A 55,924-nucleotide genomic window follows, 5' to 3' on the forward strand; every position below is an offset into this window, starting at 1 on the left:
CGCCATGGACGCCGTGCAAAAGGCCAACTCCGGCCACCCCGGCACGCCCATGGGCCTGGCGCCCGTCGGCTACACCCTGTGGAGCCGCTTCCTGCGGTATCACCCCGAGCACCCCGACTGGCCCAACCGCGACCGTTTCGTGTTGTCGGTGGGCCATGCCTCGATGCTGCTGTATTCGCTGTTGCACCTGGCGGGCGTGGTGGAGATTGACGCCCACGGCAAGCGCTCCGGCGAGCCGGCGATCAGCCTGGATGACATCAAGCAGTTCCGGCAGATGAGTTCGAAAACCCCGGGCCACCCCGAGTACCGCATGACCACCGGCGTGGAGACCACCACCGGGCCACTCGGCCAGGGCTGCGCCAACAGCGTCGGCATGGCCATGGCCGAGCGTTGGCTGGCCAAGCGTTTCAACCGTGACGACCAGGTGCTGTTCGACTACAACGTGTACACCCTGTGCGGTGACGGTGACATGATGGAAGGCATCAGCAGCGAGGCCGCGTCCATGGCCGGGCACTTGAAGCTGGATAACCTGTGCTGGATCTACGACAACAACACCATCAGCATCGAAGGCCACACCGAACTGGCCTTCAGCGAGGACGTGATCAAGCGCTTCCAGGCCTATGGCTGGCACACGTTGCACGTTACCGACGCCAATGACCTGACGGCCCTGAGCGAGGCCCTGAGCACCTTCCAGAAAAACACCGGCGCTCCGACCCTGATCGTGGTCGACAGCGTGATCGGCTACGGCTCGCCCCACAAACACAACACCGCTTCGGCCCACGGCGAACCCTTGGGCGAAGAAGAAATCCGCCTGACCAAAGCCGCCTACGGCTGGCCCGAAGACTCAAGCTTCCTGGTGCCGGACGAAGCGCGCACGGTCCTGCGGGATGCGCTGCTTGCGCGCAGCAAGCCGCTGTATGAGCAATGGACACACACCCTGTCCCACCTGGAACAGTACGAGCCGGAACTGGCTGATGAGCTGCGGCGCATGCGCGCCGGCGAAATGCCCGAGCATTGGCAGGACCAACTGCCGAGCTTTGCCGCAGATGCCAAGGGCGTTGCCAGCCGCGCCGCCGGTGGTGAGGTGTTGAATGCGTTTGCCCAGCAGATCCCGTGGCTGCTGGGGGGCTCGGCAGACCTGTCGCCCTCCACCAAGACCAACCTGACCTTCGATAGCGCCGGGCGTTTCAGCGCCGAGAACTACGGCGGGCGCAACCTGCACTTCGGAATTCGCGAGCATGCCATGGGCGCGATTGCCAACGGCATGGCGCTGTCGTACCTGCGGCCCTACACCTCGACCTTCCTGGTGTTCAGCGACTACATGAAACCGCCGATTCGCCTCGCAGCGATCATGGAACTGCCCGTGGTATTCGTGTTTACCCATGACTCGATTGGCGTCGGCGAAGACGGCCCTACGCACCAGCCCATCGAACATCTGACCCAGCTGCGCGCCACACCGGGCTTGCTGACCCTGCGCCCGGGGGACGCGAATGAAACCCTGGAAGCCTGGAAGATCGCCCTGGCCCAGACCCATCGGCCGACGTGCGTGGTGCTGTCACGGCAAAACCTGCCGACCCTGGACCGCACGCAATACGCCGCCGCCTCGGGCACGTCCCGTGGTGCCTATGTGCTGGCCGGCGCCGAGAAGCCCCAGGTGATCCTGATCGCCACCGGCAGTGAGGTCAGCCTGGCCGTAGACGCCTATGAGCAGCTGAAATCCGAGGGCGTGGCGGCGCAGGTGGTGTCGATGCCGAGCTGGGAGTTGTTCGAAGAACAGGACCAGGCCTACCGCGACAGCGTACTGCCGCCCACGGTGAAAGCCCGGTTGGTGGTGGAACAGGCAGGCCCACTGGGCTGGGATCGCTACGTGGGGCAGACCGGGGCGAAAGTGGTGATGAACAGCTTTGGCGCCTCGGCTCCGCTGTCCAAGTTGCAGGCCAAGTTCGGCTTTACCCTGGAGAACGTGGTGAAACTGGCGAAAGAGCAAGTCAAGCTCAACGCCACTGGCTAGGCACAGGCACGAGGCGATGAAGGATAAGTAGAGGGAAGCGTGCAAGTTCTGGATAATGGCCCCCGCGTGATCACACGCCCAGCCAACGATACGGAAATCTTGCTCGATGAAATTGCTGCCCCTTCTCGCCTCAGCCTTGCTGCTTCCGTCCATTGCCCATGCAGGCGATGCCGCACTGGACGACACCCTCAAGGCCTTCAGCCGGTGTGACGCCAGCTTCTTTTCCAGCCTCAAGGCCCACAGCGATGCCTGGAAAGCCTACGCACCGCTGAAGCAAGATAAGGATGCCGCGTGGATTCCGGTGGCCAACCGCAGCAGCCGTTCCGGCAACACGGTGGCCCTGCGCGACCTGCCCCCCGTCGCCGGAATGAAGTTGCTGTCCTATTTCGACGAGAGCACCAACCTGGGCAACGCCGGCTACTACTTCTACTGGGGCTTCATGGTGGATGGCAGCCCGGATGACGTTGCCAAACGCCTCAGCCCGCTGCTGGAAAAACCCGCCCTCCTGAAGAAAATCGACACCGCTTACGTGCGCAGCGAACTGCGGTTTCGCGACAACTGGCTGAGCATCGAGCCGATGCCCGGCGTCGCTCCCGGCAAGTCGCGTGTGGAGCGCGTACTGCTGCTGGAACCGGAAGGCGCACAAACCCGCCTGAGCTGCTCGGTGCAAGGTGCCGTCGACGCCGCGCTGCTGGTGCAATTGCGCCCGGACATACCGCCGGCCGAGTACCCGCAAACGCGCCTGGAGACAGCCATTGGCGATGTCCCCGTGCCCCAGGAACTGGTGAAGAAACTCGACTCGCCCCTGCTTGCGCCGAAGTTCAAATCGTTGACCTACACCTACACGACCCAACCGGTCGGAGCCCGCAAGCGCAACCCGGTCACCGTTACGTACAAGGCCGAGGGTGGCCTTCTGAACAAAACCGAAAAATACGGCAGCTTCGAGGTGGAACGGTTGACCAAGGCCGACCTTATCCAGCTGAAAGCAAAAATGGTCGGTCTCGGCGATGACAGCGTGTTGCAAACCAGCGAACTTGAATTCAAGGCGCCACAAAGCTGGAACCCGGGCCAGACGCTCAGTGCACGCCTGCTCATGAAACACGTGCCGGCCAAGGCCGACGACGAGCCCTCCCGGACCCAACTGGAATGCACAGTGGGCGAGCGCATACCCGCACGCAACGTATTCGCCTCGCTGCCGGGTGACGCCATCAAGCTTGCGTGTGTGCAGGGCGAAAACCGCACATCCCAGGCCTTTATCGAAGACCTGGGCCTCGCCGTCACGCTGGAGTCGGGGTCCGGCGCCGATCATGACGTGTACGAAATCACCGCCCTGGAGGTGGTGCGCTGATCACTTGCCGCCGGTGACATCCAGGAACGTTCCCGTGATGAAGGACGCCTCGGCGCCGGCCAGCCACAGGATCGCCCGCGCCACTTCTTCGGGCTGACCGCCCCGGCCCATGGGGATCGAATCCTTCACGCGGTCAACCCGCCCCGGCTCCCCGCCGCTGGCGTGAATATCGGTGTAGATATGCCCGGGACGAATACAGTTGACGCGTATTCCCTCCCGGGCGACTTCCTTGGCAAACCCGATGGTAAAGGTCTCAAGCGCACCCTTCGACGCCGCGTAGTCGACGTATTCATTGGGGCTGCCGAGCCTGGCCGAGGCCGACGAGAGATTGATCACCGACCCGCCCCGGCCGTTGTGACGAAACGACATGCGCTTCACCGCTTGCTGGGCACACAGCATCGGACCGATCGCGTTGACCGCAAAAATCCGCTGCATCCGTTCGAACGCCAGGTCCTCTACCCGGGACTGCAAGGCGTTGATCCCGGCGTTGTTGACCAGCACATCGATGCGGCCAAATTCCCGGTCGATCGCGGCAAACAGTTGAATGACCTGCTCCGGGTCAGCGCTGTCGGCGCGCACCGCCAACCCACGGCGCCCGACCGCTTCGACATCCGCCACCACCGCGAGGGCGGCGGGCTCATCGGAAACGAAGCTGATCGCCACGTCATAACCTTGTGCGGCAGCCAGCCGCGCGGTGGCGGCGCCAACGCCACGACTTCCACCCGTGATCAGAATCAGCGGTGCCTGCGGGACGGTATCCATTGAGCGAACCTCATGTGGTGGTGGGAAATGCTTTACCGGGTGTCAGCCGATCAGGAGGGTGCCGGTGGCGATCACCACGCACGCCAGCACCTTTCGAACCGTCAATGTCTCGCCCAGGAAGAAATAGCCAATCAGCGCCGCGAACAACACGCTGGTCTCGCGCAGTGCCGACACTGCGCCCATGGGTGCACCGGCCATGGCGTAGATGATGATCCCGTAGGCCAGGAGCGACACCAGCCCGCCGGCAAACGCGGTGAAGAAGCCAGGCCGCAGGCTGAACAGACTCTTCGGCCCGCGCAGGCCGATATACACCGCCGGCATCAGCACGCCCCACAAGGCGCACATCCACACCGTATAGGCCATCGGGGCGCCGGACAGGCGCGCACCGATGCCGTCGGTCACGCTGTAGGCGGCAATGAAACAGCCGGTGCCCAAGGCGTATGGCAGGCTTGGGACAGCCAGCCGGCGCCCCCTGAACGCCAGGGAAATGATCCCGCCCGACACCAGGGCAATGCCCAGCAGCGCACCGGCCGACACGCTCTCCCCGGCAAACACCGCCGCGCCAAGGGTGATCAGCACCGGCGAGGAGCCGCGGGAAATCGGGTAGGTCTGCCCCAGGTCGCCCACCTTGTAGCTGCGCACCAGGAACAGGTTGTAGCCAACGTGCAGCACCGCTGACAGCACCACATAAAACCAGCTGGCGGGTGCCGGTGGCTGCAGGAACACCGCGACGGCGACACTGGCGATGGCCACCGCCAGGCACATGACCGTCATCGACCAGAGCCGGTCGGCGCCGCCACGCAGCAACGCGTTCCAACTGGCATGCAGTAAGGCGGCGAAGAGAACCAGGAGAATGATGTGATAAGGCATGCACCCATCCTAAGCAACCGGGCGCGTTAACTGAAACGAAGTCTCCTCATTGAAGAATGAGTAAATCCTCATGCTTCATTCGTAAGCCAGCCCGGCGCTCGTGGCCTCCTGCATCAGCCATTCACGGAAACTGACGATATGCGGCCGGGATTCAAGGCCTTTGGGGCACACAAAATAATAGGCAACCGGGGACGGGAACGGCACATCGAACAGCTTGACCAAGCGCCCATCGCTCAGCTCGGATTCCACATGCCCGCTGCGCGCCAACGCAATGCCCTGGCCGAGCAAGGCGGCCTCGATCGTCATGTTGGTATCAGCAAACCGGACGCTCTCCTTGAGCGGCGAAATGCCCAGCCCGACGTGCTGGAACCAGACTTCCCATTTGGGCACCAGGTCGGCGCCGTCTCGCGTCAGCAAGGGATAGCGCAGCAATTCGGCAGGCGTGCGCGGCCTGCCAAAACGGCTCAACAGGTCAGGGCTCGCCACCGGAAAAATCTGCTCCCGGAACAGGAACTCCGAGTACAGGGCCGGGTAGTTGCCGTTGCCGAAGCGGATCGCAACGTCTGCCTCTGTACTTGAGAAGTTGATGGCTTTGTCACTGGAGTCCAGCGTGACCAGGATTTCCGGATGCCGCTGGGCCAGGCTCGGCAACCGTGGCAGCAGCCATTTCAGCGCGAAGGAATAAGTGGTGCTGACCTTGAGCCGCACCCGGCCCTTTTGCTCGCGCAGGTCCGCCAGTGTGGCCTCGAGGTTCATGAAGAACTCACGAACGATCGGCGCAAGGGCCGCCCCGGCAGGTGTCAGGCTGAGTGACTTGCCCCGCTGGAACAGCTGCAACCCCCAGAGTTCTTCGAGGTGCTTGAGTTGATGGCTGACGGCACTTTGGGTGACATGCAGCTCTTCCGAGGCCGAGGTGAAGGTGGCGTGCCGTGTCGCAACCTCAAAGGCGCGCAATGTCGAGGTGGGTGGCAGGTCTCTCATGGCAGCGCTTCTCGGGGGCAGTCACCCGCCCTTTATGAATGGAAACTCATGATAAGGCATTCCGGCCGCGCCTCGAAAGCGGCCCGCTTATTCACACGCCACGCACACCTGCTGAAACCACGCCGAAAAGTTCGGCCAGCGCTCATTCGTCGGGCCATTGTGCGACCAGTACCGAACCTGCCCCAGGTGTGACACGCAGAAGTAGTCGCCATTGTCTTCAATGAACGGCAGCCAGTCCTTTGGAACGCCCATTTGGTTCCAGGCGGTCTGGGCGATTTCGAACAAGTCGAGATGGCTCGTGCCCGGCAGGATCACCGCCGGTTCAAACGTCGCATTGGCAACATTGCTGCCACCCTTGAGAAACTCGATGTAGGCGGCCGGAAACGGGAAGTTCAGGTTGCTGGCGGCCTTCTCGATTTCGGCATCGGTTGGAATACGGAACGGGTCGGAAATCATCGATAAAGTCCCTGGCTCGACGAATGGGAGCGTGCTGAATACCACAGTTGCCCTGGCAACACACCCTCAACGCAGCTGGAACCGCGCCGTGTTGTCGCTCAATGCCCGGCTGCCCTTGCTCAACATGTCCGCCGCCTGATTCACCGCTCGCGCGCCGTCGAGCAAGCGCCCGGCGGCCTGGTCAACCTGCTGGATATTGCCGCTGACTTCGTCCGCCGTCGCTGCCTGCTCCTCCACCGCCGTGGCGATCTGCGCCAGGGTGTCGGTGACGCTCTGCACGGCGCTGGCAATCTCGCCCAGCCGATGGCCAAGGCCGGTGACCGACTCGGCATCGGTCACCGCTTGTTCACAGGCCGCGCCCATCAGCGTGACCGCCTGGCTCACCGTCGAGCGCAAGCTGTCTACCGTCCCGGCGATCTGCGCCGTGGACGCCTGGGTGCGCTGTGACAGGCTGCGCACTTCATCCGCCACCACTGCAAAACCCCGACCCTGTTCGCCGGCCCGCGCCGCTTCAATGGCAGCGTTCAGCGCCAGCAGGTTGGTCTGCTCGGCGATGCCGCGAATGGTGTCGACCACCGACTGAATCTGCTGCCCCTGCTGGCTGACGCGCTCCAGTGCGTCGGAGGTGTCGGTCAACCGCTGGTTGAGCTGTTGAATGCTGGCGGTGGTGCGCTGGCTGTCGCGGCTGCTGTCCTCGGCGATCTGTCGGGTTTTCTGCGCGCTGCCGGACGCCTGCTCGCAGCTTTTGGCGACGCCCATGGAGGTGGCCGCCAACTGCGTGGCGGCCGCCGCGATCTGGCTGATTTGCTGTTGCTGGTCTTCCACTTCGGTCAGTGTGCTGCCCGATTGCGAGTTGAGGGTCAGCACCGCCGAGCCGAGCTGCTGCGTCTCGTGGTTCACCCCCAGCAAGCTGGTGCGCAACTGCACCACCGCCACGTTGAGCGCGGTACTGATCGCGGCCAGTTCGTCGCGGCCTTCCACCGCTACCTCGACGCACAGATTGCCGTCGCGCAGGGACTCGGCCAGGGTGGTGATGCCACTGGCGCTGCGGCGGATCGAGGCCTGCAAGCACACGAACAGGTACAACGCCGCCAACGCCAGCACGCTGAACGTCACCGCCACCGGGATGAACTGTTTGAGGGAGCGGTCGCGGTAGTAACCCAGGCGCGCATCCAGCGAGGTCAACGACTGCTTGCGCAGCGCGCCCAGGGTGCCGAGCATGCCATCCACACTGCGTTCGAAGGCGGTGGTGTCGAGCTTGATGGTGCCGCCAAACACGCCTTCATCCAGGGCTTTGAGCTCGTTGTCCAGCTGTTGCAAGCTGTCGTCGTATTGCGCGATCCAGGGTTGCAGCCCCGGGTATTGCTTGGCCTTGAGGGAGGCGGCGGCCTTGACCAACTGGTCCCGGGCATCACCGATGCGCCCGCGCAGGTCGCGCATCTGCAAACGGCTTTGCAGGGTGAACTGCCCCGAGGCGATGGACGACTGGCCGACGCTGGCCATCCGCCCGATGCGCTCGATCAGGTCGGGCGTCTGCTGGGTGGAGATCTGCATCAGCAAGTAGGTTTCAAGCCACGGATCGAGGATCAGGCCCGCGTCCATGGTGATCTGCTCGCGCAAGGCTTGCATGGCGCTCAGCGCCGACGTGAAGCGGTCGTAGCCATCCGGCCACCAGCCGACGGTACGCAGGGCCTGGGAGTCCATGCCCGTGACCGAGGCCTGCAACGCGTCGAAGCGCGCGAGGGTGTCGGCGCTGGCGCTCTGGGCTTTCAGGGCCTCGCCCAGGGCCTGCACGCTCTGCTGGATCAGCGGGAAGTTGGTGTCGACCGCGGTCATTGCGGCTTTGGCGGCGGGTGTCTGGTCGTGGAGGATGTCGGCGGCTTTCCAGCGCGCCGCCAGGTTGCGCTGGGCGGTCAGCTGGGCGTCCAGGGTATCCAGGGCCAGCAGTTCGCGCACGCCCGATTGCTCATTGGAAATCACCGTCAGTTGGGTGCGGTACTCCTGGGCGATCATCCACAAGCTGCCGGCCAGGGGCAGCATGAACAGGAAAAACAGGATCTGGAACTTGCGCGCGAATCCGAAACGTCCGAGCAGGCGGATACCTGGCGACAAAACACTTTGCATGTCCGACTACTCCTAGAACCACTCGCCTCAGCAGCGAATCAAGCTTTGAAATGACTGACGGCAAAATGCCATGTCATTGATTAAGCTGGCTCAAGCAAGAAACGGACCGCCGCAGGAAGGCCGCAGATTAGGCGGGGCGTCGTTGAACAATCTGCGGGGCGTGCGCGAAAATGGGGCAAAAGCACTCAGCGCCGGTGGCAGAACGGTAACCCTCTGTGGCGAGGGAGCAAGCTCCCTCGCCACAGGGTTAGTGTTGCTGAATAGGTGGGGGAGTCAGATTACTGGCTGACAAACGCCAACACCCGCTCCAGCATCCGGTCACAGGCCTCAAGTTGCGCGACGCTGATGAATTCATCGGGCTTGTGCCCCTGGTCCATGCTGCCAGGCCCGCACACCACGGTGGGAATGCCCGCCTGGTCAAACAGCCCGCCTTCGCTGCCGAACGCCACGGTGCCGAACGCCTTCGAGCCGCAGAAGTCGGCAACCCATTCAGCCGCCTGGCTCTCCACCGACGTCGACAACCCCGGGTAGCTCGACAGCTCGCTGAAGTGGATCGCGCACTGCTCACTGACTGCCTGCATCGCCGGTAATAACCTGTGCTCGGCGTAGCCGCGCAATTGGTCCGCGACGTGCCAGGGATCCTGCGCCGGCAGCGAGCGCACTTCAAAGTCGAAGCTGCAGTTTTGCGGGACAATATTGAGTGCCTTGCCGCCGGCGATCATGCCGGTTTGCACGGTGGAGAAAGGTGGATCAAAACTCACATTATGGTGATGCGGCGCCTTGAGTTCTTCACCCAGCCGGCCCAGCTCGACGATCAACCGCGCGGCGTATTCGATGGCGTTCACCCCCGACGGTGCATACGCCGAATGGCACGCCGCGCCATGCACTTCGCAACGCATCGCCAGCTTGCCCTTGTGGCCCAGCACCGGCTTGAGTTCGGTGGGTTCGCCGATCACGCACAGCAACGGCTTGACCGGTTTGGCGTGGAACGCTTCGATCAGCGAGCGCACACCCAGGCAGCCCACCTCTTCATCGTAAGACAGCGCGATATGCACCGGCATGCGCAGCGGTGCCTGCACCAACGCCGGGACGCTGGCCAGCACACAGGCGATATAGCCTTTCATGTCGGCAGTGCCACGACCGTACAACTTGCCGTCCTTTTCGGTCAGCTCGAACGGTGCAACGCCCCAGCGCTGACCATCCACGGGCACCACGTCGGTGTGGCCGGACAGCACGATGCCCGGCACCTCCGCCGGGCCGATGGTCGCCAGCAGGTTGGCTTTGCTTTTTTGCTCGTTGAACAACAGCTCGCAGTTCACACCATGGTGCTGCAAGTAATTGCGTACGAAGTCGATCAGCGCCAGGTTCGATTCACGGCTGGTGGTGTCGAAGCTGACCAGTTGCGCCAGCAGGTCGCGGCTCTGGTTCATCGGTCATCTCCCGGCACCGCGTAACCCGGGGCAAACTGGGGGTTGATGGCGCGGTCGATGTAGTCCTGCATTTGCCCGCGATAGGCCTGCCAGAGTTGCTCGAGTTCGCCGATCGGGTCTGCGTCGGCCCAATCCACCCGCAGGTTGACGATGGGCCACAGGTGATCACCGACCACCACCAGCGCGGCAGAGTGCACCGGCCCCGCCTCCCCTCCTCCCGTCACACCCGCCTGCATCGCAGCGAGCAGTCGGTCGGCGAGGTGCCCTGGAGTGTCTTCGAAGGCGCGCACCATGGCTTCGATCACCCCGGTATTGGCCAGCATGTTCCCGGCCGCCACGCATTGTTCACCGCTGACCGCGTGGTGAATGCCCAGGGTCTGCGCGCCGCTGAAGTGCGCGGTTCTGCCCGTGCTATCAATGGCCGTCACCTGGCGATATTCGCTGTGGCTTTGCGGGGTGAGCACGGCCGCCAGCGCGTCATTCGGTGCCATGCCCTCGGCCAACAGGTCCAGGGTGTGCGGGCCGAGTGCCGGCAACGTGATGTTCTGCGACGCCACCGCGCCCACACCCGGGCGTAGCCACGGGCAACGGGCACCCACGGCAATACTCGACGAGCTGATAGCGATACCCAGCTGCCCGGTTTCGGCACAGCGGGCGACAACCGAAAAGGTCATGGGAATTCCTGTCTCTAAAGGATCAAATCAGTCGAGCAGCGACGGGTCGGCGTCGATCATCAGCTGCTTCATTTCTTCAAAATGCCGTTGCGAGAAATCCGTGATGCCTTCCCAGCCGCGCGCCGTTTTTTCGGCCACTTCGTCAGACAGTACCCGCAGTGGTTGGCCAGTGGACCATGCCGTGACGAGGATCTGGCAAGCGCGCTCCAGAGTCCAGATATCGTCGAAGGCCTCACCGATGGACGTGGCCGTGACCATTACCCCATGGTTGCCCATCAACAAGCGACTCTTGCCGCCCAGCAACCCGGCGAGGCGCTCGCCTTCGGCCTCGGTGTCGGCCATGCCGCCGTACAGCTCGTCCACCGCCACGCGATTGAAATAGCGAGCGGTGTTCTGGTCAATCGCAGGGATATGCGGCTCGGCCAGGCAGGCAACCGCCGTGGTGTACACCGGGTGCAAGTGAAGCACGGCGCGGGTGTGTGGCAACAACCGGTGAATCTGCCCGTGGATCGACCAGGCGGTGGCGTCCACGTCGGGATGGTCGGCGCCCGAGGCGTCGTCGGCGTTCAGCAGCAACAAGTCACTGGCGCGGATACGCGAGAAATGCTTCCACTTCGGGTTGAGCAAAAACTGCTTGCCGTCGGCGGATACCGCCGCGCTGAAATGGTTGGCTACCGCTTCATGCATGCCCAGGTGCGCAACGATGCGAAAGGTTGCCGCCAGGTCGATGCGGGTTTGCTCTTCGTGTGATAACGCCATGTAGCTTTCTCCGCAGGGCAATTGGATGGCGAGGGGTTTATTGTGGCGAGCTCCCTCGCCACAACAAGCTCGGTCGCCACAGGTTCCGTGCGTACCGTTAAGTGAGCACGCTTGTGATCAGGACTTCGGCATCAGCTCGGCGATGTCGGCCTCGGTAGGTGCCTGGAAGTTGTATTTCTTGAGCAAGGCAGCGTATTCAGGGGTGGCACTGAACTTCTTGATGCCTTCGATCAACGCGTTCTTGACCTCGTCATTGCCCTTCTTCACGCCGAAGCCGTTCAGCACCGGGTAGATCAAGGTGTCGGAAGAAATCACCACGCGGCCACCGAGTTTTTCCACCGCGCCACGGGCCACGGCGGCGTCGGTGATCTGTGCTTCAACCGCATGGGCCAGCAAGGCCTGGGTGGTTTGCGGGTCGGTGCTGTACTCACTGATCGCGATCGGCTTCAGGCCTTTCTTCACACAGTACTCATCCGACAGTTTGTGCATCTGCGCCAGCCAGGACGTGGCGCCCATGGAGCCGATCTTGTGGCCGCAGAATTCTTCCGGGGTCTTGGGCTGGAAGTCGCTGCCCTTGAGGGTCAGGATCGATTCACCGCTCTTGAGGTAGGGAATCATGTCGATGACTTTCACCCGCTCGGCGGTGATGTACATGGACGAGTTGGTCACGTCGAACCGCCCTGCCTGCAAGCCCGTAATCAGGTTGGGGAAGCGCGTGTCGAGGGTCTCGACGGTGCGGCCCATGGTCTTGGCCAGGCCGTCCATGAACTCAATGTCAAAGCCTGCGGGCTTGTTGTTGTCCATGTATTCATAGGGAAAGAAGGTCACGTCGGAACCGGCGACAATTTTCCCGTCTTTCTGGAAAGCCGACGCCGCCAACGACGTCATTGCAACCGCAGCGCCCAGCAGGCACACGGCAATTGGGCGAGCAATCATCTGAAACGCTGTCATGGTAATACCCTGCAAGGTGAGAAGGAGGTTAGGCAGTGACTGAATCCTGGCCAGCCTGTTGCACAAAGAAAGAGGCGCCACGGGGCTTCTGCGGCAAGCGCAGGTGGTTTTCCGTGGAACGCACCAGGCCACTTTCTGCACCGGCCACCATCAGGCCGGCGTGCGCGCTGGGCAGCGGGTTTTCGCCGAATGGCAGCGCGTCCTCAGCGGCGTAGACGCTGATGAACAGGGTGCGCGGCAGTTCGGTCTCGTTAGGGCTTGAAGCATGCAAAAGACGGGTGTGCATGAAGCACACGGAACCGGCCGGTCCGTAACAGGCCACCGGGCTCTGGCACAGGTCGTCGACTACGGTGTCGTCCACCGAACCGGTGAAACGCTGGTTGTGCCAGTGGGACCACAGCGGGCCTTTGTGGCTGCCGGGGATCACATTCAACGGGCCATTTTGTGGCGTGACTTCGCTGACCATCAGCAAGGCCGTGACGATGTCGTCGTTGCTGTGAGGCGTGAACAGGAAGTCCTGGTGCCACTTCACCTGGGTGGCGGTGTGGGGCAGTTTCGAGTTGATCTTGCTGTGATGAAAACGCGTGCCGCCGCCCCCGATCAATTGCGCGGAAATCGCTGCCATCCGCGATTGCAATGCCACGCGCTGGTACGCCGGCGAAATCTCGGTGGGCGAGCTCACCCGCCGCAGCGAGGGATGGTCCGGGCGATGGTCGCCTTCCAGGTCGAACCGCGCACGGCCATCCACCGTTTCCCCCCAGCCTTGGTCGTGGCTGCGGCTGTCTTCTACCCACTGGTCGAAGTCGTGTTGCAATGCAGCGACTTCTTCAGCCGACAACACGTCTTGCACCACCAGAAAGCCGTCCCGGTGGAACTGTTCAATTTGCGCTTGCTCGATCATGGTGCTGCTCTCTTGTCGCTCGAACGTTAAGGGGGGTCACGCCAGCGAGACGTCCTTGAGGAACGCCTCCACACGTGGGTTCTCGCCGCTGCGCAACGCGTGCGGCGTGTCATCGCAGACCACCCGGCCCTTCTCCATGAACACGATCCGGTCGGAGACCTTGAACGCGAAATTCATCTCATGGGTGACGATCACCATGGTGATGCCCTCCTGGGCCAGGGCTTCGATGACTTGCAGGACTTCGTTGACTTTTTCCGGGTCGAGGGCCGAGGTGGGCTCGTCAAACAGCATGATTTGCGGGCGCATCATCAGGGCGCGGGCAATGGCCACGCGCTGCTGTTGGCCACCGGACAACTGGTGCGGATATTTCCAGGCGTGGTCGAGCATGCCGACCTTGTGCAGCAGCGCGTAGGCCTGTTGCTTCAGCTCTTCGACGCGCCCTAGGCGGTGGTACTTCGGCGCCATCAGCAGGTTGTCGAGCACGCTCAAATGCGGGAACAGGTTGAAGCTCTGGAACACCATGCCGATGTTCAGGCGATGCTCGGCGTGCTCCACGTACTGCGGCTTTTGCGCGCCGACCTTGTCCAGGTGAATGAACGGCTGGCCGTTGATTCTGATCTCGCCGTTATCCAGTTGCTCAAGGCCATTGAGCAGGCGAATCAGGGTGGTTTTGCCGGAGCCCGAAGGCCCGATCACCGACACCACTTCACCGGGCTGAATCTGCAGGTTGACCGAGCCCAACACCTCCACATCGTTGTAGGCCTTGTGCAGCCGGAAAGCCTGGAGTGCCGGGCCTTCGGTGCTGACCGGGCGCTGCAGGGCGACACGCTGTTGGGTCGCCAGTGCCAGCACTTCTGCATCGGGCACCCGGGAAACGTTGCGCTGGTTGACGTCGAGAAAACGCTCCAGGCGCTTGAGCAGGAAGTCGAACACCGTGACGATGAATACGTAGAAAAACGCCACCGCCGCCATCGTCTCGATCACCAGGAAGTTCTGCGAATACAGGCGCTGGCCGACCATCAGAATCTCGGTCAGCGAGATCACCGACACCAATGACGTGAGCTTGACGATGGAGATGTATTCGTTGGCCAGCGACGGCAGCGCCACCCGCAATGCCTGCGGAATCACCACCCGCCACTGGATCCCGAAAAACTTCAGCCCCAGTGCCCGCGCAGCCTCGCCCTGCCCTTTGGGAATCGACAGCAGGCCGCCCCGGTGAATCTCCGCCACATAGGCGGTTTCGCAGATCACCAGGGCCAGCAGGCCGGCCCAGAACGGGTCCGCCAGGATCACCGAAGTGGCGGGAATCGCTTGCGGCAGGTTGTAGATGAAGATCAGCAGCACCAGCAGCGGCAGGCTGCGGAACAACCAGATGTAGCCCCGCGCCGGCAGGCTGATCAGCGCATGTCTGGATTGCTTGGCCAGGGCCAGCAGGAAGCCCAGCGCGATGCTCAACACCCAGGTCAACGAACTGAGTTGGATGACCGTCCATGTCGCCCGCCAGAACTCGGCATCGGCCAGCAAACCAAACATGTAATTCCAGTTGAAAGTCATCGTCACTGCGCTCGACAAAAAATGAAAATGCCCACCGAATGCTCAACGTGAAGGTCGAACCCTGATCTGCACCGATGGATTGAGAGTCGTGGGAGGAGGCACTTTGGGTCAATTCGTAAAAGCCGGCCTATTGGGTAGGGAGAACCTACGCAGCGTCACCGTTCCCTGGGTGACGACGGGGCTGCTGAAACAGCCTGTCTCGTATTGGTGCGGGACCGCGCCTGCGCTGCATGCCGGCGCCACCTTTTGGTGCGCTGCAAACACAATTCCTTGTGGGAGCTGGCTTGCCTGCGATGGCATCGCCGCGGTGTACCTGCAAGACCGAGGTGCCCGCATCGCAGGCAAGCCAGCTCCCACAGAAAAGCAAGAAAGCAGGCCGTTCAGCTCACCGTGTTAAGGCTGCGCACCGCATGGGCATCGAAAAAGCTGGGGGCTGCCATGCCCGGGATGTACTGGTCTGAAACGAACATGCGGCAACGCTCGGCAAACGCCGACACCACCCGGGACAGTTGGGTATTGCTCGCCGTGGCGTACCCCAGCTGCATCGGCCGGTGCGGGCCGGACAACCGCAGGCGGATCAAGCGCTTGCCGTCCTGGGAAAGGTTGGCTTTGGGCCGGGCGTTCGCGAAGGAATAGCCGATGCCATTGGCGACCATGGAACGCACGGTTTCAAGGTTGCTGGAGCGCATGATGATGTTCGGGGTGGTGCCCGCCTGCATAAAGAAGCTGAGGAAATATTCCCGGCTCCAGGGCGTGTCCAGCAGCACCACGGGGTAATCCTCAAGGTCGAGCATGCTCACCGCCGACAGGCTGGCCAGCGGATGGTACTCACCCACCATCACATACGGCGGCAGTTGCGCCAGCGGCTGGAAGTCGATGTCCTCACTGGTCACCAGGTCGTAGGTCAGGGCGATATCGATCTCGGCGCTGCGCAGTTTTTCCAGCATTTCCTCGTGGTTGCCCTCGACCTGTGTGAGGCGCACGCCCGGAAACGCCCGGCCAAAACCGAACACCAGCTCGGGGGTGATCATCGGCGCCAGCCATTCCAGGCACCCCACCCGCAGTGGGCCGCGCACCGTGTTCAGCGACTCGGAGGCGATGGTGTAGAGGTTGGTCATCTGCTCCAGGATCAGCTTGGCCTCTTGCATCACCTGGCGCCCCACAGCCGTGAGGGAAATGCCCTGGGCGTGGTGCCGAACAAACAGCTGGATGCCCAGCTCGGCCTCCATATGAGTGATCGCCGCCGAGATCGACGGCGACGACACATGAATGCGTTCAGACGCGGCACTGATGCTGCCTGCCTCACCGGAAGCCACGAAATATTCCAGTTGGCGCTGGGTAATACGACTGAGCATCACGCCTCCACTCCATCAACAGGCCGACACCCGGCTGGCGCCGACGGCTTGAACCACAGCTGTGCACGGTTCATGCCGGGTGCGGTTTTCGCCCTACGCCGAAGCTCAGGCACAGCGCTTCGGTTTTGCCTAAGCACTACCTCGCGCAAATGCTGGTTTCGCGCGAGCGGGGCCAATGTGAAGCTGGATTTATTCCGTACCCAACGAGTTGCCAGCAATGCCCACCCATACCCGTATTCGCATGTTCAACACCCAGCAGACCTACCCCAACCAGGCGCTGGACAACGACCTGTGCCAGGCCGTGCGCGCCGGCAACACCATTTATGTGCGTGGCCAGATAGGCACCGATTTCGAGGGCAACCTGGTCGGCCTCGGCGACCCACGGGCGCAAGCCGAACAGGCGATGAAAAACGTCAAGCAACTGCTGGAAGAAGCCGGTTCCGACCTGTCGCACATCGTGAAGACCACCACCTACCTGATCGACCCGCGCTACCGCGAGCCGGTGTACCGGGAGGTCGGCAAATGGCTCAAGGGCGTGTTCCCGATCTCCACCGGCCTGGTGATTTCAGGGTTGGGCCAGCCGGAATGGTTGATGGAAATCGACGTGATCGCCGTGGTGCCGGATGACTGGAACCCGGGCCAGCCAACCTGACGACCTGGAGTGTCCCATGCCCCGCACTGTGTATTTCCTCAACGGCCCCAACGCTAACCTGTACGGGCTGGACAAAAACGGCACCTACGGCAGCGAAAGCTTCGCCAGCATCGAAGCACGCTGCCAGCGCCACGCCACGGAGCTGGGCCTGACCCTGGCGTTTCGCCAGAGCAACCATGAGGGCGTGCTGGTGGACTGGATTCAGGAGGCTCGCCTCAACGCCCGCGCGATCATCATCAACGCCGCCGGCCTGACCTACAGCTCGGTGCCGATCCTGGATGCGCTGCTGGCGTTTGACGGCCCGATCATCGAAGCCCACATGAGCAACATCTGGAAGCGCGAGGCTTTCCGTCATCACTCTTACGTGTCCAAAGCCGCCACCGGCGTGATCGCAGGCCTCGGCGCGCTCGGCTATCGCCTGGCCCTGACAGCGGTGGCCGAGCTTCTGGAGACCGATTGAAGCGCTTTGGTTTTGCCTAACCTCTACGTTCGAAAAGCATCATTTGCGGCTGGCTGGCGCTTGATCACACTGGCACCCGTCGATGGTTGCTCACTTTAGGAAGCTCACATGTCAGTTGAAACAATCAACACCCTGGTGGTGGGCGCGGGCCAGGCGGGGGTCGCCATGAGTGAGCACCTCTCACTGATGGGCGTGCCGCACATCGTGCTGGAGCGCAACCGCATCGCCGAGCGCTGGCGGTCCGAGCGCTGGGACTCGCTGGTCGCCAACGGCCCGGCCTGGCACGACCGGTTCCCCGGCCTGAAATTCGAGGGTATTTCCCCGGAGAGCTTCCCGCCGAAAGAGCGCATGGCGGCGTACTTTGAAGAGTACGTGCAGATGCTGAAGGCGCCGGTGCGCACCGGGGTTGAAGTGCAGCAAGTGGAACGGCATGTGGGGCGGCCCGGGTTCAAGGTGACCACCTCGGCCGGTGTGATCGAGGCCACCAACGTGGTTGCCGCAACGGGCCCCTTCCAACGGCCGTCCATCCCGAAACTGGTGCCGGAACACGCCAGGGTGCAGCAGCTTCATTCCTCTGCCTACAAGAATCCCGGCCAACTGGCTGAAGGTGCCGTGTTGGTGGTGGGCGCTGGAGCATCCGGCTCGCAGATTGCCGAAGAACTGCAAAAGGCCGGCAAGACGGTGTACCTCTCGGTGGGCGAACACTACCGCCCTCCCCGCGCTTACCGTGGCCGGGATTACTGCTGGTGGCTGGGCGCGCTGGGCTTGTGGGACGAGGTCAAAATCCAGCCGAAGAAAAAACATGTGGCCTTTGCCGTCAGTGGCTACGAAGGCGGCAAGACGGTCGACTTCCGCCGCCTGGCGCACATGGGCATTACGCTGGTGGGCGTAACCCGGGCGTGGAATGAAGGCGTGATGGAGTTTGAGCCGGGCCTGGCGGCCAACGTGGCGGAAGGTGATCGTGCCTACTTTGATGTGCTGCGCGATGCCGACGCCTATATCGAGCAGAACGGCCTGGAGTTTGCGCCGGAGCCTGAAGCGTGGGAACTGCTGGCTGACCCCCAATGCCTGGTGAACCCGATCCTTAGCCTGGACCTGGCAGAGGCTGGCGTGACCACGATCCTGTGGGCCACCGGTTTCAGTTTCGACTTCAGCTGGCTGAAGGTGAATGCGTTTGACGAGAAAGGCGAGCCTTTCCATAAGCGCGGGATCTCGGCGGAGAGCGGGATTTACTTCCTGGGTTTGCCCAACCTGGTGAACCGTGCGTCTTCGTTCATCTATGGTGTTTGGCACGATGCGAAGTACGTGGCCGACCATATCGTCTTGCAGAACGACTACAAGGCCTATCGCAAGCCGTGAGGCACTGGCGCGGCCCAGGCAATCCCGTCAGACTGCCCGCAACGAAGCATGGCGGGGAACAACAGGATGGATCGGCTGGCGGCGATGGAAACCTATGTCTACGTGGTAGAGACCGGTTCGTTTTCTGCGGCGGCCAGGCGCCTGGACGTCGGGCAACCCGCCATTTCAAAAACCATCGCACAGCTTGAAGACCACCTGGGCGTGCGCCTGCTGATCCGGTCGACGCGCGGGTTGACGCCGACCGAGGCCGGCACGCTGTTTTTCGAGCACGCCAAAAAGGTCATCGAAGGCGCAGATGAAGCCGAACTCGCCGCACGCGGGTCAGCGGCCGGGTTGACCGGCACCTTGCGGATTTCAGCGGCGACCACCTTCGCCCGGTTGCACATTCTTCCCCACCTTGGCGCGTTCCTGGAGCAGCACCCGCAGCTGGATGTCGACGTGCGCCTGGACGACCGCTCGATGAACCTGATTGAAGAAGGGATCGACGTGGCGTTGCGCATGGGCAACCTCAGCGATTCGAATCTGACCGCAAGAAAAATCGCCCAGTGCCGGCGGTTGGTGATGGCGACGCCGGCGTATTTCCAACGCTGCGGCGTGCCCGAATCCCCCGCCGACCTGGCCGATCACGAGGCCGTGATCTATACGCTGGGCGGCGGTGGCACCTCATGGGTCTTCAAGAAAGACGGCACCGAGCAACCCGCCACCCTCGCCGGCCGTATACGGGTGAGCGCGGCCGAGGGTGTGCGCACGGCGGTGTTGTCGGGCTACAGCCTCACCATCTCGTCAGAATGGATGTTCACCCCTGAGCTGGCGAGTGGCGAGGTGGTGGCGGTGCTTGGAGACTGGACGCTGCCGGAGCTGGACCTGTGGGCGATCTTCCCCACCGGGCGCATGGCAAGCGCCAAGGCCCGCGCGTTTGTCGACTTTGTCGAACACTTGATGGAAAACCGTTAACCCTGCAACGCGGGCAGCAACTCGGAAGGGTCCGGGCGACGGGTGTAGTCCGGGTTGACTTCAGCGTAAGTGATCACGCCGTCCTGGCCGATCACGAAGCGCGCCGGCATGGGCAACACCCAATCCGGGTTGTTGTTGAAGGCCGGCAGGTCATTGCCGAACGACTTGTACAAGTCCACCAGATAGTCGGGCAACTTGAAGCGCAGGCCAAAGGCATCGGCCACGTCGCTCAGGGTGTCGGACAGAATCGGGAAGCTCAGCTTGTTCTCGCGCACCGACTTGCGGCTGTTTACGTTGTTCTGCGGGGAAATCGCCACCAGGCTTGCACCCAGCTCACGGAACACCGGCAAGGCCTCCTCCAGCGCTTGCAGCTCCATGTTGCAGTACGGGCACCACACACCACGGTAGAAGGTAATCACCAGCGGGCCCTTGGCCAACAACTCCACCGAGGAAACAGGATTGCCGTCGGGGTCGTTGAGCTTGAAGGCTGGGGCCTTGTCGCCGACCTTCAGCGCGCGTTCGGCCTGGCCGGTGGCGATCAGTTCGTCGGTGGCGCGCTTCATCACCACGTGCACCTGGGGCGGCGCATTGTAGGGTGGTTTGCCGGCGACGAAGTCCGCGTTGAAGGCATCGAGTTTTGCTTGAAGAGTCATGTTCGGTTCCTGGCATTGGGGCGGTTGACCGCCCGGATTTGATCGCCAGACCAGCATTGCTGTTTGCAGGGTGCGGTAGTAGAGAGGCTGAAAGCATAGGAGCTATTCTTCGGCGGAATGCGATCCCTGTGGGTAGCGCGCTTATTGTGGTGAGCGAGCTTGCTCGCGCTGGACTGCGCAGCAGTCCCATTTTCCGGGGTCGCCTCGCGACCCAATTTTACGAATCTACTGGGGCAGTCGGTTTGAACACCCCTGACTCATGTCTTCACCTCCCTTGCCGACACACTGGCGATGACGGGAACTCTCAACGGCCGATGCCTGCAATTGCTGGCCGTTTAACAGAGAACAAACACTCCCGCCATCCTCGGCTACACGCAGTCCCACCCACTCACCAGGACTCGCGTGTTCCTGAGGTGTCGCATAGAAAGTCTTCATTTCTACCCCAGGAGTCACTCAATGAAATGGCATCAACTGCTCTTCCCTTTCGCCGCGCTGGTGACTTGTGCCAGCAGCTTCGCCGCCACGCCCCCACTGCAAACGTTTCTCGCCTGTGACGAAAACTCTCTGGCCGTGGTCAATCAGCCGGGTCTCAAGGAACGCATTCCCAGTGCGCTGGCCAACGGCAAGATGACGTTCAGTGGCGGAACCAAAACAGACATGGGGCAGCGGTGGGTATTCGACACGCCGGTCACCCTGAGTGGTGTCGCGCTGACCGGCTTTTTTGTGGAAGACCAGGACCTGATGGGCTCTCGCATCATTGGCTGGGGCTTCTACACCCAGCAGGCACCCGATGAGCTTTACGCCCAGTTGAATAAAGTACCCGGCAACAACCTGGAGAGCGCCAACGGGATTTACGCCCGCGCGCAAATCTGGTCGCACAAGCAGTCAGCCTGGGTACCGGAAAACGGCGATGACAATGCAGGCAAGCTGGTCACCGATACGGCAGAACGGATATTGATGGTAGAACCTGCGCCGCAAGACGTGACCAAGACCAGCAAAGGTATGGTCACCTGCTCGGTTCAAGGCACGGTCAGCGCAGCGATGCTCAAGTCCACTCGGCCTGACCTCATCAAGTGAGAATGGGGGGCAGACCACCATCACCTGAAGGTGGTCTGCACCCCTATTTTCTCCCCGCGATGAATGCGCATGAGTCTGGCGCGAAATGAATGCCGGCAAAACCTGATGACTCCAGCCATCAGATGTATGGCTCCCCTCCCCACATACGCCAAAAAAAACCGCCAATCCCAACAATCCGCAGGGTGCCGCCCGGCATTTCGCCAACCCATAATGGACCGACAACAATAAAGGGGCTCACCCCGGGGCGCGTAAGCCATGTACAAAGACCATATCGTCAAGACCCGCATGACGGACAGCGCCGTATTCATGGGCGCAGTCGCCGTGGTGATTTTCATCATCACGCTGGCGTGCGGCGTGGGCGAAGGCCGCCTTGCCCACTTGATGGGGCCCATCGTTCTCGACCTCAAGGCACCGCTGGCGCGTGACATTGCGGTGGGCGGCACGTTCACCCTGACGGTGGTGCTGAACCTGTTCATCCTCGGCCGCTTTCCCTTGCGCGCGCAGATCATCACGGTGTGGTGCGAGTTGTTGGTACTGTTCCTGTTGTTCTTCGACACCTTCAACCTTTCCTATAGTTTTATCGCAACCAAAATCGGTTTCATGATCACCCAAGGGGTGTTCACCACCGTCTATGTGTCGGCGATTTCGATTGCGATTGCGTTCGTCCTGGCCTTGTTGGGCGCCACCGCACGCTTGTCTTCCAACGGCTTCGCAATTGCGATTGCCAGCTTCTACACCTCGTTTTTCCGCGGCGTTCCGCTGCTCATCCAGATCTATCTGATTTACCTGGGCATTCCTCAGCTCGGTTATGTCGTCGGGGCGGTGCCGGCAGGCATCCTGGCGCTCTCGCTGTGTTATGGCGCCTACATGACGGAGATCTTCCGTGCCGGTATCAGCAGTATCTCGCGGGGCCAGTGGGAAGCCTCGCGGGCGATTGGCCTGAATCCTTTCCAGACCATGACCCGGGTGATTCTTCCGCAGTCCATGCGGCTGATCATTCCGCCAACAGGCAACCAGTTCATCTCGATGCTCAAGGACAGTTCGCTGGTGTCGGTGATCGGGGTCTGGGAGCTGATGTTCCTCGCGCGAACCCAGGGACGCGCCGAGTTCCGCCACCTGGAGATGCTCATCACTGCCGCCGTGCTGTATTGGCTGCTGTCGATCGTGCTGGAAACCGTTCAGGCCCGCCTGGAAAAACACTTCAACCGCGCCCATCGCTGAACCAGGAGCATGACGATGAATCAGCCTTCAGTAGCCCCTGCTCCGTATCCCGCCATCTCGATTCAAGACATGCACAAATGGTATGGCGATTTTTATGTGCTCAAGGGCATCGACCTGCACATTGCCAGCGGTGAAATCGTGGTGGTGTGCGGGCCGTCGGGTTCCGGCAAGTCCACCTTGATTCGCTGCCTGAACCTGCTGGAAGACTTCCAGAAAGGCCACGTATTTATCGAAGGCACCGAGTTGACCCGTGATGCCGCCTGCGTGGCGGGCATACGGCGCCAGGTGGGCATGGTGTTCCAGCAATTCAACCTGTTCCCGCACATGACGGTGCTGGAAAACCTCATGGTAGGGCCGCGCCTGGTGAGCAAACTCAGCGAGCAGCAGGCGCGGGAACTGGCCTATGAATACCTTGACCGGGTGCGCATCGGGAACCAGGCCGACAAATACCCCGGCCAGCTCTCGGGCGGCCAGCAGCAGCGCGTGGCCATTGCCCGCGCCCTGTGCATGCGCCCGCGCATCATGCTGTTCGATGAACCCACTTCCGCCCTTGACCCGGAGATGGTCAAGGAAGTGCTGGACGTGATGGGCGAACTGGCCCAGGACGGCATCACCATGGTCTGCGTCACCCACGAGATGGGGTTCGCGCGACGGGTTGCCGACCGAATCATCTTCATGGACCAGGGCTGCATCATCGAGCAAGCCAAGCCCACCGAGTTTTTTGACAACCCGCAGCACGAGCGTGCCCGGGAATTCCTGTCGCAGATTCTCAGCCACTGAGAAGCATCGTCGGACATCGACCAAAACAACAAAAATCCGTACTCACGATATCTGGAGGCTTACCCATGATCTCGCTCACCCGCTTCGTCGCCGCAGCCACTGTCGCCACCGCCCTCGCCGGCCTCACAGGCACCGCCTGGGCGGGCTCGACCCTTGACCGTATCCATGAAACCAAGGTGATCAAAGTGGCCACCTCCGCCAACTGGCCACCGCAATCGTTCCTGGGGCCGGACAATAAACTGCAAGGGTTTGATATCGACGTCGCCAGCGAAATCGGCAAACGCCTGGGCAGTAAAGTCGACTTCGTGACGCCCGAGTACGGGATCATCACCGCTGGCCGCTGGTCGAACCGCTGGGACTTGTCGGTGGGCTCCATGACCCCCACCACCGAGCGCACCCGGGTGCTCGACTTTCCCGCGATCTACTACTACACGCCGTATGTATTTGCGGTGCACAAGGACGCTGCCGCAGCCAAATTGGCGGACCTGAACGGCAAGATTATCGGCGTCGAGGCCGGTACGACTTCGGAGGACTACATCAATCGTCGCCTCAAGATCGACGCCGCCGATGTGCCGCCGTTTACCTATGACGTCACACCCGGCGAGGTTCGCACGTACGGCGACAGCATGGGCCCGCTGGATGACCTGCGCATGGGTAACGGGGTCCGCTTGGACGCTACCCTGTCCGCGCTTCCAACCATCGTCGCGGCCATCAAGAATGGCTATCCAATCGTCAGGGTCGAAGGCAAGCCGGCCTACTACGAGCCCCTGGCCATCGCCGTGGACAAGGGTGACGAAGCCTTCAACAGCGCGCTGACCAAGATCGTCGCCGACATGAAAGCCGACGGCACGCTCAAGCAGCTGTCTGAAAAATGGTACGGCGCCGACCTCACCCAAGTGCAATAAAAATCCCACAGGCCATACAGGCGCCCGTCCTCGACGCGGCGCGCTGTACGCCTGCGCCGCGAAAAAAGGACGACGGACTTCATGTACACCTACAACAACAATTACTACACCGCCACGATGCACGAGACGACTGAGCGTGCGGCGCTGTCAGGCAATGTCCAGGCCGATGTGTGCGTCATCGGCGCCGGGCTGGCGGGGTTGAGTACCGCGTGGGAGCTGGTTTCGCGCGGGCAGTCCGTGGTGCTGCTCGACGCGGGCCGTGTGGCCTGGGGAGCGTCGGGGCGCAATGGCGGTTTTGTGCTTCAAGGCTGGTCTGAAGGGTTGTCGTCCATCGAACGGCGCTGCGGCAAACCGACAGCCGCCGCGCTGTTCAAACTGTCGCTTGAAGGGGTCGATATTGTTCGGGGCATGCTCGCCGCTCATCAATTCCCGGGCTGTACACCCACGCCCGGAAAACTGAGCGTGGTTCGCTACGAGGATGGCGAGAATCTGCAGCGCATGCGCGACAAAATGGCCGTCGATTTCGACTTTCACCTCGACTATCTGGACCGCCAGGCGGTGCGCGAAAAGCTCAAGACCGAGCGGTATTTCCAGGCACTGCGAGACAACCATGGCTTTCACTTCCACCCTTTGAATTACTGCCTCGGCCTGGCCCGGCTTATCGAAGCCAGCGGCGGAAAAATCCATGAACGCTCGCCCATGACCCGCGTCGAAAGCCGCAACGGACGACACCGGGTCGTCACCGATCAGGGCAGCGTCGATTGTGCCCAAGTGGTGTACTGCTGCGGCGGCTACGGCGGGCCGGAGTTCGGCAAACTGCGCCGCGCCTTCCTGCCCATCGCTACCTACGCGGTGCTGACCGAGCATCTGGGCGATCGCCTGGCGGAGGCCGTCTGTACCAGCGATGCAGTGGGCGATAACCGTCGGGCCTCGGACTATTACCGAATCGTCGAGGGTGACCGCCTGCTGTGGGGCGGTCGCATCACCACCCGCAACCTGCAAGATGAAAAACGCCTGGGGCAGTTGCTGACGCAAGACATCCTCGACGTTTACCCCCAGTTGCGCGGCCTCCAGATCGAAAAAGCCTGGTCCGGGCTGATGGGCTATGCGCGGCATAAAATGCCGCACATTGGCCCGCTCGGGAAAGGCTTGTGGACATGTACATCATTTGGTGGCCATGGTATGAACACCGCGCCGATCGGCGCACGCGTCATCGCCGAGGCGATTTGCGGCGAAACCGATCGCTACCGTCTGTTTGATGCCTACGGCCTGGAATGGAACGGCGGCCCCCTCGGTCCGGCGGCCGCACAAACGGTGTACGCGGGCCTGAAGATGATGGACATGTTTCAGGAAAGGCGTTCGCGACACAGGGCAACTCACAAGAACTGAACCCGAGCGAGGTCAAGGACGTGTCCATGGAAACGCAGAATCCCGGTCCACTGTTTAACCTCACCGACAAGGACCGGCAGTTGCTTGGCCTGCTGCAGGCCAACGCACGCGAACCTACCGCGTCATTGGCCCGCAAGCTTGGGGTGTCGCGCTCTTCAGTGCAGGAGCGGATCACCCGCCTGGAAAAGGCCGGGGTGATCACCGGCTACAGCGTGCGCATCGACCAGGACCGGCTTCAGCAGACGATCAATTGCTTCACCATGACCTCCTGCACCAACAAGAGCTACACCGATGTCATGACCTCGCTGCGCAAGATGGAAGCGGTGCAGGCCGTGTATGCGGTCTCGGGTGAGTCCGACTTCATCATTCACCTGGCCACTACGACCTTGAGTGAACTCAACGCCGAGCTCACCCGCATCAACATGATCAAGGGGGTCGCGCACACGGCCTCCCACATCGTGATGGAGACCAAGTTCAGTCGAAAACTGACGGTGTGAAGTGCCCGGTCACGCCTGATGATGCGCCACCAAAAAATCGACAAACGCCCGCACCCGCGCCGGCATCGCCGCGCCGCCGACGAACACCGCGTGAATCGGCTCGCGGTCTCCCGGGTTATAGGCTTCAAGCAGCGGCACCAGATGGCCGCTTTTCACATCGTCGGCCACGCTGAACGCGCCAATGCGCGCGATGCCTGCGCCCAGCCTCGCCAACTGGGACAACGCTTCCCCACTGTTGCCCTCGATCGTGCCGGCGACTTTCAGCGAAAAATCGCGCCCGTCCTGGCGAAACGGCCAATCAGGCGCTGCCCGGCGAAAGTTGAAACGCAGGCAGTTGTGGTCGAGTAAGTCTTGGGGCACCAGCGGTGTGCCGTTGCGCAGCAGATAGTCCGGCGAGGCCACGATGAGCTGCCCGGTGGACCCGATCAGGCGCGCGGTCAACGGGCTGTCGGCCAACAGGCCAAAGCGAATCGCCACGTCCGCTTGCCCACCCAGGATGTCCACGACTTCATCCCCCAGCAGCAGATCCACCACAATGGCCGGGTAGCGCGCGCTGAATGCAGCAATCAGCGGCACGATCGACAGCCGCCCGTGGGCCAGCGCCGCGCTGACTCTCAAGCGCCCCCGGGGCACGCCCTGGTCGGTGATTGCGTCTTCGATTTCCGCCATGTCTGCCAGGATGCGCCGAGCACCGCGCAGGTAGGCCTCGCCCTCGGCGGTGAGCGTGATCGCCCGGGTGGTGCGCAGCAGCAGCCGGGTACCGATTCGCCGCTCGATGCGCGCGATGATCCGGCTGACCGACGACGGCGTGAGGCTCAAGGCACGCGCCGCGCCCGACAGGCTGCCCTGCTCCGCCACCATGGCAAATACCGCCATCTCCCCTGACCGCCCGCCTATGTCCATTTGTGCGCTCCACGCAAAGCTGTCGTGGCCCACCTGGGGCTACTGCTGGAAAAGGCAGGATTGTAGCATTTGGCACACAGATGAGGAGTCACCCATGCGTATCAACCCACCGCTTTTAGCACTGTCCATCGGCGCCTTCGGCATCGGTGTCACGGAGTTTGCCCCCATGGGCATGTTGCCCGGGATCGCCAGCGATCTTGATGTGTCCATTCCCGCCGCCGGGTTGCTGGTGAGCGCCTACGCCATGGGCGTGCTGATCGGCGCGCCGATCATGACCCTCGCGACCGCCAGGGTTCCACGCCGTTATCTGTTGATCGGCCTGATGGCGATCTTCACCCTGGGTAACCTGCTGTCGGCGTTGGCGCCCGACTATCAGACCCTGATGATGGCGCGGCTGGTGACCTCGTTGAACCACGGTGCATTCTTCGGCATCGGTTCCATCGTGGCCGCGAGCGTGGTGGCGCCAGACAAACGCGCGGGGGCCGTCGCGGCGATGTTCCTGGGGCTGACCCTGGCAACCATTGGCGGCGTGCCCCTGGCCACCTGGTTCGGTGAGAACTTCGGCTGGCGTACCGCGTTCTGGGGCATCAGCGGGCTCGGCGCGATGGTCATGGCCGCCCTGTGGTGGGCGCTGCCGAATGCGCCGGCTCCCAAAGGCGGCAGCCTGATGGCCGAGATCCGCGTGCTGGGCCGTGGGCCGGTGCTTGCCGCGCTGGCACTGACCGTTGTGGGCTCCAGTGCGATGTTCACGGTGTTCACCTACATCGCGCCGATTCTGCGGGATGTCACCCATGCCTCGACCAACTTCGTCACCGGGATGCTCGTGCTGTTCGGCATCGGCCTGACCCTTGGCAACGTCTGGGGCGGCAAATCGGCGGACCGTTCGGTGGACCGCACCTTGATCACATCCCTCGTGGTGCTGATTGCCGTGCTGCTGGCGTTCTCGGTACTCATGCAATGGCCGCTGCCTGCCGCCTTGTCGATCCTGTTGTGGGGCGCAGCCAGCTTTGCGCTGGTGCCACCGTTGCAGATGCGCGTGATGGAAGCGGCCAAGGATGCACCGAACCTGGCATCCGCGATGAACATCGGCGCGTTCAACTTCGGCAATGCCATCGGCGCGGCGCTGGGTGGGGCGGTGCTCAACGCGGGATTGGGCTACCCGGCGATTTCCCTGGCTGGCGCAATCATGGCGGGCCTGGGTTTGCTGATGGTGCTGGTTCTCGGCTGGCGCTCGCGGCGTGCGGGTTCACGTACGGGTCGTGAGGTGGCGCAGGCATGAAGGATGGGGTTCCACGAAACGCCAAGTCATCGCTTGCAAAATAATCAGCCTCGCTTCAATATTCCAAGCACAAACTTGGTTAATTAAACCAAGCCCGATGCTTATGCCCTTCGCCGGCTTGCGCCGCGAATGCATTACAAGGAATCGTTGATGCACACCCAAGACAGCAGTTGGGGCGAGTTGCTCCGCGGCAAGAACGCCACCCGTTCCATCGCCCTCTCAGGTGGCATAGCGCTCTATGCCACCAACACCTACATCGCCACCACCATCCTGCCGTCAGTGGTCGCCGAAATCGGCGGCCTGGAGCTGTACGCCTGGAGTACCACGCTGTACGTGGTGGCCTCGATCCTCGGTTCCGCACTCACCTCCAAATTGCTGCAACGCACCGGCCCAAGGCTGGCGTATGCCGTGGCGACGCTGGTGTTCATGGTGGGCGTGTTGATCTGCGCGCTGGCGCCGAGCATGCCGGTGATGCTCGCGGGGCGTTTCATCCAGGGCTTGGGCGGCGGGGTCTTGTTGGCCTTGTGTTATTCGATGATCCAGTTGGTATTCGAAGAGCGTTTGTGGCCGCGGGCAATGGCGCTAGTGTCGGGCATGTGGGGCGTGGCGACGCTGGTCGGGCCGGCGGTGGGTGGCGTGTTTGCCGAGATGGACGCCTGGCGCCTGGCCTTCGGCGCGATGGTGCCGGTGAGCCTGGCGTACATGGTGCTCACCAGTCGCGCCCTGCCCCCACGCGATACTGCAGCGACGGCTACCGCCCGTTTGCCGGTACCGCAACTGGTGCTGTTGGCCGGCGCGGTGTTGGCGGTGTGTGCGGGCAGCGTCTCGTCGCTGCCGAGCTGGAACCTGCTGGGCATCGCGATCTGTGCCGTGCTGGTGTGGCTGCTGATCCGCAAGGAGTCCAACGCCACGGTCCGCCTGTTGCCCAGGGATGCATTGAAGTTCAGCACCCCGCTCTGCGCGCTGTATGCGACCACCTGCTTGCTGGTGATCGGCATGAGCAGCGAGATTTTCATGCCGTACTTTCTGCAGCACCTGCATGGCCAGTCACCGTTGATTGCCGGCTACATGGCGGCGCTGATGGCGGCCGGCTGGACTGTCGCGGAAATCCTCAGCTCCGGCTGGACCGGCCGTGGTCCACACCGCGCCATCCTCGCCGGGCCGCTGTTTATCGTGGCGGGCCTGGTGATTCTGGCGATCACCACACCCATCGCCGGTCACGGGGACTGGATGCTGCTGGCACCTATTTGCCTGGGGCTGTTCCTGGTGGGTTTCGGCATCGGCCTGGGCTGGCCGCACCTGCTGACGCGCATTCTGCAAGTGGCGTCGGAGCAGGATAAGGACACGGCGGCGTCGTCGATCACCACCCTGCAACTGTTCGCCATGGCCATGGGCGCGGCCTTGGCGGGAGTGATCTCGAACATGGCGGGCATCAATGACGTGGCAAGCACTGCCGGCGTCGCCAATGCGGCGCGTTGGCTGTTCGCCCTGTTTACCCTGGCACCGGTGTTGGCCCTGGTGATGGCGCTGCGCGCAACGCGGACCAAGGCCAGCGCCGGGGAAGCATTAACGGTGTCTTGAACCTGAAAATCCGCTGGCATCTTCTTTGAAAAGCCCTGCCCGTCAGGGCTTTTTTGTGCGTGCAATAATTTTTCTCCTAGTGACTTTCATTATGAAATCCACTGTGCAATATTACTCTCGTAATATTTAGCAACAGATCCCGGAGATCATCGTGAAAAAAGCCAGTTTCCAACCCATGCCCTGCCCGGTCGCACGTGCCCTGGAGCACATTGGTGATGGCTGGAGCCTGTTGATCCTGCGGGATGCGTTCTACGGGCTGCGCCGTTTCGATGAGTTCCTCCAGAGCCTCGGGATCGCCTCGAACACCCTGACCCGCCGCCTGAACGCCCTGGTGACCCACGGTTTGCTGGAGCGGCGCCCGTACCAGGACAACCCGCCGCGCCACGAGTACCACCTCACCGAAGCCGGTCGGGAGCTGCGCCAGGTCATTCTCACGCTGATGGCCTGGGGCGCGCGGCATGCCGAGGGCTCGCCCAAGGTGTTTCTCGCCGATGAAGCCACCGGGCGCCCCGTGAAACTCGCGTTGATGGACGCCAACACCGGCAAGCCCATCACCCGCGAGGGCCACCGGGTGCATGTTGCCGCCGACGCCGAACCCCTGACCCTGTGGCGCGCGCGAACCGGCCGGGCCTACGCCGAAAAAGACCAACTGGTCAGCCCCTTCCCCCACTAATACTCAATGAGGTCATTTCGCCATGGACGCTCAAGTCAGCGCTGTGCCCGAACCCACCAAAACATCCCGGCGCAAACAGGTGCTGCGCCTGGGGCTGCTGACCCTGGCCGTGGCGGGCGGCGTCTGGTACGCCAGCCACTGGTGGCTGGTCAGCCGGTTTGTTGAAGACACCGACGACGCCTACGTGGGGGCCGATGTGACCGTCATCAGCGCCAAAGTGCCCGGCTATATCAGCGAAGTGGCCGTGCAGGACAACCAGTTCGTGCACGCCGGCGACGTGCTGGCGCGCATCGATGTGCGCGACTACCGCACCGCCCTGGCCAAAGCCGACGGCGCCGTGGCCGCGCAACAGGCCGCGCTCGCCAACCTGGACGCCACCGAACAGCTGCAACTGGCGGTGATCAACCAGGCCAGGGCGCAGATCGACGCCACCGACGCCGAGGCGCAACGGGCCGGCGACGATCAGGCGCGTTACCAGAACCTGGTGCGCAGCCAGGCCGTGTCGGTCGAAAGCGCGCAACGGGTCAACGCCGTGTGGAAGACCGCCCGCGCCGATCACTCCCGGGCGCAAGCCGGGCTGATGGCGGCACGCCGGCAAATCGACGTGATTGAAACCCAGCGCGGCCAGGCACGCGCCGCACTGCAACAGGCGCAGGCCGAACGCGACCAGGCGCAGTTGAACCTCAGCTACACCGACCTGCGGGCCCCGGTGGACGGCTATGTGGGCAACCGCCGCGCCAGGGTCGGTGCCTACGCAGCGGCCGGCAGCCAACTGATCTCGGTGGTGCCGGCGAAGGGGCTGTGGGTGGACGCCAACTTCAAGGAAGACCAATTGGGTCGCCTGCAGGTTGGGCAAAGCGTAAGCATCCGCGCCGATATCCTCCCCGGCCGTGAATTCCACGGGCACATCGAGAGCCTGGCCCCTGCCACCGGCGCGCAGTTCAGTGTGTTGCCACCGGAAAACGCCACCGGCAACTTCACCAAGATCGTGCAGCGCGTGCCGGTACGCGTGCGCCTGGATAGCCGCGACGCCGACTTTGGCGCCCTGCGCCCGGGCTTGTCGGTCATGGCCAAGGTCAACACCCAGGAAGCGTTCGACGACCAGGCCGGCGCACTCAAGGCCCAGCTATGAACAGCCCGTTGCCCGCCCTCAGCACGGCGCAAAAGGTCGCAGCCTTCGCCACCATGTGCGTGGGCATGTTCATCGCGTTGATCGATATCCAGATCGTGTCCGCCTCGCTCAAGGACATCGGCGGCGGGCTGTCTGCCGGCGCGGACGACACGGCGTGGGTACAGACCGCCTACCTGATCGCGGAAATCATCGTGATCCCCATGTCGGGCTGGCTCTCGCGGGTGATGAGCACGCGCTGGCTGTTCGCCGCCTCGGCGGCCGGGTTTACCTTGACCAGCCTGCTGTGCGCGATGGCCTGGAACATCCAGAGCATGATCGCGTTTCGCGCCTTGCAGGGGTTTCTGGGGGGCTCAATGATCCCGCTGGTGTTCACCACCGCGTTCATGTATTTCAACGGCAAGCAGCGGGTGATCGCCGCGTCCACCATCGGCGCCATCGCGTCCCTGGCCCCCACGCTGGGCCCCGCCGTGGGCGGCTGGATCACCGATATTTCCTCCTGGCACTGGCTGTTCTACATCAACCTGGTGCCCGGCCTGTTTGTGACCTTTGCAGTGCCGATGCTGGTCAAGGTCGACCGCCCCAACCCGTCATTGCTCAAGGGCGCCGACTATATCGGCATGGCGTTGATGGCGGTGTTTCTCGGCTGCCTGGAGTACACCCTCGAAGAAGGCCCGCGCTGGAACTGGTTCAGTGACAGCACCATCTCCACCACCGCCTGGATCGCCGCCGTCAGCGGCGGGCTGTTTATCTGGCGCTGCCTGGAAATCAAGGAGCCGATTGTCGATTTACGCGCCTTGCGGGACAGAAACTTCGCCCTGGGCTGCCTGTTTTCATTCATCACCGGCATCGGCATTTTCGCCACCATCTACCTCACGCCGCTGTTTCTCGGCCGGGTGCGCGGGTACGGCTCGCTGGATATCGGCCTGGCGGTTTTTTCCACGGGGGTGTTCCAGTTGCTGGCGATCCCGGTGTACGCGCTACTGGCCAATCGCTTCGACCTGCGCTGGATCCTGATGTTTGGGTTATCGCTGTTCGCCCTGTCGATGTGGGACTTCTCCCCCATCACCCACGACTGGGGTGCCAAGGAGCTGCTGCTGCCCCAGGCCATACGCGGTTTTGCCCAACAAATGGCAGTGCCGCCCGTGGTCACCCTGACCCTCGGCGCACTGGCCCCCGATCGGCTGAAACTCGCCTCGGGCCTGTTCAACCTGATGCGCAACCTCGGCGGCGCCATCGGCATCGCCGCCTGCGCCACGGTGCTCAACGACCGCACCAACCTGCACTTCTTGCGCCTGGCTGAGCACCTGAACATCCGGAACGAATCGATGAATGTCTGGCTTGAGCAGCTTTCAGGTAACGCCCAGTTGCTTGGGCAAAACAGCCTGGACGCCAGCCAGTTCGCGCTGAGTCAGCTGTGGGCGCTGACCTGGCGCGAGGCGCAAACGCTGACCTATGCGGACGCGTTCCTGATGATCATGGTGTGCTTCATCGTCGCCGTGTTGCTGGTGCCGTTGATGCGCAAGGTGCAGCCGCCGAAGCAGCCGTCTGCGGATGCGCATTGAAGCAATCATAGCCCTTGGGCTGTGAGCACAGCACTTGGTTCCAATGCCTACAGTTGTGTCGGAATCCGCCGGCTTGTGCGCCTGGAGGGGCCTATATAAGGTCGCTCGGGCGCTGAAACCTCCTTCATTTGCGCACAACCTCGCGTCGTTAAGATGTAGCCATATAGCTACAAATGGAACTATGATCAACAAGAAAAAAATATACGAAATCCACCAAACACCCGAGTTTGGGAATTGGCTTGACCGTGTGAATGATGCTCTGGGAAAAACGGCCATCCTGACCCGCCTGGATCGTGCCGGAGCCGGCAATTTTGGTGATTGCGAATCGGTTGGCGAAGGGATGAGCGAAATGCGCGTTTTTGTTGGGCCGGGGTACAGAATTTACTTTGTGCGGTCAGGGATCGCAGAGTACTTGATGCTCAGCGGAAGCGATAAAACAGATCAAAAGCGGGGCATCAAGAAAGCTAAAGCGATCCTCGATACCCTGAGAGGTAAATGATATGAGCGATAAATTCAATCCTGAGGATATGCCAATCCTCAGCCTCACCACGACAGGCACGACTCGTTACGAAGCCTCGCGCTTTCTCGATAGCCCGGAAGCTATCGCGGCTTACTTGGCTGAAAGCCTGAAAACCGGAGAGACGGAAGGTCTTATTCACGCTTTGGCTGAAGTCGCAAAAGCCAAAGGCGTCAATAAGGTCGCCAAGGATGCCGGGGTCAATCGTGAAAGCCTTTATAAAGTGTTGAAAGCCGGCTCGAAAACGCGGTTTGAAACCATCAGAAAGCTAATGACCGCGATCGGTTTGGAGCTCACTGTACAACCGATTACGGCACTGGCTGTCACTTCAAAAGCGGCTGCTCCAAGAGCCGGCAAACCTGTTGTAGCAACCAAGCCTGCCGCGAAAATGCGATCCTGATGATCATGATGTGCCCTTTCATCGTCCGATCATGTTGAAGGCCGCAACGGCGCCAGCCGGCTGAGCTTGGTCATCTGTTTGAATATCAGGCCAGGCGCAACCCGGCTGGCCACCTTCAGCACCTTGCTCAGGCCCGGGCTTATTTCCAGTTGGCCGGCTTCGATTTGCCGAATGCATTGCTGCACCATCAGCACCGGGTCCATGCCTTTTTCGTTCTTCATTTCTTCCGCGAACTCGGCCCTGAGCAGCGGTGTTTCGGTGCCGGGCGGGGCAAGCTCCACCACGGTGACCGCGCTGCGCTTCACGCGCCTGAGTGAGCGAGTCGGCGGCATCAGCCAGAAGATGCTGACGCAGACCTTGCGAGGAATGGAGAGGGACGGCCTGGTGGTGCGCAAGGTCTACCCGGTCGTGCCGCCGAAGGTTGAATACAGCCTGACAACCCTCGGCTTTACGCTGGGTGCCGCCTTTTGTGGCGTGTGGGTCTGGGCGGCTGACAACCTGGAGGAGATTGAACAGGCACGGGCGGATTTCGATCTACGGTGCAACACCGAGTCATAAGGCCGCAACGTACTGGAGCACCTCTCCAATCCCGTCAATATCGGGGGCCTCGCTCACGGCGGCTTGCGGGCTGCACCATGGGTAACTCAGGCCGGACACCCAGCTCATCACGCTCCCCAGGTCTGACGCCGGCAGTGTCTTCATATGCTCGATGGTGATCGTCAGCCTTTCGACCAGCCCCGCTTCGGCATTGAACTGCCATTCATACACACCACACCCTACCCGGGCTTCGCCGGAGCTCTTGTCGGACATGCCCACCAGCCATTGGCACTGATAGGTTTTGGCCCCCGCCTCCGGTGGCGGCCCCAGGCAAAACGTATAGACGTTTTCAAAGGTCTGCCCGAACCGCCTCACCAGCACATCGCCGATGCTGCCCACCCCTTCGACGTGGGGCGGAAACGAGATGGACCCGGTGCGCACCACCATGTCCAGGATCGCGTCCGGAACGAACGCCCGGCTGAGCAAATGCGGGCGGTTGCCGTCCTTGGCGAGTATGTAGTGCTGAATCGCGAGTTGAGCAGTGTTCATGGTTTTTCCGTCGATTCCCTATCGGATGCTGCTTAGGCCTTCTGGATCAGCTCTCAGAAGAAACAACCGTCTCATCAGCAGATTCAGCCGCCAGTTTCAGGCGGTCTGCTTTACTGATGTACTTGTCCTTGCGGGCCGGTGCCAGTTTGGCACTGGCCTTTTTCGCCTTGGCCTTGAACAGCTGCTGTAGTTTTTTTTGACGATTCATGGTTTCTATCCGGTGTGTAATCAGTGCTTGCCGTGGTGATTATCCATCTTTCATGCCGTCATCGAAGCACATTTAATTCACGGCACTCCACAGCGCCACAGCGGTCTGTGCCTATACGCCCCTATTCTCGCCCAGCGGAGCCACCATGATCATCGTCCACCACCTCAACAACTCCCGTTCGCAACGCATCCTGTGGCTGCTCGAAGAACTCGGCCTGCCTTACGAAATCAAGCGCTACCAGCGCGACCCGAAAACCAACCTCGCGCCACCTGAACTCAAGGCCATCAATGCCCTGGGCAAATCACCGGTGATTGAAGACGGAGCCCAGGTGGTCATCGAGTCCGGCGCCATCATCGACTACCTGATTCGCCGCCACGGCCACGGTCGCCTGCAACCCGACCCTGCCACTGCCACGTACGACAAATACGTGCAATGGCTGCACTTCGCCGAAGGCTCGGCCATGCTGCCGCTGATGCTCAACCTGTATGTCGGACGCCTGGGTGATGCCGGCGCGCCGCTGCATCCGCGTATCGAATCAGAGGTGGCCAATCACCTGGGTTACCTGGACAACGCGTTGGGGCGATCGCCGTACCTGGTGGGTGAGGAATTGACCGGCGCGGATATCCAGATGAGCTTCATCGGCGAAATCGCCCGGGCCCAGGGCAAGTTGCAGGCGTACCCGAATGTGGCGGCGTGGGTGCAACGGTTCCAGGAACGGCCTGCGTATCGCAAGGCGCTGGAACAGGGTGGGGAATATGCGTTTGCGAAATAAAGAACATGACCGGGTTTGACTTCAAGGCACGATTTATAGCGGCGCTGCCGTTCGTGCCGCCGGAACTGGACCTGTGCCTTGGCGAATTTGTCGTCTACGAGGCAGGCCAGGTGAGTGCCCTGGCGCCACAAGACTCGCAGTTCCTGCTCAAACAGGGACTTCCGCGCGACGCCGCCCCCTTCCTGAGTTTTGAAGCCTACAGCGCATCGCAAATCGCCCACCGGCTGACGGTGTACGGGCTTAGCAATGACTATTTCCCACTTGGGCACAACGGATCGGGGGACGTTTTGGCAATCGATCGTCGAAGCCGCGAGGTCGTTTGCTTCAACCATGACTTCGATAACGAGCGTGTTTTCATCAATGCTACCTTGATGCAATTTGCGCAGTGCCTGTGCCTCTTCCAGGAGCATCTGCGTGACGGCAGGATTGATCGATGCCTGGCTGAGATCGAGCGGGTTGACCCCGCAGCGGCAGTGCCGGGTGCGATGTGGACCGACGCGGTCAGCGAAGAGCTTTGTTGAATTGCTTTAACGCCCTGCATAGGGATAACTGTAGGGCGCATACAACTTTGAGATAACACAGCATGTTCGAACTCGCCCCCATCCTGACGTATATCGCGGTGGTCATCGGTCTGTTCCTGATCCCCGGCCCCGCCGTATTGCTGGTGATCACCCGCACCCTCCAGGGCGGGCGCAAGGTCGGGATCGCCACCGGACTCGGCGTTGCCTCGGGCGACCTGATCCACACGCTGTGCGCAGCACTGGGCCTGTCCGCGATCCTGATGACCTCGGCCGTGGCGTTTAACGTGGTGAAAGTCGTCGGCGCCTGTTACCTGATCTACCTGGGCGTACGCGCCTTCATGGCCAAGCCTGGCGCCACCACGCGCAAAGACCTGCCCACGGTGACATCGACCCAGGCGTATTTCCAGGCGGTGGGCGCGGAAGTGCTGAACCCGAAAACCGCAATCTTCTTCCTGGCCTTCCTGCCGCAATTCATTCACCCGGAATCGGGTTCTTCCCTGGCTCAATTCGCGGTGCTGGGGTTGATCTTCTCAGGGCTCAGTGCGGTGTACACCACCCTGATTTCAGTGGCGATCCGTCCGTTGAGCCAATGGATGGTGGGGCTTTCAAGGCTGCGCCGTTGGGAGGGGAAAATCATCGGCACGTTGTTCATGGGGTTGGGGCTGAAAATAGCGTTTCAGCAGCGTTAATTCGTAGCTGGGAGCTGTCGAGCTTTGCCGGTTAGACCCTCGCAGCTTGAGTGAACACGATTCGGGAGCCCTGGAGTCACTCCACTGCAAACCGCTGCCGCTTAACCCGGTACATCTCGCCGTCCGCGTGGCTGAGCAGGCTGTCGGCATCTGCCCCATCCGCCGGGTAAAACGCTACGCCGATACTGCAGGACGGCATCTTAACCGCGCCAAACTCAGCGCTCAGGGGCTGGGCCATCACCGTAAGTATCTGCTGCACTTTCGCCGACACGGCTTCCGGTGACTGGATATCCGTCAGCAGCACGGTGAATTCATCCCCGCCCATCCGGGCCACCAGGTCGCTCTCACGCACACACCCTTCCAGCCGTCGTGCAATCACGCAGAGCACGCGGTCGCCCACGGCATGCCCGTGCACATCATTGATGCCCTTGAAGTCATTGACGTCCAGAAACAGCAAAGCCAGAGGACTTTTGTGGTGGTGGGCGGCTTGCAGGGCCTCGTCCAGCCGGTCATTGAACAGCGAGCGATTGGTGAGGGCCGTCAGCGGGTCGTGATGGGCGAGGAAACGCAGCTCTTCCTCCGCCTGCGTCAGGGCCGTTACGTCCCGCGCAACACCGATCCGCGCCCCCACTTCCTCGGACCAGAAGGCCGCCCACAGGATGTGCACGACGCTGCCATCCTTGCGGATATAGCGGTTGCGGAAGTCGACGTGGGGTTTGCCATTCATGACCCGCACGATCGAGGCCCGGGTGCGCGCCAGGTCTTCAGGGTGCATGTAGTTCGTGATCGGGGTGCCGGTCAGCTCATCAGCGCGGTAACCGAGCAACGCTTCGCAGGCATCACTGACAAAGACAATCTGGTTTTCACTGTCGACCACGAACACCGTATCCAGCATCAGGTGGATCAGTTTGGGATAGAGGGCTTGCAGGTCAACGGGCATGGGGCATCGGGCGTCCGGTTCATATGGGCCGATCATAGCCCGATCATGCCGGATGGCAAAAAGGAATCATAGCGGCCCGCAGAATAGCCGCAGGCAATGTTGTTGGGCCAACTGGGTTGCCACCAGCAGGCTGCGCCACCCTTCGAGGTCGCAGGACAGCGCGCGCCAGAGCAGCCACGGCCAATAGGTGTAGAGGTGGAACACGTACCAGATCATTCGATGGACCGGATTTTATAATGAACGAATGATTGGTATGCTGAACAACAGACAACACAGCGTCAGCCCCTTTAAGGATGATTTGAAGAACAAATGACTGACATAACGAACAACCTCAACCCGAGTCGAATCGACCTGCTGGCCCTGTCGATCAAGCGCGAACGCCAGGCCGCCGGGCTTTCGTTGACGGAACTGGCGAAACGCGCGGGGGTGGCGAAGTCGACCTTGTCACAGCTGGAGTCCGGGATCGGCAACCCGAGTATTGAAACCCTGTGGTCGCTGGCCACGGCGATGGGGTTGCAGGTGACCCGGTTCTTCGAGCAGCCCCGGCAGCACCTGCGGGTGATTCGCGCCCACGAAGGCCTGACCACCTATACCGAAACCGGCAACTACGCGGCGACGCTGCTTGCGGATTGCCCGGCGGGCGTGCGGCGCGATATCTACCGGCTCAAGGTGCAGCCCGGCGAGGCGCGCCTGTCTCAGCCCCACCCTGCCGGCACGGTAGAACATGTGGTGCTGTGCAGCGGCAGCGCGAACATCGGCCCGGCCAATGAGCCCGTGAGGCTGCATGCCGGCGACTACATCAGCTACCTGGCGAACGCGCCCCATGTGTTTGAGGCACTTGAGGCGGACACCACCGCGGTGATGGTGATCGAGCACCCTTGAGCGGTGGGCATGCGCCCTCAGGCATGGATAGGCAGGGCCAACCCGAACAGCACAAAAAACCCGCCACACACCTTATTGAACCGGCGCCCGGTTCTGGCCAGCCAGGGCCGGACCCGGTGCGCGGCGCTGGCCACCAGATACTCAACGATGAACTCCACCACGGCGTAGGTCAGCGCGATGGTGAGCGTCTGCGCGATGATGTTCCGGTGGGGATCCAGGAACGGTGGAATAAACGCGGTGAACAGCAGCAAGGCCTTGGGGTTCGAAATGGCCGACACCAGCCCCTGGCGGAACAGCGGCCAGCTCCGTGAGCTGGTAGTGCCGGTCGCCTCAAGGCTGACCGGCGCCGCCCGCCACAGCCCGAAGCCCAGCCAGATCAGATACAGCCCACCCGCCACTTTCAGGGCAGTGAACAAACTGGCCGACGCCTGGATCAGCGCCCCCAACCCCAACGCACACAGCGCCAGCACCAACGCAAAACCGAGCACGCCGCCGGTGATGGTGAACAGCGTTTTGCGGCTGCCATGAAGGGCGCCATGGGTCAGCGCCAATAACGCATTGGGGCCTGGCACCACCGCGATGCCGAAGCAGGTAACCACGTAAAGCAGCCAGGTATCAAAGGGCATGGTCCGATCCAGTAGGTGTTGGTTCTGGGCAGAATGTTGCGGGTGAACAAACCTTCATGAAAAGCGCATAATTCAGGCCTTAGCCATTCGATTAACGAATAGAGGTCACCGCGATGCCGGCCAGTGATTTGCAACTTGATTGGCTCAAATGCTTTGTGGCCGTGGTGGACGCCGGCTCGCTGTCGGGCGCCGCCCACGAGGTCAACCGCTCGCAGTCCGCCGTCAGCATGCAGATGAAGAAACTCGAGGCGGCCCTTGGGCGGCAGTTGTTGAGCCGAGGCCCCAGGCACCTGCAACTGACCGCCGACGGCCAGACCCTGCTGAGCTACGCCCGGCGTATGCTCGCCCTGCACGCCGAGACCCAGGCGGCGTTTCACGGTGAAGAACTGACCGGGCGCATCCGCCTGGGCGTCGCGGAAGACTACGCGGCCCGGTACCTCACGCCGCTGCTCAAGCGCTATTCGCCACGCTACGCCGGGGTGGAAATAGAACTCACCTGTGAACAGTCGACCACGCTGATCCCGCAGTTGCGCAGCGGCGACCTTGACCTGGCGCTGGTGTCCAGGGACTCGCCCCAGAGCGGCACCTTCCTGTTCAAGGAGCCCATGGTCTGGGTCGGCTCACCCCAGTTCGAACTGTGGCGACGCGACCCGATCCCCATCGCCGTCTACGAAAGCGCCAGCCTGGCCCGGCATTACGCGGTGAACTCGCTCACCCAACGGGGGCGGGCATTCAAGGTGGTGTACAACAGCTCCAGCCTTGCCGGGCAGGTGGCCGCCGTAGAGGGCGGGCTGGCGATTGCCGCGATCACCCAGTGCACCGTGCAGGAGTCGCTTCAGGTGTTGGGGAGCGAGCACGGCCTGGGAAACATTCAACCCATGGAAGTTTCGATTCTGCGTAGCCGGGCGTCTCGCGGGTCTAAAGCCGTCAACAGCCTGCATGCATTCATCATCCGGGCGCTGAGGGCTCAGCCGTAGTCGTTTTGTGATGTGTGGCACCGGCCTCTGTGGCGAGCGGGCTTGCCCCGCGTTGGGCTGCGCAGCAGCCCCAAAACCTGCCACCGGGTAGTGCCTGACAGAACACGGCGGCGCTCAGTGGGGCCGCTTCGCAGCCCAACGCGGGGCAAGCCCGCTCGCCACACAAGCCCTGTTTTCCTTAATAAACATTGAGGAGGGTGCGACAGAGCATTTCGGCACAATCATCGAGCGCTTCGGCGCAGTGCCGCGTCCAGGTGTTATTTAGCATCAAGGCTCAACCCACGCCTGGATATCACCGCGATGAAACTCAAAGTACTTGCCCCCGCGATCACCCTGATCATGGCCGCCAGCGGGCACGCCGCCAGCTTCTCCCTCAGCAGCCCGGACATCGCCGACCAGCGCCCACTGACGCGCCTGCAGGAATTCAATGGTTTCGGCTGCAGCGGCGGCAACACGTCCCCTGCCCTGTCCTGGAGCAACGCCCCGGCGGGCACCAAAAGCTTTGCCATCACCGTCTACGACCCGGACGCCCCGACCGGCAGCGGCTGGTGGCACTGGACCGTGGTCAACCTGCCCACCACCGTCACCCGCCTGCCGAGCAATGTCGGTGCCCACCTGCCGGCCGGGGCCGTGCAAGGGCGCACGGATTACGGCCAGCCCGGCTTCGGCGGCGCGTGCCCGCCCGTGGGTGATAAACCCCATCGCTATCAATTCACCGTATGGGCGTTGAAAGTCGACACGCTGCCGATCGACAATCAGTCCAGCGGCGCCCTGGTCGGCTACATGCTCAATGCCAACAGCCTGGCCAAGGCCACAATCACGGCCCCTTACGGACGCTAGTCACGATGGATGTTCACGAAGGTGTGCGGCACAGGGAAAGCATCATTGAAAGCTGCGTGATCAGGGCCCGGCAACATCACACCCTGCAACGCGTGCCGATCTTCATGACGGCCCTGTGCCGCGTGCGCCAAGGGCAAAAACAGATGCAGTGGGACGCGCGCGAAATGCGCGCAGGCCCGCAGGATTTGATTTTGCTGCCGGCGGGGCGCGAGCTGGGCGTAACCAACTTTCCCGGCGCCCAGGGTGACTACATCGCCGACGTGGTGTCGTTTCCGGTGCCGGTGTTGCGTAACTTCATCGCCCGGTATGGCGCACAATTCAAGGGCAACACGAACACAGACCTGTGCGTGCGCCTGGACAAACAGACCCGACAAGCCTGGGACCAACTGCTGACCGCATTGGGTACCGGCGCCCCGGCGACCTTGTGCACCCACTATGGCGAAGCTGTGTTGCTGTGCCTGTGCCTGGCCGGCCAGGCGGGGCCGTTGCTGATGGACCGCAACGACCCGCTGAGCGAGCGGGTGCAGCGGCTGATCAGCAGCCACCTGTCCCGTGACTGGACGGTGGCCAGCGTTGCGCAGCAGTTGAATCTGGGGGAGTCGACCCTGCGCCGGCAGTTGGCCAATGAGGATGCGAGCTTCAGGTCGATCCTGGAAAACGTGCGACTGGGGGCTGCCTTGCAACAGCTGCAAACCTCCAGGGATTCCATTGGGGAGATTTCCAACGCCTGCGGGTATGCGTCGGCTTCAAGGTTTGCGGTGCGGTTCAAGTCGCATTATGGGCTGTCGCCACGGTCGTTGCGGGCGGCGATGTGAGGGTGTCGGGACGAGGTTTATCGAATCCCCTCTACCCCTCGCAAATCGCTTTCAGACCCAGGATGGTGGTTGGTGTACTGCCAATATGAGTGGCCGTGCTGACAACCATATTAGCGCCAGTGTCACCTTCCAGATGATAGGGCTTACCGTCACACACCTTGGCAGCTTTCTGGTTTATGTTCTCCAGCATCCCCTCCCTGGAATTAAAGATGCTGCCATGGCTCGTGATCATGTAGACGCCAGGCGTCACTTCATAAGCCCCGGTAAAGGTACATCCCGTTAACAGCAAGGCAACAGAACCGCTCAAGAGTAACTTCTTCATGTGACCTCCCAGTCAATATCCAATGATTAATTCGCGAAGTTACTCGCCACAAACAACCGTTGCTTCAGCGCCGCTGCCATGAGCGCGCATTCAACAATGCTACTGTTTTGACATCATCCTGTCCACGGACCGACACCCACAAAAAGAGACGGGTCTATTTTTAATCAAATAGACCCGTCCCCTGTTGAGCGCCCTCTTCGTGGCGAGGGCAAACCGGTTACTGAAGCGCTTTGGCTACCGCGTCAAAGGCAAACATATCGTCGATTACCTTGCCACCCGTGGGTTTGGTCTGTGCCTGCCACACCACAATCACCACATTCTTGGTCGGGTTGATGTACACGTACTGCCCAAACGTACCGGCCGCAGTAAAGGCTTTATCCGCCTTGGAAGCGTCGGTCCAGCCCGGCCACCACATAGACGCAAAGTCACCATACGCCGCATCTGAACCCGTGGTCGCGCTGGCAAAACTCAACCAGTCCTTGGGCAATACCTGCTGCCCACCGGCCTTGCCGCCGCTGAGCACGAACTGCCCAAACCGTCCGTAATCCTCAAGCGTCGCACTGATGCCGCTGCCGCCCACTTCATTGCCATGGGTACCGTCCAGCCACCACTTGGCGTCGGTTTGCATGCCATAAGGCGCCCAGATTTTCTCACTCAGGTATTGCGTGAGTGGCTTGCCCACCGCAGCGCTCACCAGTTGCCCCAGCACTTGGGTCTCACCGGTGCTGTAGTTGGTGCGGGTGCCAGGTGGCGCGGCGGTTTGCAGACTGGCCATGAACTTCAGCAGCGACCCGGGCACTTGCTCGCTACGCAGTTTGATCAAGTGGCGTTCGTCGGAGGTCGGGTCGGTGTATTGCTCGTTCCACTTGATCCCGGAACGCATGGACAGGATCTGGCGCACCGTAACCTGGTCATAACCGCTGCCCGCCAACGCCGGCAAATAGCGAGTGACCTTGTCATCCAGGCTCTTGATGGCGCCGTCCTGCAGGGCCGCGCCCACCAGGGTCGAAGTAATGGATTTGGCCACCGACATCGACATCCACCGGGTCTCGGCGGTGTTGCCTTTTTCATAACGCTCATCAACGATCTTGCCGTCCTTGAGCACCAACAGCCCGGTGACCTTGTTGATCGCCACATAGTCGTCGAGGCTGTAGTGCTTGCCTTTATAGTCAAAGGCAACCGGCCCGAGTGGTTGGCTGCTGCGGGGTAACGGGAACGGATGGCCGCCCGCCTTGATCGTGCGCGTCGGGAACAATCGGTCGGTATTACGGAAGGTAGTGACCGCCAAGTCCTCGCTGAGCCTGCCGTCATAGATGGCCTGCACGTCGCCGATCGGTTCCTGTGCATGGGGGTAAGGCTTTGCGGGATCCGGGGTGGCCGCGCTGGCGGTCAACGACAGGGCGAGCGTCGAAGCGCACAGCAACATGTAAAGCGCGCTGCGTTCAACCAGGGATGAAGGGCGATGGAGCACGGGCATAGGCACCTCTTTATTATTGTTTGATCGGTCTTGAAACGCTGCTGCACATCAGCTCCACTGACATGCCGAGGCTCAGGATGCAGCGCGGGATTATTTCTGGCGCGCGGGATCGGGCCGGATTAAGCGCGGACTCGGGCCATGGAAAATCCGGAGGGTTTACACACACGCGAGCGCTCTGCTCAGGGCGTCTTATCGATGAGACTGATGATTACTATCGAAATGGTCGCCTATTGGCTTACCAAAACCCCTTCCTATAATCGCCTCCACTTTCTCCCTCCCGTCTGTCCGCAGGCGAAATCTCCTCCCGGAACCCGACACCATGCCAAGCGCAAGCCGGGCCCCTAGCGGCCTCCCCGAACATAATCAACAAACCGTCCTGCAACAGTGGCTGGCCATTCTCTCAGTGGCCGTGGGCGCTTTCGCCCTGGTCACCAGCGAATTCCTGCCGGTGGGCGTACTCAACGACGTCGCCGCCGACCTCGGCATCAGCGCCGGCCACGCCGGTCTGATGGTCACCCTGCCCGGCATCATGGCCGCCCTCGCCGCCCCGTTGCTGTCGGTGGGCATTGGCGCCATGGACCGCCGCTACCTGCTGATCGGCCTGACCCTGATCATGATCATCGCCAACATGGTGGTGGCCTACGCCAGCGACTTCAGCCTCCTGCTGTTCGGCCGCGTACTGCTGGGCATCAGCATCGGCGGCTTCTGGGCCACGGCCATCGCCCTCAGCGGCCGCCTGGCCCCCAAAGGCGTGGGCGTCGCGAAAGCCACCTCCATCATCATGATGGGCGTGACCCTGGCCACCGTCCTCGGCGTGCCCGTCGGCACCTGGCTGAGCGGCCTGATGGGCTGGCGCATGACCTTCCTCGTCACCGCACTGGTGGGCATACCGGTACTGCTGGCACAGATGTTTTTGCTGCCCCGCCTCGAACCGGAAAAAGCCATCCGCGTCAGCGACCTGCCGGCCCTGTTCATCAACCCACAAGCCCGGGTCGGCCTCATCGCCGTACTGCTGATCGGCCTGGCGCACTTTGCCGCCTACACCTACGTCGCACCGTTCTTCAAAAACAGCTCCGGCTTCGACGGCCCGACCATTGGCTCTCTGCTGCTGCTCTACGGCGTGGCCGGCGTGATGGGCAACGTCTTCGCCGGCTTCGCCGCCAACCGCAGCGTGCGCCACACCCTGCTGCTGGTCGCCCTGATGATCGGCGCCAGCACCGCCCTGTTCCCCTACTTCGCCACCGGCATGACCGGCGCCGTGATGCTGATCGCCCTGTGGGGCTTCGCCTTCGGCGCCTTCCCGGCGTGTGCGAGTATCTGGATGTTCGTGGTTGCGCCCAAGGATGTTGAACGTGGCATGCCACTGTTCGTGGCGTTGTTCCAGGTGATCATTGCCGTGGGCTCGTTCTTCGGCGGGCAGATCGTCGACAAGATGGGCACTTCGGTGCTGTTGAGTCTGGCGACGGCGTTGGTGGGCGCTGGGTTTATGACCGTGCTGGTGTTGGGGCGCAAGGTGAGTAATAGCCTGGCGGCCCAGCCGGCCTGAGTATGAAAAACGGGACTGATGGATTTCAGTCCCGTGGCTTGTGGCAGTGAGCACGGCACCTTGCTCCATTGCCTACAGTTGCGTCAGAATCCGCCGGCTTGTGCACCTGGGTTGGCGTCTCTAAGGTTGCTCGGTCGCTGAAACCTCAGTGATCGGGTTTAGTAGCCCGAGGTTAACTGCAAGTGCATAAGCAGCATCCATCAGACCTTCTTGTCTGTGCTTGATGGTGGCTGTGCGCAGGGCGTCTTCGGGCGCGCCGGCTTTTGTAGTTTCCCCGGTCTACTAACCTGCGTACAGCCGCCACCCCATTCGTTTAGTAGCGAAGTGGTGACGGCCCAGCTCAGGAAAACTACTGATATGTTTAAGGTAACGCCGAATCCTCCGGGAACTCCCGATCTCAAACTACACCAGGCAGCCCAGCGCGCCCTGGATCACTATCTCAATCCCTCCTCCACCAAAACTACCCCGCCGTCGGGTGCGCTGTTCAGTGTTGCGGCGGATGCCAGCAGTGAAAACCTGATTACCAATAGCTATGAAACCTTTGCCTCGGTCAGCGCGTTGCTGCTTGATCTGTCGGAAGAGCTGAGCGGGAAAGACCGTGATGTGGCGTTGGCGATTCATCAACTCAGTGAGTTGGGGGTGCTGTTGGTGGGTAAGCTGATGGATCGGGAGGTGCCTTGTAGCTGAGGCCGGGCGTGGCACAAGCTGTTCGACTAGCTCATTTGATTCGCTGAGGCACTGTAGGCATCTACAGCGGCTCAGCGACGATGAATGCCGCGTGTCACATTCATATGCATAAGTCGCCTCTCTTGCGACGTTCCAAGACTGCTTTCGGCCAAAAGCAGCCGCCCACGCATGGCCTTTTCCAGCCCAAAAAGATAATAATCGGAGCGGAGACGGCCTATTGAAAATTGGCTACATGGCTGAATACGTCTCTTCTTCAGCATTCCATTATCGAAATCAGAGTAAGACTCATGGGCGCGCCCATCATTATCGGCAACAGCTATGACCTCTGGGTCAGCAACAGCATGAAAGATACTTTTTGCGAGGTACTCACCGCTGTCGCAACCTTGGAAGGCCATGATGTGAAGGCCATATATGAGGAGGCACCAGGTGTGGCCGGCACCTATGGTGTTCCAGGCGTGGGTATCCTTCTCGACGAGTTCTATCTCTATCTTGGCGGATTTTCCGGGGTTCGACGCCACCTCGATGTTTGCCGAGTACGGCTAGACGAAGTCAGAGAATCTTGCGGACTGTCGCCAGTTGCTGCCGAACGCATGGCACACCTACTGGCATGGGCCGCATACCATATGGATGGCAACCCGATCCCTGTAGGCGGCTCTTTCTATGAGAGCTGGCCTCCTGACGCAGCTGAAACAAGGTAATACCCGCCTGCTTTCGGCCAGAATATGCCAGTCACAAAAAGCTGTTTTCGAGCCAAAGCGGACAATACGGAGAACCTATGTACACAGTGACCGTCGTTAGCGAACGGCCCGACTTCAGATGTTTTCTGGATTTGCTCTATGGCCCTGGGCGAAACGTAGACACGGATGGTGATTCATACCCTGTGAACAGCCGCTCTTGGACATACCTGTATGTGAAGGACAGAGAGAGCGATGACCCTTACATCGAAATCCATGCGAGCGAGGTAGATATCTCAAGGTTTACCGTGCAGTCCGACTCGTCGAGGCTGGAGGCCCTGGCTGCGTTGTACTTGTACCTGACCTGTGGTGGGTCAATCTCCTCTTCAGATCAGGCACTTGATAAAGCCGCCATCGAAATGTTGTGCGACAGATATTCCGTTGAGCTCTGCCGAGCCCATGGATCTATTTGGCATCAGTCGGCAGATAACGCGCCTTACTCACAGGAGTGAACGACGGCTTGTTTCGGAGCGCGCAAACGTCCGCTCTTGGCCGATTGCTGCCTTTCGCGACTGACCGAAATCGACCCTAAGCTGCTCTTCGCGAAAGGCAGCAATCGGTCAGAAATAGCCTCCAAATCCAGACTCGCCAAGCATGAGCTAAACCTCATCAGACCGTCTTGATGAAGGAATGCAAAATGTTAGGGACACCAGCGGTGTTCAGCGCCTGCCACGAAGGTAAGTGGCGTTCGATTTATCTCTACCTCCAGACAAAGGGAGAGGATCTCTATCTGACTTTTGAACAAGGAACTGCCGGCAATTACTTTCTCAAGATTAAGCGAGAACACATTGCTAGGGTTTCAGCTTTCTTTGCTGCGCCTTCTAACCGGGCGACTGTTACATGGAAACCGTCAATATTTTCGTGGTACCGCCTTAGCTTCTCTGAGAGTAATCAGCCGGGAGCGCTCGCCATTCGGATACTCGCCTTTACCCCTCTCTCGATCAGTGGAACGACTGTTCCATTCGCCATAGAGAAATTGGTGCAACTCGGCCACGTAATGCAAGCGCTCGTCGATTGCCCTCATGAACCTGATTGAGAGGTCGGTTTTGGCCGATAGCCAACCGTGAAGGCTCCCTCCACCCACCGCACAACTCCAAATTTCATCCCAACTCCCGCCCCAAAAACGCCGCAGTCCGGCTGCTCTTGCTCTTCGCAACTGTCTGCGGCGTGCCACTCACCACCACCTTCCCGCCTCTATCCCCGGCCCCCGGCCCGATATCAATCACCCAATCACTCTGCGCCACCACGCGCATTTCATGCTCGACCACGATCACCGTATGCCCCGCCTCCACCAGATGGTTCAACTGGCTCAACAACCGGTCCACATCCCGCGGATGCAGCCCGGTCGTCGGCTCATCCAGCACATACAACGTCGCGCCCCGGGCATTGCGTTGCAACTCGGTCGCCAGCTTGATGCGCTGCGCCTCGCCGCCCGACAGCTCCGTGGCCGGCTGGCCAAGGCGCAAATAGCCCAAGCCAATATCGCGCAGTACTTGGAGTGAGCGCAGCACGCCCGGTTGCTCGGAAAATACCTCGACCGCCTGTTCAACGGTCAGCCCCAGCACTTGGGCGATGGTCAGCCCTTGCCACTTGATCGCCAGGGTTTGCGGGTTGTACCGCGCGCCGTGGCACGTCGGGCATGGCGCGTACACGCTGGGCATGAACAGCAATTCAACGCTGACAAACCCCTCGCCTTCGCAGTTCGGGCAGCGCCCTTTGGCGACGTTGAAGGAGAACTGCCCGGCGTCGTAATTCCGCTTTTTCGCCGCCGGAGTAGCGGCGAACAGTTTGCGCACGTTGTCGAACAACCCGGTGTAGGTCGCGAGGTTGGAGCGCGGTGTGCGGCCGATGGGCTTCTGGTCCACTTGAACCAAACGGCGGATGTGTTCCAGGCCGCCGCTGATGCGCCCGCCGCTGGTTTGCGGGGCGTCGTCTTCCAGGCTGGGTTCGTCTTCGCTTTCCACCACGCGGCCCAGGCCTGCGCCTACCAGCTCCAGCAGTGCCTGGCTGACGAGGCTGGATTTGCCCGAGCCGGAGATGCCGGTGACGGCGGTGAAGCAGCCCAGGGGGAAGTCCACGCTCAGGCCGTTGAGGTTGTTGCGCGTCACGCCTTCCAGGCTCAGCCAGCCGGTGGGTTGGCGCGGGGGTTGGCTGACCGGGCGTTTTTCGGCGAACAGGTATTCGCGGGTTTGCGAGGCTTCGATCTGCGCGAGGCCTGCGGGTGGGCCGCTGTACAGGACCTGGCCGCCGTGCTCGCCGGCAGCGGGGCCGACGTCGATCAGCCAGTCGGCGCGGCGCATGGTTTCCAGATCGTGTTCCACCACGAACAGGGAGTTGCCGGCAGCCTTCAAGCGGTCGAGGGCGGCGAACAGGGCTTCGCCGTCGGCGGGGTGCAGGCCGGCGGAGGGTTCGTCGAGCACGTAGATCACGCCGAACAGTTGCGAGCCCAGTTGGGTGGCCAGGCGCAGGCGTTGCAGTTCGCCGGAGGACAGGGTCGGCGTGCTGCGTTCCAGGGCCAGGTAGCCCAGGCCAAGGTCGGTCAGGGTGCTGACGCGCTCCAGCAGGTCCTGGGCAATGCGTTGGGCAGCCAGGCGTTTTTCCACAGAGAGTTTTTTGTCGCCCTGCCCTTCGGCCACCGGGCGCAGGAGTTCGGCGAGTTGCAGCAGGGACATTTGCGACAGTTCACCAATGTCCACGCCGGCAAATTTCACTGACAGCGCGGCCTTGTTCAGGCGTTTGCCTTCGCACAACGGGCATGGGCTGCCCTGCATGAATTGCGAGACGCGCTTTTTCATCAGGGCGCTTTGGGAGTGGGTGAAGGTGTGCAGGATGTAGCGCCGGGCGCCGGTGAAAGTGCCCTGGTAGCTGGGTTCCAGTTTACGTTTGAGAGCGTCGCGGGTTTGGGCTGGCGTGAAGCCGGCGTACACCGGAACGGTGGGCGTTTCTTCGGTGAAGAGGATCCAGTCGCGCTGTTTTTTCGGCAGGTCGCGCCAGGGGATGTCGACGTCGTAGCCCAGGGTGACGAGGATGTCGCGCTGGTTCTGGCCTTGCCACGCCAGCGGCCAGGACGCCACGGCGCGCTGGCGTATGGTGAGGGACGGATCGGGCACCATCAGGGCTTCGGTCACTTCGTACACGCGGCCAAGGCCGTGGCATTGCGGGCAGGCGCCTTGTGGCAGGTTGGCGGAAAAGTCTTCGGCGTAGAGCATCGGCTGCCCCGCCGGGTAGCTGCCGGCGCGGGAGTAGAGCATGCGGATCAGGCTGGACAAGGTGGTGACACTGCCCACCGAGGAGCGCGTGCTGGGCGTGCCGCGCTGTTGTTGCAGGGCCACCGCGGGGGGCAGGCCTTCGATGGAGTCGACATCGGGTACGCCCACCTGGTCGATCAGGCGGCGGGCGTAGGGCGCGACGGATTCGAAGTAGCGGCGCTGGGCTTCCGCGTAGACGGTGGAGAATGCCAGCGAGGATTTGCCGGAGCCTGACACGCCGGTGAACACCACCAGCGCGTCGCGGGGGATGTCGACGTCGACGTTGCGCAGGTTGTGTTCCCGGGCGCCCCGCACCCGGACGAAGCCTGGGCGTTGGTTGGAGAGTGAGGCGTCGGGGGGCAGGTTGCGCTGGGAAGTCATGGGTAACCTTATCGGTGTGCTCAAGGCAGTGAAGATCAATTGTGGGAGCCGGGCTTGCCCGCGATGACGGAGTGCCAGTTACCGGATGGGGTGCCTGACACTCCGCCATCGCGGGCAAGCCCGGCTCCCACAGTGGTTGGGTGTCGCTGGCTGGATCTCCATTCGTCACATCATCCGGGAGGTCAGCACCGAGCGCACCCGCTGCGCCAACTCATCCGGGCTGTAGGGTTTGCTCAGCAGGTGAATATCCTGGCTCAGCAGGTGGTTGCTGGAAAGAATGTCGCGGGTATGCCCGGAGGTAAACAGCACCGCCACCGCCGGCACTTGCTCACGCGCCCACTCGGCCAGGTCGGTGCTTTTGACCCGCCCCGGCATCACTACGTCGGTAAAGATCAGGTCCGGTTGCAGGCCGGCGCGCAACATCCTCATGGCCTTGTCGCCGTCTTCGGCGATCAGCACGGTGTAGCCGGATTGTTCCAGCAGTTCCACCGCGGCGGTGCGTACGCCTTCGTTGTCCTCGACCACCAGGATGGTCTCCTGGCCGCCGGTGTGTTGGGTGAGCTCGACGGGCGCTTCTTGGCTTTGCGGCTCTTCGAGGCTGCGCGGGAAATACATCTGCACCAAGGTGCCGCTACCCACTTCGCTCTCCACCTCGACGTGTCCGCCACTTTGCCGCACGAACCCGAACACCATGCTCAACCCCAGCCCGGTGCCGTGGCCATCCGGCTTGGTGGTGAAAAACGGTTCGAAGGCCCGCGCCATGATCGTCGCCGACATGCCGGCGCCACTGTCGGAGACGGCCAGGCGCACGTACTCGCCGGGGCTGATGCTTTTGCCGGCACAGTCCGGGGGGTTGAGGATGATGTTTTCGCCAGTGATCCGAATCACGCCCTCGCCTTTCATGGCGTCCCGGGCGTTGATCGCGAGGTTCAGCAAGGCGTTTTCCAGTTGATTGCGGTCGACGTTGATGCACCACGGGTCTTGAGGCAGTTGCACATCAATGTGGATGGTTTCTCCCAGCGCCCGCTGCAGCAGTTCGCCCAGGCCTTCGTAGATGCGCAGCGGGTTGTACACCGCTGGCGAGAGTGGCTGGCGACGGGCAAACGCCAGCAGTTGCGAGGTGAGCTTGGCCCCGCGCTCCACCGCCGCAATCGCGGCGCTGACCCGGCGCTGCACCTGGGGGTTGTCCGGCTCATGCCGGGCCAGCAGGTGCAGGTTACCGGCGACCACTTGCAGCAGGTTGTTGAAGTCGTGGGCCACGCCGCCGGTCAGGCCACCGATGGCTTCCAGCTTCTGCGACTGGCGCAGCTGCTCTTCGGCGGTGGAGCGGGCCTGCACTTCCGCCGCGACGCGCTGCTCCAGGTTGTGGGTGAGTTCCTGGCGCAGGCGCTCGGAGATCATATGTTCGGTGGTCTCCACCACAATCGCCAACACCCCGCCCGGCCGCTGGTCATCGCCGGCTACAGGGCTGTAATACAGGTCCATCCAGACTTCTTCCGGGCGGCCGTCGCGCAGCAGTTCCAGGGGCAGATTGCGGTACGACAAGGTGCCGCCGGCCAGGCAGGTGTCGACCACATGGCGGTTGAAGTCGGCGACTTCCGGCCAGCCCAATTCCACCGGCACCCCCAGCAGATACGGGTGACGGCCACCGGCAAACACCGAATAGCTGTCGTTGTAGATCATGTAACCCGCCGGCCCCCACAGCATCACCATGGGCATCGGCGAGGCCAGCATCATCTGCACGGCACTCACCAGGCTGCCGGGCCAGTGGTCCAGCGGGCCGAGGTCGGTGCCGGACCAGTCGAAAGCACGAATCCTCTGGGCCATTTCCCCAGCCCAGCCTTCACAGCCGTGGGTATTCGATAAAAACTGCATCGGTCGGCTCTGCAAAAAGATAAAAGGTGGGCGGCAATGAAAACTTTGAGCCTGACAGCAGCGGTTGGTTTCATTGCATAGTGCTGATGCGCGGATGAACGGACAAGGGCCGGCTCAGCGAAAATCCCGGCTGCGCACATTGATGCCTGACAACAAGGGGGTCAGGTCGGTCAAGCGTCCGGCGATCAGGTGCCGAACCTCCCCCACTGCCTCCCAGCGCCCGTCCACTTTGAGCAGCCGCGAGCCCACCAGCGCCTGGCGTTGGCGCTCGGCCAAATCACGCCAGACCACTACGTTGATATTGCCGAACTCATCTTCCAGGGTGACAAAGGTGACGCCGCTGGCGGTCCCCGGGCGTTGTCGACCGGTGACCAAACCGGCGACGCTGACATTGCGTCCATGCTCGACCCGCAGCAACTCTTGGGAACTGCGACAACGCCGCGCCCGCAGTTCATCGCGCAACAACGCCAGGGGATGTGGACCGAGGGTGGTGCCGACGCTGGCGTAGTCGGCATACAAATCCTCGCCCACCGTCGGTTGCAGCAGCTCCACCACCGCCTCTTCGGGGCTGGCCACCCCGGCAAACAGGCCGAGTTGTTTCTGCACCCCGGCCACCTCCCAGCGCGCCCGGTGCCGATGCCCGGCCAGGCCACGCAAGGCCCCGGCATCCGCCAGCAGCTCCTGGGCGCGGGTGTCCAGGAGGGCGCGTTCGCCGAGGTCGGCAATATCGGAAAATGCCCGGACCTGGCGCGCTGTTTCGATGCGCCGGCCATCCTCTTCGCGAAACCCGGAGATCATCCGCAAGCCCATGTGAATGGCCGGTTGCTGGCCGTCGATCGGTTCAAGGCTGCAGTCCCAGTCACTGGTCTGCACGTCCACCGGGCGGATCTGCAAATGATGGCGCCGGGCGTCCTGCAGGATCTGGTCGGGGCTGTAGAAACCCATGGGCCAGCTGTTGATCAGGGCGCAGGCAAACGCTGCCGGTTCGTGGCATTTGAGCCAGCAACTGGCGTAGGTCAGCAAGGCGAAACTGGCGGCGTGGGACTCGGGAAACCCGTAGCTGCCAAAGCCCTTGATCTGCTCGAAAATCTGCGCGGCGAAGGCTTCGGTGTAGCCGTTTTTCAGCATGCCGGTGCGCAGGCGCTGCTGGTGGGGTTCGAGGCCGCCGTGGCGTTTCCAGGCGGCCATGGAACGGCGCAACTGGTCGGCCTCGCCGGGGCTGTAGTCGGCAGCGACCATGGCGATCTGCATGACCTGTTCCTGGAACAGCGGGATGCCCAGGGTGCGCTTGAGCACGCTTTCCAGTTCCGGCGATGGGTAGGTTTCGGGTTCTTCCTTGTTCCGCCGCCGCAGGTACGGGTGCACCATGCCGCCCTGGATCGGGCCCGGTCGCACGATAGCGACCTCAATCACCAGGTCGTAGAATTTTTCCGGTCGCAAACGCGGCAACATCGACATCTGCGCCCGCGATTCAATCTGGAACACGCCGATGGTGTCGGCCTTGCTGATCATCGCGTAGATCGCCGCGTCTTCCTTGGGGACCGAGGCCAGGCTCAGGTCTTGATTGCGATGGCGGCGCAACAGGTCGAAGCAGCGGCGAATCGCGCTGAGCATGCCCAGCGCAAGAATATCCACCTTGAGCAGGCCCACCGCGTCGAGGTCGTCCTTGTCCCACTGGATGATGGTGCGCTCGGCCATGGCGGCATTTTCCACCGGCACCAGGGTGTCCAGCGGGTGTTCGGAAATCACGAAGCCGCCGGGGTGCTGGGACAGGTGCCGGGGGAAGCCGATCAGTTGCTGAGTGAGTGTGAGCACCCGGCGCAACACCGGGCTGTCGGGGTCGAAGCCGCCTTCGCGCAGGCGCTCCAGGGGCGGCGCTTCATCGCTCCAGCGCCCGCAGCAGTCGGCCAGGGCGTTGACCTGATCCGGCGGCAACCCGAGGGCCTTGGCCACATCGCGCACCGCACCGGCGCCGTGGTAGCTGCTGACCACCGCCGTCAACGCGGCGCGGGTGCGGCCGTAGCGCTGGAAGACGTATTGCAGCACTTCTTCGCGGCGTTCGTGTTCGAAGTCCACGTCGATGTCGGGCGGCTCGTTGCGCTCCCGTGACAGGAAGCGCTCGAACAACATGTTCATCAGGCTGGGGTCGATCTCGGTGATGCCCAGGGCAAAACACACCGCCGAGTTGGCCGCCGAGCCGCGGCCCTGGCACAGGATCGAACGGCTGCGGGCGAAGCGCACAATGTCGTGCACGGTGAGGAAGTAGCTTTCGTAGCCCAGCTCGGTGATCAACTTCAGCTCATCGTTGATCTGCCCAAGGGTCTTGGCGTCGACACCGTCGGGCCAGCGCTGGGCGATGCCCTCTTCGGTCAGGGTGCGCAGCCAGGTTCCCGGAGTTTGCCCTTCGGGCACCAGTTCTCGCGGGTATTGATAGCGCAACTGGCCCAGGTCAAAGGTGCAACGCCGGGCGATGTTCAGGGACTCTTCCAGCAAGTGCGCCGGGTACAGCGCGGCCAATGCGTCGAGTGTGCGCAAGTGCCGCTCGCCATTGGGGTGCAGGCGCGTGCCGGCCTCGGCCACCGGGACGTGATGACGGATCGCGGTCATGGTGTCTTGCAGCGCACGGCGGCCACGCACATGCATGTGCACATCGCCGCAGGCCACCGCCGGCAAGTGCAGGCTGGCGGCCAGGTTCAGGCGTTGCTCAAGGTGGCGGGCATCGTTCTGACCGCAGTGCAACTCCACCGCCAGCCACAGGCGGTCGGTGAAGGTGCTGCGCAGCCATTGGATATGGGCCTGGGTGTCGGTGTCTTCAGCCATCCATAACGCCAGCAGACCTTGCACGCAGGTGAAGTCTTCCGGCAGCAGCCGGTAGTGACCTTTTTCCGCACGGCGGCGGGCGATGGTGATCAGCCGGCACAGGTGCTGGTAGCCCTCCAGGTTCTCCACCAGCAGCACCAGCTTGGGGCCGTTTTCGAGGCGCATCTCACTGCCGATAATCAGCGGCAACTCGACCGCCTTGGCCGCCTGCCAGGCACGGACGATGCCCGACAAAGTGCATTCATCGGTGATCGCCAGGGCCTCATAGCCTTGCTGTTTGGCCCGTTCAAACAGTTCCCGCGCACTGG

The 55,924-nt window shown here is 62.0% G+C and carries 56 protein-coding genes (2 of these 56 cut by a window edge); 31 read left to right on the forward strand and 25 right to left on the reverse strand.

The annotated features are described in order from the left end of the window. Together tkt and HKK54_RS30530 are read left to right on the forward strand one after the other, a co-directional pair. A protein-coding gene (gene tkt / locus HKK54_RS30525) for a transketolase (protein WP_169388894.1) crosses the window boundary here: on the forward strand, positions 1–2,011 show its 3' portion. 56 nt of this gene lie to the left of the window's left edge; the window shows 2,011 of its 2,067 coding nt (coding positions 57–2,067); its start codon lies off the left edge, out of view; its stop codon occupies positions 2,009–2,011. A gap of 106 nt (positions 2,012–2,117) precedes the next feature. Further along, entirely contained in the window at positions 2,118–3,359 is a 1,242-nt protein-coding gene (locus HKK54_RS30530; RefSeq protein WP_010172057.1) for a hypothetical protein, read from the forward strand. Here the strand turns inward: HKK54_RS30530 and HKK54_RS30535 are convergent, their stop codons facing one another. The 12 genes from HKK54_RS30535 to HKK54_RS30590 all read right to left on the reverse strand — a co-directional run bounded on the left by HKK54_RS30535 (position 3,360) and on the right by HKK54_RS30590 (position 16,176). After that, on the reverse strand, positions 3,360–4,121 hold the full coding sequence (locus HKK54_RS30535) for an SDR family oxidoreductase (protein WP_169388895.1): 762 nt from the start codon (positions 4,119–4,121) through the stop codon (positions 3,360–3,362). It lies immediately after the preceding gene. Positions 4,122–4,163: 42 nt separating this feature from the next. After that, positions 4,164–4,991 carry a DMT family transporter gene (locus HKK54_RS30540; protein ID WP_010172061.1) on the reverse strand — a complete coding sequence of 276 codons (828 nt, stop codon included), beginning with the start codon at positions 4,989–4,991 and terminating at the stop codon, positions 4,164–4,166. 75 nt (positions 4,992–5,066) lie between these two features. Continuing rightward, complete coding sequence (gene gcvA, locus HKK54_RS30545; RefSeq protein WP_010172063.1) at positions 5,067–5,972, reverse strand: transcriptional regulator GcvA; 906 nt, start codon at positions 5,970–5,972, stop codon at positions 5,067–5,069. Between the two features lie 87 nt (positions 5,973–6,059). Further along, a complete protein-coding gene (locus tag HKK54_RS30550) occupies positions 6,060–6,428 on the reverse strand; it encodes an SMI1/KNR4 family protein (protein ID WP_010172065.1) in 369 nt (122 codons plus the stop codon). A 66-nt stretch (positions 6,429–6,494) separates the two neighbouring features. Beyond that, on the reverse strand, positions 6,495–8,552 hold the full coding sequence (locus HKK54_RS30555) for a methyl-accepting chemotaxis protein (RefSeq protein WP_169388896.1): 2,058 nt from the start codon (positions 8,550–8,552) through the stop codon (positions 6,495–6,497). A gap of 278 nt (positions 8,553–8,830) precedes the next feature. Further along, positions 8,831–9,982 carry an acetylornithine deacetylase gene (argE, locus tag HKK54_RS30560; protein ID WP_169388897.1) on the reverse strand — a complete coding sequence of 384 codons (1,152 nt, stop codon included), beginning with the start codon at positions 9,980–9,982 and terminating at the stop codon, positions 8,831–8,833. Next, the gene (locus tag HKK54_RS30565; RefSeq protein ID WP_169388898.1) at positions 9,979–10,656 is read right to left on the reverse strand and encodes a DUF1028 domain-containing protein; all 678 of its coding nucleotides are present in this window, start codon (positions 10,654–10,656) and stop codon (positions 9,979–9,981) included. Before HKK54_RS30565 ends, argE begins: the two co-directional genes overlap by 4 nt. A 27-nt stretch (positions 10,657–10,683) precedes the next feature. Continuing rightward, positions 10,684–11,415: a class II aldolase and adducin N-terminal domain-containing protein gene (locus HKK54_RS30570; protein ID WP_169388899.1), complete on the reverse strand. Its 732-nt coding sequence runs from the start codon at positions 11,413–11,415 to the stop codon at positions 10,684–10,686. Between the two features lie 117 nt (positions 11,416–11,532). Further along, positions 11,533–12,366, reverse strand: coding sequence for an ABC transporter substrate-binding protein (locus HKK54_RS30575; protein ID WP_169388900.1), 834 nt, complete (start codon positions 12,364–12,366; stop codon positions 11,533–11,535). 28 nt (positions 12,367–12,394) lie between these two features. Continuing rightward, positions 12,395–13,267 (reverse strand): phytanoyl-CoA dioxygenase family protein, encoded by an 873-nt coding sequence (locus HKK54_RS30580; RefSeq protein ID WP_169388901.1) that lies wholly within the window; start codon positions 13,265–13,267, stop codon positions 12,395–12,397. A gap of 36 nt (positions 13,268–13,303) precedes the next feature. Continuing rightward, a complete protein-coding gene (locus HKK54_RS30585; protein WP_169388902.1) occupies positions 13,304–14,821 on the reverse strand; it encodes an amino acid ABC transporter permease/ATP-binding protein in 1,518 nt (505 codons plus the stop codon). 380 nt (positions 14,822–15,201) lie between these two features. Then, the gene (locus tag HKK54_RS30590; protein WP_010172080.1) at positions 15,202–16,176 is read right to left on the reverse strand and encodes a LysR family transcriptional regulator; all 975 of its coding nucleotides are present in this window, start codon (positions 16,174–16,176) and stop codon (positions 15,202–15,204) included. Positions 16,177–16,393: 217 nt separating this feature from the next. On the opposite strand from HKK54_RS30590, the gene HKK54_RS30595 reads away from it, so the two are divergent. The 4 genes from HKK54_RS30595 to HKK54_RS30610 all read left to right on the forward strand — a co-directional run bounded on the left by HKK54_RS30595 (position 16,394) and on the right by HKK54_RS30610 (position 19,601). After that, the gene (locus tag HKK54_RS30595; protein WP_010172082.1) at positions 16,394–16,828 is read left to right on the forward strand and encodes a RidA family protein; all 435 of its coding nucleotides are present in this window, start codon (positions 16,394–16,396) and stop codon (positions 16,826–16,828) included. A 16-nt stretch (positions 16,829–16,844) separates the two neighbouring features. Beyond that, positions 16,845–17,288 carry a type II 3-dehydroquinate dehydratase gene (locus HKK54_RS30600; RefSeq protein WP_169388903.1) on the forward strand — a complete coding sequence of 148 codons (444 nt, stop codon included), beginning with the start codon at positions 16,845–16,847 and terminating at the stop codon, positions 17,286–17,288. A 108-nt stretch (positions 17,289–17,396) separates the two neighbouring features. Continuing rightward, the gene (locus tag HKK54_RS30605) at positions 17,397–18,647 is read left to right on the forward strand and encodes a flavin-containing monooxygenase (protein WP_169388904.1); all 1,251 of its coding nucleotides are present in this window, start codon (positions 17,397–17,399) and stop codon (positions 18,645–18,647) included. A gap of 66 nt (positions 18,648–18,713) precedes the next feature. Beyond that, the gene (locus tag HKK54_RS30610) at positions 18,714–19,601 is read left to right on the forward strand and encodes a LysR family transcriptional regulator (protein WP_169388905.1); all 888 of its coding nucleotides are present in this window, start codon (positions 18,714–18,716) and stop codon (positions 19,599–19,601) included. Here HKK54_RS30610 and HKK54_RS30615 read toward each other — a convergent pair. Then, complete coding sequence (locus HKK54_RS30615) at positions 19,598–20,254, reverse strand: peroxiredoxin-like family protein (RefSeq protein ID WP_169388906.1); 657 nt, start codon at positions 20,252–20,254, stop codon at positions 19,598–19,600. The genes HKK54_RS30610 and HKK54_RS30615 overlap by 4 nt on opposite strands. Positions 20,255–20,710: 456 nt before the next feature. Here HKK54_RS30615 and HKK54_RS30620 point away from each other — a divergent pair, with 456 nt between their 5' ends. The 6 genes from HKK54_RS30620 (at position 20,711) to HKK54_RS30645 (ending at position 26,123) form a co-directional block, all read left to right on the forward strand. Further along, positions 20,711–21,331: a hypothetical protein gene (locus tag HKK54_RS30620; RefSeq protein WP_169388907.1), complete on the forward strand. Its 621-nt coding sequence runs from the start codon at positions 20,711–20,713 to the stop codon at positions 21,329–21,331. A gap of 255 nt (positions 21,332–21,586) precedes the next feature. Beyond that, a complete protein-coding gene (locus HKK54_RS30625) occupies positions 21,587–22,552 on the forward strand; it encodes an amino acid ABC transporter permease (RefSeq protein WP_010172094.1) in 966 nt (321 codons plus the stop codon). Between the two features lie 15 nt (positions 22,553–22,567). Then, complete coding sequence (locus HKK54_RS30630; RefSeq protein ID WP_010172096.1) at positions 22,568–23,332, forward strand: amino acid ABC transporter ATP-binding protein; 765 nt, start codon at positions 22,568–22,570, stop codon at positions 23,330–23,332. 65 nt (positions 23,333–23,397) lie between these two features. Continuing rightward, positions 23,398–24,237, forward strand: coding sequence for a transporter substrate-binding domain-containing protein (locus HKK54_RS30635; protein WP_169388908.1), 840 nt, complete (start codon positions 23,398–23,400; stop codon positions 24,235–24,237). A gap of 81 nt (positions 24,238–24,318) precedes the next feature. Continuing rightward, positions 24,319–25,626, forward strand: a complete 1,308-nt coding sequence (locus HKK54_RS30640; protein ID WP_169388909.1) for an NAD(P)/FAD-dependent oxidoreductase — start codon at positions 24,319–24,321, stop codon at positions 25,624–25,626. 26 nt (positions 25,627–25,652) lie between these two features. Next, positions 25,653–26,123 carry an Lrp/AsnC family transcriptional regulator gene (locus tag HKK54_RS30645; protein WP_010172103.1) on the forward strand — a complete coding sequence of 157 codons (471 nt, stop codon included), beginning with the start codon at positions 25,653–25,655 and terminating at the stop codon, positions 26,121–26,123. Between the two features lie 9 nt (positions 26,124–26,132). Here HKK54_RS30645 and HKK54_RS30650 read toward each other — a convergent pair whose 3' ends face one another. Then, a complete protein-coding gene (locus HKK54_RS30650; protein WP_169388910.1) occupies positions 26,133–27,026 on the reverse strand; it encodes a LysR substrate-binding domain-containing protein in 894 nt (297 codons plus the stop codon). Positions 27,027–27,120: 94 nt separating this feature from the next. Between HKK54_RS30650 and HKK54_RS30655 the strand changes: the two genes are divergently transcribed. The 7 genes from HKK54_RS30655 (at position 27,121) to HKK54_RS30685 (ending at position 34,170) form a co-directional block, all read left to right on the forward strand. Further along, complete coding sequence (locus HKK54_RS30655; protein WP_169388911.1) at positions 27,121–28,305, forward strand: MFS transporter; 1,185 nt, start codon at positions 27,121–27,123, stop codon at positions 28,303–28,305. A 150-nt stretch (positions 28,306–28,455) separates the two neighbouring features. Continuing rightward, positions 28,456–29,886 (forward strand): MFS transporter, encoded by a 1,431-nt coding sequence (locus HKK54_RS30660; RefSeq protein ID WP_169388912.1) that lies wholly within the window; start codon positions 28,456–28,458, stop codon positions 29,884–29,886. 151 nt (positions 29,887–30,037) lie between these two features. After that, positions 30,038–30,559 (forward strand): winged helix-turn-helix transcriptional regulator, encoded by a 522-nt coding sequence (locus HKK54_RS30665; RefSeq protein WP_169388913.1) that lies wholly within the window; start codon positions 30,038–30,040, stop codon positions 30,557–30,559. 22 nt (positions 30,560–30,581) lie between these two features. Continuing rightward, positions 30,582–31,691: an HlyD family secretion protein gene (locus tag HKK54_RS30670; RefSeq protein WP_169388914.1), complete on the forward strand. Its 1,110-nt coding sequence runs from the start codon at positions 30,582–30,584 to the stop codon at positions 31,689–31,691. After that, positions 31,688–33,253 carry a DHA2 family efflux MFS transporter permease subunit gene (locus tag HKK54_RS30675; RefSeq protein ID WP_169388915.1) on the forward strand — a complete coding sequence of 522 codons (1,566 nt, stop codon included), beginning with the start codon at positions 31,688–31,690 and terminating at the stop codon, positions 33,251–33,253. Before HKK54_RS30670 ends, HKK54_RS30675 begins: the two co-directional genes overlap by 4 nt. A gap of 181 nt (positions 33,254–33,434) precedes the next feature. Continuing rightward, the gene (locus HKK54_RS30680) at positions 33,435–33,752 is read left to right on the forward strand and encodes a type II toxin-antitoxin system RelE/ParE family toxin (RefSeq protein ID WP_010172118.1); all 318 of its coding nucleotides are present in this window, start codon (positions 33,435–33,437) and stop codon (positions 33,750–33,752) included. A 1-nt stretch (position 33,753) separates the two neighbouring features. Beyond that, positions 33,754–34,170 (forward strand): addiction module antidote protein, encoded by a 417-nt coding sequence (locus tag HKK54_RS30685; RefSeq protein ID WP_010172120.1) that lies wholly within the window; start codon positions 33,754–33,756, stop codon positions 34,168–34,170. A gap of 29 nt (positions 34,171–34,199) precedes the next feature. On the opposite strand, the gene HKK54_RS30690 is transcribed toward HKK54_RS30685, so the two are convergent. Then, entirely contained in the window at positions 34,200–34,391 is a 192-nt protein-coding gene (locus HKK54_RS30690) for a hypothetical protein (RefSeq protein ID WP_177325002.1), read from the reverse strand. Between HKK54_RS30690 and HKK54_RS33820 the strand changes: the two genes are divergently transcribed. Further along, entirely contained in the window at positions 34,372–34,728 is a 357-nt protein-coding gene (locus HKK54_RS33820; protein ID WP_010172124.1) for a winged helix-turn-helix transcriptional regulator, read from the forward strand. The two genes, HKK54_RS30690 and HKK54_RS33820, sit on opposite strands and share 20 nt — an antisense overlap. Here HKK54_RS33820 and HKK54_RS30700 read toward each other — a convergent pair. Further along, complete coding sequence (locus tag HKK54_RS30700; RefSeq protein ID WP_169388916.1) at positions 34,723–35,256, reverse strand: hypothetical protein; 534 nt, start codon at positions 35,254–35,256, stop codon at positions 34,723–34,725. The genes HKK54_RS33820 and HKK54_RS30700 overlap by 6 nt on opposite strands. Before the next feature lie 46 nt (positions 35,257–35,302). After that, complete coding sequence (locus HKK54_RS30705; RefSeq protein WP_010172128.1) at positions 35,303–35,464, reverse strand: DUF2986 domain-containing protein; 162 nt, start codon at positions 35,462–35,464, stop codon at positions 35,303–35,305. 145 nt (positions 35,465–35,609) lie between these two features. On the opposite strand from HKK54_RS30705, the gene HKK54_RS30710 reads away from it, so the two are divergent. From HKK54_RS30710 to HKK54_RS30720, 3 genes are all read left to right on the forward strand, one after another. Next, positions 35,610–36,236, forward strand: coding sequence for a glutathione S-transferase family protein (locus tag HKK54_RS30710; RefSeq protein WP_169388917.1), 627 nt, complete (start codon positions 35,610–35,612; stop codon positions 36,234–36,236). 5 nt (positions 36,237–36,241) lie between these two features. Then, the gene (locus HKK54_RS30715) at positions 36,242–36,757 is read left to right on the forward strand and encodes an SUKH-4 family immunity protein (RefSeq protein WP_169388918.1); all 516 of its coding nucleotides are present in this window, start codon (positions 36,242–36,244) and stop codon (positions 36,755–36,757) included. Between the two features lie 62 nt (positions 36,758–36,819). Beyond that, positions 36,820–37,446 carry a LysE family translocator gene (locus HKK54_RS30720; protein WP_169388919.1) on the forward strand — a complete coding sequence of 209 codons (627 nt, stop codon included), beginning with the start codon at positions 36,820–36,822 and terminating at the stop codon, positions 37,444–37,446. 76 nt (positions 37,447–37,522) lie between these two features. Here HKK54_RS30720 and HKK54_RS30725 read toward each other — a convergent pair whose 3' ends face one another. Both HKK54_RS30725 and HKK54_RS30730 read right to left on the reverse strand, forming a co-directional pair. After that, positions 37,523–38,386: a sensor domain-containing diguanylate cyclase gene (locus HKK54_RS30725; RefSeq protein ID WP_029615970.1), complete on the reverse strand. Its 864-nt coding sequence runs from the start codon at positions 38,384–38,386 to the stop codon at positions 37,523–37,525. A gap of 66 nt (positions 38,387–38,452) precedes the next feature. After that, positions 38,453–38,602 (reverse strand): hypothetical protein, encoded by a 150-nt coding sequence (locus tag HKK54_RS30730; protein WP_169388920.1) that lies wholly within the window; start codon positions 38,600–38,602, stop codon positions 38,453–38,455. 93 nt (positions 38,603–38,695) lie between these two features. Here HKK54_RS30730 and HKK54_RS30735 point away from each other — a divergent pair, with 93 nt between their 5' ends. Continuing rightward, on the forward strand, positions 38,696–39,268 hold the full coding sequence (locus tag HKK54_RS30735) for a helix-turn-helix domain-containing protein (protein WP_169388921.1): 573 nt from the start codon (positions 38,696–38,698) through the stop codon (positions 39,266–39,268). Positions 39,269–39,285: 17 nt separating this feature from the next. On the opposite strand, the gene HKK54_RS30740 is transcribed toward HKK54_RS30735, so the two are convergent. Continuing rightward, positions 39,286–39,894, reverse strand: a complete 609-nt coding sequence (locus HKK54_RS30740; RefSeq protein WP_169388922.1) for a LysE family translocator — start codon at positions 39,892–39,894, stop codon at positions 39,286–39,288. A 113-nt stretch (positions 39,895–40,007) separates the two neighbouring features. Between HKK54_RS30740 and HKK54_RS30745 the strand changes: the two genes are divergently transcribed. The 3 genes from HKK54_RS30745 to HKK54_RS30755 all read left to right on the forward strand — a co-directional run bounded on the left by HKK54_RS30745 (position 40,008) and on the right by HKK54_RS30755 (position 42,526). Further along, positions 40,008–40,871: a LysR family transcriptional regulator gene (locus HKK54_RS30745; protein WP_169388923.1), complete on the forward strand. Its 864-nt coding sequence runs from the start codon at positions 40,008–40,010 to the stop codon at positions 40,869–40,871. Between the two features lie 300 nt (positions 40,872–41,171). After that, complete coding sequence (locus tag HKK54_RS30750) at positions 41,172–41,711, forward strand: kinase inhibitor (protein ID WP_010172144.1); 540 nt, start codon at positions 41,172–41,174, stop codon at positions 41,709–41,711. 5 nt (positions 41,712–41,716) lie between these two features. Next, a complete protein-coding gene (locus HKK54_RS30755) occupies positions 41,717–42,526 on the forward strand; it encodes a helix-turn-helix transcriptional regulator (protein WP_169388924.1) in 810 nt (269 codons plus the stop codon). A gap of 31 nt (positions 42,527–42,557) precedes the next feature. On the opposite strand, the gene HKK54_RS30760 is transcribed toward HKK54_RS30755, so the two are convergent. Both HKK54_RS30760 and HKK54_RS30765 read right to left on the reverse strand, forming a co-directional pair. After that, on the reverse strand, positions 42,558–42,848 hold the full coding sequence (locus HKK54_RS30760; RefSeq protein ID WP_169388925.1) for a hypothetical protein: 291 nt from the start codon (positions 42,846–42,848) through the stop codon (positions 42,558–42,560). Between the two features lie 217 nt (positions 42,849–43,065). Next, on the reverse strand, positions 43,066–44,325 hold the full coding sequence (locus HKK54_RS30765) for a serine hydrolase domain-containing protein (RefSeq protein WP_169388926.1): 1,260 nt from the start codon (positions 44,323–44,325) through the stop codon (positions 43,066–43,068). Between the two features lie 319 nt (positions 44,326–44,644). On the opposite strand from HKK54_RS30765, the gene HKK54_RS30770 reads away from it, so the two are divergent. From HKK54_RS30770 to HKK54_RS30785, 4 genes are all read left to right on the forward strand, one after another. After that, complete coding sequence (locus tag HKK54_RS30770; protein WP_169388927.1) at positions 44,645–45,871, forward strand: MFS transporter; 1,227 nt, start codon at positions 44,645–44,647, stop codon at positions 45,869–45,871. Between the two features lie 357 nt (positions 45,872–46,228). Next, positions 46,229–46,558 carry a DUF6124 family protein gene (locus HKK54_RS30775; protein WP_169388928.1) on the forward strand — a complete coding sequence of 110 codons (330 nt, stop codon included), beginning with the start codon at positions 46,229–46,231 and terminating at the stop codon, positions 46,556–46,558. 287 nt (positions 46,559–46,845) lie between these two features. After that, positions 46,846–47,256, forward strand: coding sequence for a hypothetical protein (locus tag HKK54_RS30780; RefSeq protein WP_169388929.1), 411 nt, complete (start codon positions 46,846–46,848; stop codon positions 47,254–47,256). A 673-nt stretch (positions 47,257–47,929) separates the two neighbouring features. Then, positions 47,930–48,328, forward strand: coding sequence for a hypothetical protein (locus HKK54_RS30785; protein WP_169388930.1), 399 nt, complete (start codon positions 47,930–47,932; stop codon positions 48,326–48,328). 64 nt (positions 48,329–48,392) lie between these two features. Here the strand turns inward: HKK54_RS30785 and uvrA are convergent, their stop codons facing one another. From uvrA to HKK54_RS30800, 3 genes are all read right to left on the reverse strand, one after another. Beyond that, complete coding sequence (gene uvrA / locus HKK54_RS30790) at positions 48,393–50,921, reverse strand: excinuclease ABC subunit UvrA (RefSeq protein WP_169388931.1); 2,529 nt, start codon at positions 50,919–50,921, stop codon at positions 48,393–48,395. Positions 50,922–51,086: 165 nt separating this feature from the next. Then, complete coding sequence (locus tag HKK54_RS30795; RefSeq protein ID WP_169388932.1) at positions 51,087–52,796, reverse strand: ATP-binding protein; 1,710 nt, start codon at positions 52,794–52,796, stop codon at positions 51,087–51,089. A 114-nt stretch (positions 52,797–52,910) separates the two neighbouring features. Then, positions 52,911–55,924, reverse strand: partial view of an error-prone DNA polymerase gene (locus HKK54_RS30800; protein WP_169388933.1) — the 3' portion only. Its footprint extends 55 nt past the window's final position; the window shows 3,014 of its 3,069 coding nt (coding positions 56–3,069); its start codon lies beyond the right edge, outside the window; it ends in the stop codon at positions 52,911–52,913.

This window comes from Pseudomonas sp. ADAK13 (assembly GCF_012935715.1).
In the GTDB taxonomy this organism is placed as follows: domain Bacteria; phylum Pseudomonadota; class Gammaproteobacteria; order Pseudomonadales; family Pseudomonadaceae; genus Aquipseudomonas.

Coding starts and splice junctions, on each gene's coding strand:
- HKK54_RS30550 (WP_010172065.1), bottom strand. CDS start 6,428: ATGATTTCCGACCCGTTCCGTATTCCAACCGATGCCGAAATCGAGAAG.
- HKK54_RS30735 (WP_169388921.1), top strand. CDS start 38,696: ATGACTGACATAACGAACAACCTCAACCCGAGTCGAATCGACCTGCTG.
- HKK54_RS30770 (WP_169388927.1), top strand. CDS start 44,645: ATGCCAAGCGCAAGCCGGGCCCCTAGCGGCCTCCCCGAACATAATCAA.
- HKK54_RS30755 (WP_169388924.1), top strand. CDS start 41,717: ATGGATGTTCACGAAGGTGTGCGGCACAGGGAAAGCATCATTGAAAGC.
- HKK54_RS30645 (WP_010172103.1), top strand. CDS start 25,653: ATGGAAACGCAGAATCCCGGTCCACTGTTTAACCTCACCGACAAGGAC.
- HKK54_RS30625 (WP_010172094.1), top strand. CDS start 21,587: ATGTACAAAGACCATATCGTCAAGACCCGCATGACGGACAGCGCCGTA.
- HKK54_RS30690 (WP_177325002.1), bottom strand. CDS start 34,391: ATGAAGAACGAAAAAGGCATGGACCCGGTGCTGATGGTGCAGCAATGC.
- HKK54_RS30720 (WP_169388919.1), top strand. CDS start 36,820: ATGTTCGAACTCGCCCCCATCCTGACGTATATCGCGGTGGTCATCGGT.
- HKK54_RS30760 (WP_169388925.1), bottom strand. CDS start 42,848: ATGAAGAAGTTACTCTTGAGCGGTTCTGTTGCCTTGCTGTTAACGGGA.
- HKK54_RS30705 (WP_010172128.1), bottom strand. CDS start 35,464: ATGAATCGTCAAAAAAAACTACAGCAGCTGTTCAAGGCCAAGGCGAAA.
- HKK54_RS30610 (WP_169388905.1), top strand. CDS start 18,714: ATGGATCGGCTGGCGGCGATGGAAACCTATGTCTACGTGGTAGAGACC.
- HKK54_RS30740 (WP_169388922.1), bottom strand. CDS start 39,894: ATGCCCTTTGATACCTGGCTGCTTTACGTGGTTACCTGCTTCGGCATC.
- gcvA (WP_010172063.1), bottom strand. CDS start 5,972: ATGAGAGACCTGCCACCCACCTCGACATTGCGCGCCTTTGAGGTTGCG.
- HKK54_RS30715 (WP_169388918.1), top strand. CDS start 36,242: ATGACCGGGTTTGACTTCAAGGCACGATTTATAGCGGCGCTGCCGTTC.
- HKK54_RS30780 (WP_169388929.1), top strand. CDS start 46,846: ATGGGCGCGCCCATCATTATCGGCAACAGCTATGACCTCTGGGTCAGC.
- HKK54_RS30530 (WP_010172057.1), top strand. CDS start 2,118: ATGAAATTGCTGCCCCTTCTCGCCTCAGCCTTGCTGCTTCCGTCCATT.
- uvrA (WP_169388931.1), bottom strand. CDS start 50,921: ATGACTTCCCAGCGCAACCTGCCCCCCGACGCCTCACTCTCCAACCAA.
- HKK54_RS30575 (WP_169388900.1), bottom strand. CDS start 12,366: ATGACAGCGTTTCAGATGATTGCTCGCCCAATTGCCGTGTGCCTGCTG.
- HKK54_RS30570 (WP_169388899.1), bottom strand. CDS start 11,415: ATGGCGTTATCACACGAAGAGCAAACCCGCATCGACCTGGCGGCAACC.
- HKK54_RS30730 (WP_169388920.1), bottom strand. CDS start 38,602: ATGATCTGGTACGTGTTCCACCTCTACACCTATTGGCCGTGGCTGCTC.
- HKK54_RS30710 (WP_169388917.1), top strand. CDS start 35,610: ATGATCATCGTCCACCACCTCAACAACTCCCGTTCGCAACGCATCCTG.
- HKK54_RS33820 (WP_010172124.1), top strand. CDS start 34,372: ATGCCTTTTTCGTTCTTCATTTCTTCCGCGAACTCGGCCCTGAGCAGC.
- HKK54_RS30685 (WP_010172120.1), top strand. CDS start 33,754: ATGAGCGATAAATTCAATCCTGAGGATATGCCAATCCTCAGCCTCACC.
- HKK54_RS30660 (WP_169388912.1), top strand. CDS start 28,456: ATGCACACCCAAGACAGCAGTTGGGGCGAGTTGCTCCGCGGCAAGAAC.
- HKK54_RS30600 (WP_169388903.1), top strand. CDS start 16,845: ATGCCCCGCACTGTGTATTTCCTCAACGGCCCCAACGCTAACCTGTAC.
- HKK54_RS30565 (WP_169388898.1), bottom strand. CDS start 10,656: ATGACCTTTTCGGTTGTCGCCCGCTGTGCCGAAACCGGGCAGCTGGGT.
- HKK54_RS30650 (WP_169388910.1), bottom strand. CDS start 27,026: ATGGACATAGGCGGGCGGTCAGGGGAGATGGCGGTATTTGCCATGGTG.
- HKK54_RS30595 (WP_010172082.1), top strand. CDS start 16,394: ATGCCCACCCATACCCGTATTCGCATGTTCAACACCCAGCAGACCTAC.
- HKK54_RS30635 (WP_169388908.1), top strand. CDS start 23,398: ATGATCTCGCTCACCCGCTTCGTCGCCGCAGCCACTGTCGCCACCGCC.
- HKK54_RS30655 (WP_169388911.1), top strand. CDS start 27,121: ATGCGTATCAACCCACCGCTTTTAGCACTGTCCATCGGCGCCTTCGGC.
- HKK54_RS30775 (WP_169388928.1), top strand. CDS start 46,229: ATGTTTAAGGTAACGCCGAATCCTCCGGGAACTCCCGATCTCAAACTA.
- HKK54_RS30785 (WP_169388930.1), top strand. CDS start 47,930: ATGTTAGGGACACCAGCGGTGTTCAGCGCCTGCCACGAAGGTAAGTGG.
- HKK54_RS30675 (WP_169388915.1), top strand. CDS start 31,688: ATGAACAGCCCGTTGCCCGCCCTCAGCACGGCGCAAAAGGTCGCAGCC.
- HKK54_RS30670 (WP_169388914.1), top strand. CDS start 30,582: ATGGACGCTCAAGTCAGCGCTGTGCCCGAACCCACCAAAACATCCCGG.
- HKK54_RS30765 (WP_169388926.1), bottom strand. CDS start 44,325: ATGCCCGTGCTCCATCGCCCTTCATCCCTGGTTGAACGCAGCGCGCTT.
- HKK54_RS30700 (WP_169388916.1), bottom strand. CDS start 35,256: ATGAACACTGCTCAACTCGCGATTCAGCACTACATACTCGCCAAGGAC.
- HKK54_RS30680 (WP_010172118.1), top strand. CDS start 33,435: ATGATCAACAAGAAAAAAATATACGAAATCCACCAAACACCCGAGTTT.
- HKK54_RS30585 (WP_169388902.1), bottom strand. CDS start 14,821: ATGACTTTCAACTGGAATTACATGTTTGGTTTGCTGGCCGATGCCGAG.
- HKK54_RS30535 (WP_169388895.1), bottom strand. CDS start 4,121: ATGGATACCGTCCCGCAGGCACCGCTGATTCTGATCACGGGTGGAAGT.
- HKK54_RS30795 (WP_169388932.1), bottom strand. CDS start 52,796: ATGCAGTTTTTATCGAATACCCACGGCTGTGAAGGCTGGGCTGGGGAA.
- argE (WP_169388897.1), bottom strand. CDS start 9,982: ATGAACCAGAGCCGCGACCTGCTGGCGCAACTGGTCAGCTTCGACACC.
- HKK54_RS30745 (WP_169388923.1), top strand. CDS start 40,008: ATGCCGGCCAGTGATTTGCAACTTGATTGGCTCAAATGCTTTGTGGCC.
- HKK54_RS30630 (WP_010172096.1), top strand. CDS start 22,568: ATGAATCAGCCTTCAGTAGCCCCTGCTCCGTATCCCGCCATCTCGATT.
- HKK54_RS30620 (WP_169388907.1), top strand. CDS start 20,711: ATGAAATGGCATCAACTGCTCTTCCCTTTCGCCGCGCTGGTGACTTGT.
- HKK54_RS30580 (WP_169388901.1), bottom strand. CDS start 13,267: ATGATCGAGCAAGCGCAAATTGAACAGTTCCACCGGGACGGCTTTCTG.
- HKK54_RS30750 (WP_010172144.1), top strand. CDS start 41,172: ATGAAACTCAAAGTACTTGCCCCCGCGATCACCCTGATCATGGCCGCC.
- HKK54_RS30640 (WP_169388909.1), top strand. CDS start 24,319: ATGTACACCTACAACAACAATTACTACACCGCCACGATGCACGAGACG.
- HKK54_RS30615 (WP_169388906.1), bottom strand. CDS start 20,254: ATGACTCTTCAAGCAAAACTCGATGCCTTCAACGCGGACTTCGTCGCC.
- HKK54_RS30590 (WP_010172080.1), bottom strand. CDS start 16,176: ATGCTCAGTCGTATTACCCAGCGCCAACTGGAATATTTCGTGGCTTCC.
- HKK54_RS30605 (WP_169388904.1), top strand. CDS start 17,397: ATGTCAGTTGAAACAATCAACACCCTGGTGGTGGGCGCGGGCCAGGCG.
- HKK54_RS30540 (WP_010172061.1), bottom strand. CDS start 4,991: ATGCCTTATCACATCATTCTCCTGGTTCTCTTCGCCGCCTTACTGCAT.
- HKK54_RS30555 (WP_169388896.1), bottom strand. CDS start 8,552: ATGCAAAGTGTTTTGTCGCCAGGTATCCGCCTGCTCGGACGTTTCGGA.
- HKK54_RS30725 (WP_029615970.1), bottom strand. CDS start 38,386: ATGCCCGTTGACCTGCAAGCCCTCTATCCCAAACTGATCCACCTGATG.